Here is a 57,671-nt window from a genome sequence, read left to right as displayed (position 1 = left end):
GTCAAGGAGCACGGCGACCCGGTCCGCCTCGAGCCGATGTCCGCCTTCGAGCGCAAGTGCGTGCACGACGTGGTCAACGCGATCTCCGGCGTGCAGAGCGAGTCGGAGGGCGTCGAGCCCAGCCGGCGCATCGTGGTGCGTGCGGCGGACTGACATGACCGACCCACGCTTCGGCGCGGGAGACGCCGGCCCGGGTGAGGAATCGCCCGGGCCGACGTCGTTCCCGGGCCGTAAAAGTCCGGGTCGAGGGGTACGCCGTCCGTTGGCGTTCCCGGGCCGGACGTCCAAGGTGATCCCCCACCACCCGTCGGACGGCGTTGACGAGGAGTCGACGCCGGCCACGGCCGAGGATCGGGCCGACGCGCAAGAGCAGTCTGCACTTTCCGACCCGCCTCGTGCCCGAACGTCGCAGGACCCGGCGCCGTCGCCGGCGGCCAACGATCCTTCGCCGCGTTCCGCGCCTGGCGTCGGCCCCACGGCCTCCCCCGACCTCGTCGCCGATGCGGAGCCGCCGGCGGAGATCGCCGCCGTGGCCGCGGAGGTTTTCGGGGACCGGCTGGGACTCGCTGTGGACTATGCCCGGCTGCTCGTCACGGACGGCGTGGTGCGAGGACTGATCGGGCCACGGGAGGCGCCGCGGATCTGGGAACGCCACCTGGTGAATTGTGCCGTGGTGTCCGAGATCATCCCTATAGGCGCTTCAGTGGTCGACGTGGGCTCTGGAGCCGGTTTGCCCGGTATCGTGCTGGCAGTGGCTAGGCCGGACCTGCGCATCACTCTGGTCGAGCCGCTGGCACGACGCACCGCTTTCCTGTCCGAGGCGGTGACCGCCCTGGGTCTCGATGCGACCGTAACAGTCGTCCGGGGCCGCGCTGAGGATGTCGTCGACGGGCCCCCCGCCGGCGCCGACGTCGTCACAGCGCGGGCGGTCGCCCCGCTCGACCGGCTGGCCGGCTGGTGCCTCCCACTGGCCAAGATCGGCGGCAGGTTGCTCGCACTCAAGGGCGCGACGGCCGCCGAGGAGGCCGCGGACCACCGGAAGGCGGTGGCCGCTCTGGGAGGCGCTGCACCGGTCGTCCGGTTGTGTGGTGAGGGTCTGATCGACCCGCCCACGACGGTGATCGACGTCGTCGTGCAATCGAGGCCGACGCCGCCCACCCGGGCGGCCGGCTCCGGACGCGACGCGGGCGGACGATCCGGCGGTCGTGGCTCCGGGCGAGGACGATCGCGGAGGGGATAGATGTCCAGGCGGGGCGCGCGGAAACGGAACACGAAACTAAGGCGTCCCGACCAGACCTCGGCGGAAGCTCCCGGAACTGGCCTTTCGGCTCCCACGGTTCGCGGTGAGCCTCCGACTCAGGCCGGCGAGCCTCGTCAGCGGGAGAGGGACACCGGTTCGACGACCGCGCCGGGGAGGTCGCGTCCTGGTGGGGCGGCGGTGACGATCACCTTCTCCTCGGCCCCGCTCGCTTCCTCTCCTTCCGCCGTCTCGTTCCCTGGGTCCTTCTCTCACGGCGTTGCCGAGCCAATTGCTTCCGTACGCGCATCTTCGGACGCTCGTTTGTCGCAGCACTCGGCGCCGTCGTCGACTGTCCCAGTGGTTGCGTCTCCGACTGGCCCAGCGGTCGCATCTCTGGCCAGCCCTGCGGTTGCATCGTTGACCAGCCCAGCGATTGCATCTCTGGCCAGCCCTGCCGCTGCGTCTCCGACTAGCCCTACGGTTGCGTCTTCGGCTAGCTCAGCGGCTGAATGTCCGGCTAGCCCAACGGTTGCGGCTCCGGCTAGCTCTACGGTTGCGGCTCCTGCAAGCTCAGCGGCCGCGTCTCTGACCGGTTCCACGGGCCATTGGTCGGATGCAGGTAACGGTGATGATGCCGTTGTCGGATCAGTGAGCTCACGATCAGGTGATCCGGAGGAAGTGACCGGGAGCAGTCGCGCTGTGCGCGAGTTGGAGGCTGCTGCCGACCTCACCGGGACGGCCGGTCTGCGGTCACCGGTGGAACGGCGTACCGAAACCGCTGACGAGTCTCGAACGGTGGACGACCTGACCGATTCTCGAGATTTCTACCCGTCCGCGACCGCATACGGTGACGGGTTGGGAACCGTTTCTCCCCATGTCGACGGTGTGGACGTCCCCGTAGCGAACGCGAAGGACGGACTGTCTGCGATGCGTCCGCATCATCGGGTGGTCGGCCATGGCGACGCCCGCCCGACCACCGTAGGCTGGCCGAGCGTCGATAGTGTGGACCGGTCTAGTGTCACCGGAACGCACGTGTCGCCGACCGACCCGTTCCTCACCAACAGGGATAAAACGGTGCATGAGTACGGTGTTTCACGTGAAACCGAGTCATCTCTCGATCGTGATCGTGCGTCGGGGGCAGGCGTAGGCGGTCCTGGTGGCGCATTCAACACCGGCGAGCAGGCTGTGCCCTCCCCGCGCGTAGGCAACAACTACCCGACGGGCGGTCAGATCTACGGTTCGCCGGCGTCGCAGCCTGAGGAGAAAGAGCTGCGGCGTCCCGCTCCCTCGCCACGGTCGGGACCTCCGGCCGCGGCTTCGACATCCGTGCCCGTCTCAGCCGCTCCGGCGTCCGCTCCACCCGTATCGGGAAGCCCGGCCTCCACTGCCGAGGTTCCGGTCAGCGCGGACGAACACGTTTCACGTGAAACGCCGGTGCGGGATGAAGACGATCCACCGCTAGCCATGGAAGCGTTGCGAGCTGTGCAGATCCTCAACCCGAGCGGCGAAATCACCATGCCGCGTCCGGACCACCCGAGGGTGCTCTGCGTCGCGAATCAGAAGGGTGGCGTCGGCAAGACCACCACGACCGTGAACCTGGCAGTGGCCCTGGCGCTGCACGGCAACCGCGTGCTGGTCGTCGACCTCGATCCACAAGGCAATGCCTCCACCGGGCTCAATGTGCCGCACCACGCGGGTGTGCCCGACGTGTATGACTGCCTGATCGACAACGTGCCGCTGGCCGAGGTGGCGCAGGCGGTCGAAGGCATCCCCAATCTCTGGTGCGTTCCGGCGACGATCGACCTCGCCGGCGCGGAGATCGAGCTGGTGTCGGTGGTCGCCCGCGAGTCCCGTCTGGCTCGGGCCATCGCCGCGCACCCCGAGCAGTTCGACTACGTCTTCATCGACTGCCCGCCGTCCCTCGGCCTGCTGACGGTCAACGCGCTCTGCGCCGCGCAGGAAGTGCTCATCCCCATCCAGTGCGAGTACTACGCGCTGGAAGGGCTGAACCAACTGATCAACAACATCAACCTGGTACGTCAGCACCTGAACCCGACGCTGGACGTTTCGACGATTCTGCTGACCATGTACGACCGTCGCACGCGGCTGGCCGACGCGGTCGAGCAAGATGTGCGGAACCACTTCGGGACGAAGGTGCTCAACGCCGTCATCCCCCGAAACGTACGGGTTTCGGAGGCTCCTAGCTATGGGCAGTCCGTGATGACCTACGATCCGGGATCACGGGGCGCGACCAGCTACTTCGAGGCCGCCCTGGAGATCGCGATGCGTGGGGTCAACACGGGAGGCACGGCATGAAGAATCGTCGGGGCGGATTGGGCCGGGGCCTGGGTGCCTTGATCCCAACGGCGCCGGCCGCGGCCGAGGTGCCTGCCGCTGCGGTGTCGGCACCGCCCGCGCCGACACCATCGTCGCCGGCACCTTCGTCGGCACCCACCACGCCGGCGCCGTCCACCACGCCATCGCCGTCGCCCGCGGAAACCTCTTCGACCTCGGAGACCTCCCCGTCCGGGGAGACGCCGTCGGTGGAAGCCGAGGCCGCGCCGACCGACGTTGTGGCCGAGCCTGAAGCCGTGGATGCTGACGGCCTCGCGCCTGTTCCGGGCGCTCGGTTCGCGGAAATCTCCGTCACCGCCATCGAGCCCAACGCGAAGCAACCGCGTCACGTGTTCGATGAAGAAGCCCTCGACGAGCTCAAGACCTCGATCCTGGAAGTCGGCTTCCTCCAGCCGATCGTCGTTCGCGAGATCGGCGACGGCCGCTATGAGTTGGTCATGGGTGAGCGACGCTGGCGTGCCGCCCAGGCCGTCGGCCGCGAGACGATCCCGGCGATCGTCCGTGACACGCGCGACGATGCGATGCTGCGCGACGCTCTCCTCGAGAACATCCATCGCGCCAACCTGAACCCTCTGGAAGAGGCGGCCGCGTATCAGCAGCTGCTCGAGGAGTTCGGGGCGACCCACGAGGAACTGGCCAAGCGCATCGGCCGCAGTCGGCCGCAGATCTCCAACACGATCCGGCTCCTCAACCTGCCGGCCCCGGTGCAACGACGGGTGGCCGCCGGTGTGCTGTCGGCCGGCCACGCCCGCGCGCTTCTGGGCCTGGACGACGGCGACGCCCAGGAGAAGCTGGCGTTGCGCATCGTGGCCGAGGGCCTTTCCGTCCGCGCCACCGAAGAGCTGGTCTCGCTGGCCATCGCGGACGGCCCGGCCAAGAAGGCGGCTCCCACCCGCCGCGCGAAGGTCCACGCGCCGGCACTGAACGACTTGGCCGACCGACTGTCGGACCGCTTCGACACCCGCGTGAAGGTCGACATCGGCCGCAACAAGGGCAAGATCACGATCGAGTTCGCCACCGTCGATGACCTCGAGCGGATAGTGGGCATGATCGGCGTCGACGAGGAAGGCAGCGGCGGCGGCGACGAGTAGCCAGCAACGTTCGTCTGGGAATCGGGGTGCGTGAGCTTCACGCGCCCCACCTTTCTTTCGGTGGCGATTCCGGAATGGCACGCCACGTCTGTGCATGGTTGCGATTGGCCATCAGACGGATTGCTTCTGCCGTTTCCGACGTCCTTGGTGATTCCGTCCGCTCTCGCTGTTCTCTTATGGACTTTCTTCACGATTCTTCAGGCCCAGGCTGTCTTCTTGCGAAGAATCCGGTTCTGTCAGAGCCATTCTCCTGAGGTTTCGGAACGAGTCCCGCCTCGCCTCAAAGGCAACGCCGATGCCCGTTTTGGCCGGTTTAAGCAGTGCGGTGTGACGGCGGCACGTCCCCGGTGCCATCAAGGTCAGACGGTGAGATTTCGTCACGTTGTTAGGTACTGAGCAAGGGTGCCGTGGCCTTCAAACTGGGACCGTACTGATAGCGCCCAAGTCGGCTGGCAAGTCATCATCCCGATGTACCTACGTAGAGGGTAGAGTTGTGCGCCACTTCTATAGGCGCGGCCCGTCTCTCAGTCGAACACGTCAACGTACTCGGGCTCCGATGGGCAGCGTCATCTTTTCAAGGCTGTGGGTTCGTTCGAGCATGTGTTGAAGCTGCGCGTTCACGGCCACAGAACCACGAGATTGCTCGGTGCCGTTCGGCCTCGTGCTTCAACTGACCGTGCAGTCGGACCTTGCTCGCGCGCGTCAAGCCTACGAACTCGGTCTCATGCCGGCTCGCTTCATTGTCAGTCTTGCTGAGGCGGACCTGTCGACGAGCGACACGTGGGTCCAGTCTGGGTAGGTCCGAGGCGCTTGGCTGTCGTGTGCCACTACTCGTCAAGACTGACTGATGGTCTGCGGCCAGCCTGATACTTTCGTTACTCCTAAGCCTCCTCTCCCTCTCCTGAGGCATCGTCGCCCGTCGCCCGTCGCCCGTCGCCTGCCGCCCGTGGCCCGTCGCCGGTCGAAGGTGCGGGCCTGTGTCGGATGAGTCGGGCGGCCCGCGTTGCGCTCATCGCTCGCGGGCGGTGAGGCTGCGGGCGTACGGCTCTTTGATCGGCCACCACTGACTGCTCATCCTCGTGTGGCACGGCGATCTTTGTCCGTGCTCTTGTCTCCCTGCTGCCTTGCGCATCTTCTTCACACCGGCCCAGGGCAGTTCGGTCAGTCGTTGCAGGGCATCGCGGCCGGACTGTCTCAACGGAATGCGGGTTCAAGAAGACATGCCGCCTCGAAGCTGGCGAAGTCGTGCCACCATTCGCTTGATCTGAGACGCCTCCATGCTCAGCGAAGACTGCGGAAACCCGTCTGCGGCCTTCGGTAGGCTGCGGCAGGTGACGCCATGGCTGCGTTGACTTGGACGTCAGGCGAACCAGTGGAGCTTCTCGGGGCGGACGTCCACCCCATGCCAGGTGCGTATCCCACCCCCGGGTGCGTGCTTCCTGTCCTGCGTTAACCGCATCGAGATTCGCTCAAGGCTGATTCAAGGCAACCCGTCCTACGTTTTCTAGTGCGCCTGTTGTTGGCGATGCGGAGTTGGTCGAGACATCATGGGCCACGGCAGGTTCAGACAGCGGCTCGGATCACTAGGCCCCGTGCTGAACCCGGGTTCTTGGGCGGACGCGCTGTATGGAAGCGCAACACTGGAACGCGCTGAGTTTACGAGCTTCGTCGGACGCGCTGGCCCGAAGCTGAGTCCGTGGTGGCGGGGCGCTGAGCGTCTCTCCGGAGTGGCCTCGGTCAGCTCAGCGTTCTGTCGATTGCCTTCTGCAGACCCAGAGACCGGTGTGCGCGCCGGAGGGTCGTGGCAAGCGCTAGAAGCTGCTTGGGTGACGGCCAGTTCTTCGCTAGCCGCGCAGTTCTTAACTCATGGTTGGTGCGCTGGCCCTAACGTGCTCGTTTCACGTGAAACATCACGTCGGTGCCGTTTTCTCACCTTGGCCGTTCGCTACGACACCCATGCCCCCGAGCCGTTCGTCGTATCAGCATGGTGTTGAGCTGATCTGTTCGGTCTCGCTGTGGGCTAAGTTCCGGCTCCTCACCATGCCGGCGCTCCACGTGGCGATGGCACAGATAAGGCCACGACGGCCGGAGCTCTCGCCCGGCAAGTATCCGATGCGCCCGTGGTCGCTAGTTCCACGTGAAACGTAGATGCTGCCGAGGTCACGGCGCCAACGTCGCGTAGGAGGTATATCTGGATTGGCGACTGTGGTGGCCTCGCTCAAGGGCCGATCCGGCAGCGACGGTTCCTCCGACCAGGCAGGGCGGAGCCGAGGCCGGCTATATCAGGCGACTTCAAGGACCAGAGGTCGTACTCCGCTGACCGGAAGCGTGGCCGTGGCCGTGGCTGATGGCGGTAGCCCAAAATCGAACTGCGGCATGGCGTGGCGTGGCGTGGCATGGCGTGCCATTGAGTGGCATGGCATGGTCCTGGCCGAAACTCGCGCTGTGGCCCTGGCCGAAACTCGGGCAGTGTCCGTGGCGGTGGCCGCAGCAATGCCCAAACTCTGACGGCGTTGCCGTTGCCATCCCCATCCCCATCCCCGCCGCCGTCGCCGTTGCGTGGTTGTGGCCGTGACCCAGGCCTTAGCCGTAAATGGGGCGACGTCGTGGCGGTGTCGGTGGTGTGCCGGGAGCTGCCCACCTTGCTGCCTTCATCTTTGCCCGGCGCCAAACCCCGTCCCGCAAGTTGCGCCGTACCCACTCGCCGTCGTAATTCGACACAGCGTGCGATGCGGGTGCATGAGAAGGCTGACGAACAGCCGACGCAAAGTTTCACGTGAAACCACAACGCAAGCGACTCGATTGGCACCTGGCTAGAACACCCACCGGATGGGAGCTCGGGACGGAGGGAGGCGGGCGGGGACGCTGGAAACAGGGTTGAGGCCGAGAGGTCCGGTTGCATGCACTCGCAATGAAGGTCAAATCTCACGATGGCTATGGCAGCCTAATGCAGGGGCCCACCACCTCCGTTGAGCGGCAGCGGACACTCCCCTGCCGCTATGTCAGGTCAGACCGCGTTGCCATCCATCGCTTGCGGCATGGCAGAAGGTCTGTGAGACCGCTGCCCGGGGTAGCCGAGTCTGTTTCTACTGAGGCGACGGAGGTCAGGTTCGTATAGGTCGACGAGTTTCACGTGAAACGTGGCTCAACCGCCGAGCACAGAGTTCTTGGCCAGGGCTGAAACGAACTCCGGAGCCACATCGCCGACGTCTTACGTGTCCGCCCTGAATTCCCTGACCATCCGACGGGACATTAGGCAGGCTTGAGGGGTGGATCCGTCTCTGAGCTCCGACCCAGAAATTGAGCCTCGGCCGGCACCCACGACCACCTAGGTTGGGCGCTTGGCTAGATGTGCGCGCTGCCTTCGGGGCAGCCACCGCGGCATGGACAAGATGAGACTGAAGTGCCCCGCGGACTTCTCAGACAAGGCTTGTGAGGACTGTCCACGGCCCCGAGTCGGTCCTGTCTTGAAGCAGGCCAAGCGCCTCTGCCTAAGCCGTCCACGGAGCCGCATCTCCATGTAGTGCTCAAGCCCGAAAGTGAGAGGCTGACTAACCCGAGAGCCGCGATCTGAGCGGCGATGGGCTGCTCGCTTTACCTTGCGTCCGCTGGAGAGCGCGTGCTCAATCGGTGGCCTTGAAGCAATCTCGGGGGGCGCGGTCGCGCGTCAACCGCGGCACTGCCCGCGTCGCCGACGCTCTAGTCCCCAAGACCGTAAGAACGCGTCCAGCGCGCCCAAGCGATTCATTGAGGCGGACAAGGCCAAGCGATCGTGTTCGACAGCCCTCTGTCGGTCTCGTCGGCCGGAGCGAGATCTGGCGTCAAGCCGGCGCTCGTCATGGCTCGGTGGCCGCGAGCTGGGCCGGGCTGACGCCGTGCCGGGCCGCCGAGCGGCTTGCAGCGCTTGTCAGGGCTCGGCCAGCCGAGCGGTCTATAGCGTGTTGAGCCAGATACCTAAGGCGGGATCGTGTCTTGGAAGCTGCTGACTGAGTACCGTCGGATAGCCGCTCCTGCCAGGTGCAGATCTAGAGCCCGACAAGGCGGTTCGCTTTCAGGCGGTAGAGAGCCGGACCCCAAGTAGGACCGGAAATCCCGTGCCGCACTCCACGGCTGGCCGGAGGAGGAGCCGGCTCGAGGCGGTGTAACCCTGCCGCGCTGAAAGGCACTGATGGCGGTTTCACGTGAAACGGTGACGACCTCAGCCGTGGTGTGTTCCAGCTGTGGGATCCCTGCTTTGTACGGCTCATGATGGTTGCTCGCCATCGTCGCTTGTTAAGCCAGCATCATCTTCGGGTCGTGGCGCGCTGAGAGACGCACGATGCGACGCATACCCGGCTGCTGAGCAGCCGCCAAATTGGCAGTGGACGTGACCCTAAGCTGAGACTCGACAAGTAGGACTCAGGTCTCGAGTGCGGCCCAGCCGCCGACCTTCTCCCGGCCTCCAGTGCAATCGGGGCACTCGACCGCGCCCGGCGGCACCTGCCCGGACCGCATCCGCAGTTCCAACGCCGACGCGCCAGCGCCCCAACTGACGAAGTCCCCAAGCCGGCCGTCATACGGGCCTCCATGTCTGGACAGGCCCAAACGCCTCCCGGGAACTCCGATGCGCGGAGGATCGTTCGGACGTCCTGCCCTGTCCTGGTGCGTGTCCACGCGGTTCATGGGCAGCCACCGTCTTCGGCGCCTGGGCGAGGTCCTCGGCCCGGACGGGCAAAGCGGCAGCGCGTCCGCTGATGCTCGAACAGATCTGGCGTACAGGGGAAGGACGCGATCCAACGTCGGTCAACTCGCCCGCTAGTGCGCAGCCAGGTACTGCCCATGTCGCGGCCGGGCTGGAACGGCTCGGCGAGATTGACGCTCTTGCTGAGTCGTCAGAGGAGGCTTCGGTTGGCGATTCGAGATGGCGACGCCCCAGATGCTCTGACGATCAAGCACAATTCAGACCGCCGCGGTTCCGTGGTCATCGCTTGGGGCCGGTGAAGTCTCCACGGCGGTCGGTCGCTCAGGAGTCACGGCTTCCAAAGCAAGAGCTGACGGTGGTGGCTGAACCCGCTGCGTACGTAGAAGTCGACGGCTCGACGGCCGGAGTGCACGGTGACGTGAAGCAGTCCTCGGACCCGAGCCTCAGTCAGGATCGCGGCTATCAACGCGGAGCCGATTCCTTGGTTGCGGTAGCGCTCACGAACCATCACTGACTGGACGTCGCCGTACTGCCGATCCAGCGAGCCGTATCCGGGTACTCGTTCTGCGATGTGCAACCACGCGGCGCCGGCGACCTGCCCGTCGCCCTCGGCGACGAACGGCAGATGCGACTCGGCATGCGCGGCGACCCAGTCAACGTACGCCGGGAAGTCGGTCGGGTTGATGCCCTGCACTTCCGCGAGCGCAGCCGCATCCTCTAAGACGCCCCTCCGTACGATCACGAGCGAAGTCTAGATTCGGTCTGAGGCTGGGCGGCGTGTGGACGTGTGGAGTGAGACGGTGCTGCTGACCCTGATGCCGACGTTTGCCTGCCGCCGCGGTGGACGTCGGCCGACCGTCGGCGATGCGCCTACACCGGCCCGCACTGAGCGCAGACGTCGTCAGTGGGATACGCGATGACATGCCTCTGTGATCGACTGCCCGTTGGCGCTTGAAGTCTGTGCTCTATCCAATGAATCGCGGAGTGGTGAGCACCGGGTGCCTCGGTCATGCGCAAGGTTGGCCGGTCCAGGCTGAGACCAGTGGGCGTAGCGATGCGGATGTGGCAAAAGAGTCGACTACTCCAGGCTCGGGTCAGGCGCCAGAGGCGGCGGATTGGGACATTGAGTGATCGGCCGAGCTGCGGTTGGCAGTCGCCCGAGCCGTAGCGAGCGAGGTGGCAGTCAAAGATGGACCGCTCAATGCCGGACGGCCGGACAGCGAAGCGCTCCGGTCAAGTCGGCTTAGTCATTGCCGCACCGATCGGCGTGAGCTCGCGTGCTGGGTGGTCACTCCACGAACCGCGCGCATGAGCCTCCGAGTTGGGCGAGCAGAGTCCGAGGCGCCCGCCGGCTCTACTGGATCCATGATCGGGCGGCAGGGGGCACTATCCTCAACGCACGCACCCGACGAATCGCAGGCAATGAAGCGTCCCAAGTAACCCCGTGGATTCGAGGTCGTGCCATCGACGCGTGGCACGCCAACTTGGCTCGCTGAAAGTTGTGTGGCGTGCCCTGCTGAAGACTGCTGTAGACCACGCTTAAACCCTCCGGCCGAAGCATCCGGCTGACCGACTACGGCCTCGAACCGCTATCGGATCCCCTGGCCCACTGGGCTCGCTTCATCCCGGCCAACTTGCTCCGGCCAAGACACCGATCCAGCCGTACTTCTGAGATTGCCGCATAGCATCAACCCACCCGGTCCAACGATGGCCGACTCTTGCACCACGCCAACCAACGTGACGCAGGCCAGACCAGCCACTTGCTTGGTTCAGGGCGGCAGCCTCTCAAAGGTCGATTCGAGCTGTGTCCGTTGGCCCAGAGCGAGTCCGGCTAGTTCACCTCGGCCGGGTCCAGTTGTGGTAGCCAGTCCAGCGGCTTAGGCGAGGTCCGAGTTCAGTTGTTTCACTCAACCTGAACCCCGGTCTGACTGGTTCTGTCGGCGCAGTGCACTTGACGGGCTTAACCCAGTCGAGCTGCCTTCGCGGGTTCGAGTCCCGTTGGCTCCGCTCAGCCCCGGCGGGTCCCGATTTGGACCGGCTGGCCGAGTTCAGCTGACGTTGCTTGGTCCGGTCCCCACTGCCTTCACGGGGTTAGATTCGGCCGGTTCTGCTCCCCCACAGCAGGGTTTCCAGTGGTTCGCTGGGCCGACTGCGGCCGGCTTTCTGCCCCTCGAGCCGGTCTTCTCGGGTGCGCTCACGAGTTCGGCCGACTTTCAGAAGGCAGACCCAGCAAGGCCCGCTTGTCGGTCCAGCCGGCTCCGATGGGCAGCCCGGTCGGCTCGAGTGGAGCCGGCCTCGGCTACTGACTCGTCTATTTGGCTCATTCCCATTGGCTTCGCTCAGCCCAACCCGCCATGCCGGAGCCGGCCTCGAGGTCGCGCGTCCTCACGTGGCAACCAACCAGACCTTCAATCGCACGGGTGCGATGCAGCCGGGGCGGGCAGCCCTGCATGAGCCGTCACCCGTCCGTGCTCAACAGTCCGCCTGACAGCTGCTGCCAGGCGGTTCGACCGGCATCGGTCGCCGCTGCTGGGTCGGACGGTTCGCCGTCGGAAGCTGCTCGCAGGCCTGACGCGGCGAAACTGATCTATGCCGGTGAGGGGAGCATTCGGCGGTCGCCCTATCCTTCCGTGCTTCACGCTCGTTAAGGCGTTGGAGGAGCCGCCGTACGCGTTCGGCTAGCAGGGCTGGGGTGATCGGCGCGCCGGGTGGTTATCCACAGGCTGTGTGTAGTGGCTGTTGACAAAGGATGTGGCGCGCTGTTTCACGTGAAACGGCGTTGATGCGGTGACGCACAAGTGGTGCGGTATCCACAGGGCCTGCAAGCCTGCGACGTCGCGTTTCACGTGAAACGGCGTAGCCTGTGGATAACTTCTGTGGATAACTTTCCGGCGTGGGCGGGTTCCACGGATGGCGACGATGATCTACGTACGAACGGCTGGTGTGGGACTTATGGCCTGCGCGGATGCCGCAAAATTGCCTCAGGACAGAGGGGCGAGCCTCGACTAAGGTTCCCGTCGTGGCCGACAACTTCACCCCGCTGCCCGACTTCACGCGCTGGCCGTCGTTCCCGTTCGAGGGCGATATGAGGGTCAAGCCGCTGGCCGCCCCGGTCGACGTCGAGCCTCCCCGGAGCGGCGAGGATGCGGCCGACTGCGTCGCTTGCAACACCCCGGACGACGAGTACATCTGGATCAGCGAGCGCTGGCGCGTCCGAGGGATGGATCGGCCTACCGGCCTTCCGATGGTGGTCATCCTCGAGTGCCGGTCACACCTGGACATCGGTGACCTGCCCAACCTGTTGGCCGCTGAACTTGGCGTCATGACCGTCCGGCTCGAGCGTGCTATCCGCTCGCTCGACGGGGTGGCGCGGGTTCACGTGAATCGTTGGGGCGACGGTTCGGCTCACCTGCACATGTGGTTCCTCGCTCGCCCTTACGGCCGCCTGCAGCTTCGCGGCACGTTTCTGACCCTCTGGGACGACATCCTCCCCGCCATCCCCGAACAGCAATGGCGCGAAAATCTTGCCATGGTGGCAGCCTGGCTGGCGGAGTTCGGTGGCCGGGCCATTGCCGAGCCCCCACATATCCAGTGGGAATCCCCGTCCACCATCAACTACGCCGGCAACCAGGCGGACTCCTCCCCCGGACGTCCTGACGACTCCGTACGCCCGGCTCCCCTCGACGATGCGACACCCTCGTCGTCCGGCGACCTGATCGCTGACTCCATTCCGGCTCAACGGAGCAATCCGGCAGAGCCCAAGGCCCCCAAGCCGCCGTTCCCCCACACCACGCCGGCGTAGCCAGGACCGCCTCGCGAAAGTCCACGCGGCGCGATACCGGGCGTCCTCGCGGTAACCGGCCGGCTGAGCTCGGCGGCGCCGACCAGCCCCTACTCGACACCAGCGGCATCGAGGGTTGGGCGTGCCGGGTCCGTCAGCTCTTTCCATCCGCGGATGACCGTTGCAGCATCCACCGCTGACGGAGCCTCGCATGGCCGAAAGCCGTTCCGCCGTCGGTTGCGTCATCCATTGGCAGCTTCGGGTCGTAACTCCAACGACGTGCGTAGCCCTGGAAGCTGCCTTTCCCGTCTGCTAATCACGCGCCAGTATCCAGAGCACGGCGCCACGTTCACCTCACGAACATGCCTCGAGGCGCCCCGATCGGCTGGGCATCGTGTTTGTCGCCGGACCGGTGGTGGGCCGGCTTCGTCCGCGGCCGCCAGCACTATGACGGCGGATCAGCGTATGGAAGACAAGCACCGAGCCTCTGCTCGATACGGCGATGAACATCGGCGGTTGCTGCGTACGGCTGGCACACCAATGCGGATAAAGGGCTGAGTCGCACCGGCGGTCTGGTGCTCGCCGACCATCGCATCGCGTGAGGCGCGGCGGCCGTCCGCAAGCTGATCGAGTACGACGCGGTCTCAGCTGTGCAGTTGTTGTACTCCTTAGGTCGCGGTAGAGCCGCCCGACTGTGTCGGGCGTCCACGTCACCGTCATGCACGAATCACTTGGTCGGGTGGCGGCACGTGGTCTCCGTTCAGACGACGAAGGCAGTGGGTAGCGCCGCGCAGCAGGAGCAAGTCGTTTCCGGTGCGCTCACACAACCGGTATGCGGGAGCGCCGTGCGGCTACGGCACATTCGATGCTGTGGCTCATCAAAGGGCACCTCGATTCGAGCTGCCCTTGGCCACAGCGGTTTCAGCTCGGGTCGGCACCCCGGGTTGGCGGGAGTCGAGCTGCCCTTGGCCACAGCGGTTTCAGTTCGGGTCGGCACCCCGGGTTGGCGGGGCTCGAGCTGCCCCTCGCCACGGCGGTTTCAGTTCGGGTCGGCACCCCGGGTTGGCGGGAGTCGAGCTGCCCCTCGCCACGGCGGTTTCAGCTCGGGTCGGCACCCCGGGTTGGCGGGAGTCGAGCTGCCCCTCGCCACGGCGGTTTCAGCTCAGGTCGGCACCCCGGGTTGACCGGAGTCGAGCTGCCCCTCGCCACGGCGGTTTCAGCTCAGGCCGGCGCTCAGCTCGGCAGGAGCTGAGCGGCCCTACGCCACGGCGGCTTTGGCTCAGGTCGGCACCCAGGTCGGCAGGAGACGAGGGCCCTTCGCCACGGCGGCTTCAGCCCAAGCCGGCACCCTAGGGTCGGCCGGACGAGAGCAGCGGGGCGGTGGCGTGGCTCCGGCCGTTTCGATATTCGGTGGAGGGCCGCGGTGCGGATCGTCAGGATCAGGCGATGTCGCTGGAACAGGTTGTTGCCCACTTCCCATTGGGACCGTTGTCCGGGACGCCCGCGAGAGTCGCCGGCGGGCTCTCCAACGAGATGTGGCGGGTGTCGACGTCGCTGGGTGACTTCGCGATCAAGCGGATGGTCGTCAACGCACACCTCCCCTCATTCGTCGACAACGTCGAGGCCGCGTTTCGCGTGGAACAACGCGCGTACGCAGCCGGCGTTCCCATGCCGGCACCGGTGGTCGAGCCGGGCAGCGGACGAGCGTTGGTTCGCGTCGACGGGGACCTCTATCGCGTGCACCAGTGGGTCGACGGTCAGGCGGCGCAGGGGTCTTCCGGTCAGGCGGCCGAATTGCTCGCCGGTATCCACGCGGTCGGTCGACCCCGATGGGAAACCGCGCTGCCACTCGGGTGGAATGGCGAACGATGGGGTGCGGAGATCGGCCACTTGGCCGAACGGGTAGCGCGATCGCCCGGTCGACTGCTGGTCGTCGACAGCCACCGGGACCTCGATCGGAAGAACGCACTCCGGCGCGCGGACGGCCGGCTCCTCGCCCTGGATTGGGACGCGGCCGGGCCTACCGGCGCGGCTCAGGAGGCGGTGGGCGTCGCGCTCGACTGGGCGGGCGGAGACCGGTATGCGTTCGCTGAGGCAGTGGCCGTCTATCGGCGGCGCAGCGGCGTGGTCATCGACCCCGAGCCGTGGGTCTTCGGTGGCTGGGTTGCCGGGCTCGGAGGTTGGCTCGACTACAACGCCGACCACCGCGCCGACGACACGGTCGGCCGGGCTGAGATCAAGGCCGCCCGAAGGCGACTTCGCGAGTTTGCCGACGATCTCGACAGCTGGGTCGATGCCGTTCGCTAGCCAACGTCGGGACTTGCCTTCAGCGACTCGCCGGTGACGTCACGCTCAACTACCCCGTCGATCTTGGACACCTGAGTCGGGGATCGAGGACCGATAACCCAGAAACTAGGGAGCTGGGAGCTGGGAGCTGGGAGCTGGGAGCTGGGAGCTGGGAGCTGGGAGCTGGGAGCTGGGAGCTGGGAGCTGGGAGCTGGGAGCTGGGAGCTGGGAGCTGGGAGCTGGGAGCTGGGAGCTGGGAGCCGAGCCGGGACATCTCTGCGCTAGGCGGTCGTTCCAGGAGCGGCCGACCAGGCTTCAGAAAGTCGTTCCAGGAGCGGCAGGCCAGGCGTCAGAGGAAGACGTCCCCGGAACCAGCGGCCACACGTCAGGAAGCCGATCGGGCGACCGCGCGCTCGACCAGCGTCCTCAAGATGTCGCCGAGGTCTTGGCCGGCGGCCTGTACGGCGAGCGGCAGCAGCGACGTCTCCGTCATCCCGGGCGACACATTGATGCCCAACACCTGGACGGAACCGTCGTCGGCCACGATCAGGTCGACCCGGGACAGGTCGCGCAGGCCAAGCGCCTTGTGGGCGGCCAGCGCGGTCTCGGTGACGCGGGCGGCGACCTCGGGCTCCAGACGGGCCGGGGTGTGCCACGTGGTGAGGCCGGCCGTGTAGCGGGCGGCGTAGTCGTACACGCCGTCGCGCGGGACGATCTCGACGATCGGCAGCGCCTCGGGGCCGGCGCCCAGGTCGACGATGGAGACGGCCACGTCCATGCCGGGGATGAACTTCTCGACCAGGGCCGTCGAGTCGTACGCGAAGCAGCCGACCATGGCCGGCGGCAGGGCGCTTTCCTCGCGGACGACCGCCGCGCCCAGGCCGGAGCCGCCCTGTGCCGGCTTGACCATCAGTGGCAGGCCCAGCCGGTCGACGATGCGGTCGAGGACGGCCACCGCGCCGAGCTCGGAGAAACGGTCGTGCGGCAGGGCCACCCAGTCGGGGGTCGGGATGCCGGCCTCGCGCAGCATCGACTTGGCCGACGGCTTGTCCCAGGCCAGGCGGGCGGCGCGGGCATCGCAACCCACGTAGGGCACGCCGCACAGGTCGAGGACGCCGCGCAGCGAACCGTCCTCGCCGGTGGCGCCGTGCAGGGCGATCACCACCGCGTCGGGCGGGTCCTCCTGCAGCGACGGCAGCAGCGACACGTCGGCGTCGCGCATCTCGGCGCTCAGCCCGGCGGCCCGCAGCGCGTCGAGCACGCGGCGGCCCGAGCGCAGGGACACGTCCCGCTCGTAGGAGAGGCCGCCGGCCAGGACCATCACGCGCACATCGTCACCCGTACCCATGGAGGAGATCATGCCAAGTCGGGGCCAGGGGCGTCGGCGGCGGCCGTGCCCCGGCGGCGCGCGTGCGAGCCGCCCGCGGTCGGACCGAAGACGGCGCGCATCGCCAGCTCCTGTTCCATCACGCCGGACAGCCGGCGAATGCCCTCACGGATGCGTTCGGGCGAGGAGAACGAGAAGTTGAGCCGCATGTTGCTCGTGCCGGTGCCGTCGGCGTAGAAACCGGTGCCGGGCACGTAGGCCACCCGGGCGGCGATGGCGCGCGGCATCATCGCCTTGGAATCGAGGCCCTCGGGGAGGGTCGCCCACACGAACAGGCCGCCGGTCGGGTGGGTCCACGTCGTGCCGGGGGGCATGCGGTCGCGCAACGCGGTGAGCATCGCATCGCGCCGCTCACGATAAATCTCGCGGTAGACCTTGATCTGCTCCTGCCACGGCATCGTGGCCAGGTATTGCGTGACGGCGCCCTGGGCGAACGCGCTCGGGCACAGCACGTTGGCTTCGCTCATCATCACGAGCTTTTCCCGTACGGCGTGCGGCGCCAGGATCCAGCCGACGCGCAACCCGGGAGCGAAGGTCTTGGAGAACGTGCTCACGTAGAAGACGCCCTCGCGCCGGCGGGCCCGCAACGGCAGCGGCGCCTCGGTCTCGAACGACAACATCCCGTACGGGTCGTCCTCGACCACCAGCAGACCGGCGCGCTCGCAGATGTCGAGCACCTGCTCGCGCCGCTCGTCGGTGAGGGTGACACCGGCCGGGTTCTGGAAGGTCGGGATCGTGTAGAGGAATTTGGCCTTGCGCCCGGACCGCTCGACGGCGGCGATCGCTTCCTCGAGGGCGGCCGGGATCAGTCCCTCGTCGTCCATCGGGACGTGCTTGACCTGAGCCTGGGCGGCCTGGAAGACGCCGAGCGCGCCGACGTAGCTCGGGCCCTCGGCGAGCACCACGTCGCCCGGGTCGAGGAAGAGACGGGCGAGCAGGTCGATCGCCTGCTGGCCGCCGACGGTGACCACCACGTCGTCGGGCGACGCGCCGTGGATGCCGGAGAGCGCCATCACCTCGCAGATGCGCTCACGCAGGTCGACCGTGCCCTGACCGATGCCGTATTGAAGACTGCTGGCGCCCTGCTCGGCGGCGAGCTTGTTGAGCATCTCGCCGACCGCGTCGAGCGGGAGGGCGGCGATGTAGGGCGACCCGCCGGCGAGCGACACGACCTCGGGACGACTGGCGACGGCGAACAGTGCGCGGATCTCGGAGGTGGTCATCCCCCGCACCCGTCGCGCGTACCGATCGGTGTAATCGTCCTGGGTAGTGCCGGTCATGCGGCTTCACCTCGCCAGTTGGAAGACTCGCCATGGAGGAACGGTGCCGATGTCCGATCGTAGCCGTGCGGGGCGGTGGAAGCCCTCGGTTAACCAGTCGGCCTGCCCGGAGCTGGTCCCGTTCATGACCATTGCGGCGTAGGATCCCCACCGGGGCGCTGGGCCCGATGACGCCGAGGGGGATGCAGTGTCGCGACGCCTGGTCAACCTCACGTTGGACACACTCGGGGATCTCCCCCAACCCTGCAGCCAGTGCGTGTACTGGGAGTTGGACCCGGTGGCGGCCGAACGGGCGTGTGCCTCGGGCGACCCCGGCCTCGAAAAGGAGGCGTGGGTTTCGCAGACCCTGCTGGAGTGGGGCTCGTGCGGCAAGCTGGCCTATGTCGACGGCATGCCCGCCGGTTTTGTGATGTACGCCCCGCCGGCCTATGTCCCCCGTTCGATGGCCTTCCCGACCTCGCCGGTCAGCGCCGACGCCGCCCTGCTGATGACCGCGCACGTGGTGGCCTCGTTCGCCGGCGGCGGGTTGGGCCGCATGCTCGTCCAGGGTGTCGCGCGTGACCTGACCAAGCGTGGGGTCAAGGCGATCGAGGCGTTCGGCGACGCGAAATTCGGCGAGGGCGACGACGACAAGCAGTCCGGGTGTGTCGCCCCGGTCGACTTCTTCCTGTCGGTCGGCTTCAAGACCGTCCGGCCGCATCCGCGCTTCCCCCGGCTGCGGCTCGAGCTGCGCACCGCCCTGTCCTGGAAGTCCGATGTCGAGTACGCGCTGGAGAAGCTGCTCGGCTCGATGAGCCCCGAGACGTTGCTGCGGCCGGTGCGCCCGGCCACAGCGACCCGCGGCGTCGAGGGCTAAGCCCTGTTGGCCAGCGCCATCCGCAGCTGGCGTACGTCGATCGAGCCGGTGGGCACGTCGGCCTCGACCGGGTAGTACATGCGCTGCACGGCAGCCAGGATCGCCTCGACGATCTGCTCGCGGAACAGCGGGTTCACCAGCCGGTCACGGTCGAGCGGCGACGTGAGGTAACCCAGATCGACCCGTACGGTGGGCATGCGGGTCAGCCTCAGCAGCTCCCACGTCTTGGCGTGAATGTGGCAGTCGCGCATGCCCGTGCGGACCACGATCTCGCGCTGCACCAGGTTGGCCAGCCGCTCCCCCACGGTCGAGCTCAGGCCGCTGCCCGTGCCGTAGTGGTAGGTCGCCACGCCGTTGGCCGACTCGTTGTCGTGACCGTCGAGGTGCAGCGAGATCAGCAGGTCGGCACCGAGGCCGTTGGCCAGCTTGGCCCGGTCGGCGCTGCTCATCGGCGCGGCCGGGTGCGGACCGCGGGTCAGGTGGACGCGCATGCCGGCCGCGGCCAGCCGGCCCTCGAGCCGGGCGGCGAGGTCGAACACCAGGTCGGCCTCGCTCCAGCGCAGCGGACCGTCAGGCACCACCACACCGGTGTCGTCCCCGCCACCGTGCCCGGCGTCGATCACGATCGTCTTGCCGACCAGGTTCGTACCGGCCTGGCGGAACGCCTCGGCCTCGCGCAGCCACTGCGGCCGGCCGCCGACCACCTTGCGCCCGAGGCGGCGCAACGCCTTCATGGTCTGGGGGCCGCAGGAGCCGTCGGGGGTGAGACCGACCTCACGCTGGAACTGGGCGACTGCCCGAGCCGTCCGCGAGCCGTAGATCGAGTCGGCCCGGCCGGAGTCGAAGCCCATCTCGAGCAGACGCTCCTGCAGGGTGCGGACGTCCTCACCGACCAGGGCGTCGGGCACCGAGTGGAACAGCGTCCGGGCGCCGAGCCGCCACCGGGACGCGTCGAGGGCGCCCCACGTCTCGTCGCCGACCAAGCCGTCGACGCCGAGCCCGCGACTCTGCTGGAAGGCTCGCACCGCGGTGTCCATGGCGTCGTCGAAGACGTCCCCGGCGGACTCCAGCAACTCGAGACCGACCAGGATCGATCGGATCTCGGCAACGGCTGGGCCGCTGTCTCCACGTCGGATGGAACGCACGCGCCACTCCCTAGAACGAAGAACGACTCCGGGCAGCGTACTCCGGGCCTGCCCGGGCCACCCGACGACGACGCCCCGCACCCAAGGGGGCGCGGGGCGTCGTTCGATGGATCAGATGGCGGACTCGATGAAGTTGACGAGGGCACTCTTGGGCTTGGCGCCGGTCACGGAACTGACCGCCTCGCCGCCCTTGAAGATGGTGAGGGTCGGCACCGACATCACCCGGTAGGCGCGCGTGGTCTCCGGGTTCTCGTCGATGTTGACCTGGACGATCTCGACCTTGTCGCCCATCTCCTTGGCGATCTCGGCCAGCAGCGGGTCGACCTTCTTGCAGGGCGCGCACCACTCCGCCCAGAAGTCGACCAGCACCGGCTTGTCCGACTGCAGCACGTCACTCACGAACGTGGCGTCGGTGACCGCCTTACCTGCGATTCCCACTAGACCCTCCTGGTCTGACAGCGACTTACGGTTCTACAGCTCGACGAATGAGGCGATGAACCGCTCGGCGTCCAGCGCCGCGGCACAGCCGGTGCCGGCGGCGGTGATGGCCTGCCGGTAGGTGTGGTCGACCAGGTCACCGGCGGCGAACACGCCGGGGACCTTGGTGCGCGTGCTCGGCGCGTCGACCTTCACGTAGCCCTCGTCGTCCAGCTCGACCTGGCCCTTGAAGAGGTCGCTGCGCGGGTCGTGCCCGATCGCCACGAAGACGCCGGTCACGTCGAGGGTCTTCTCCTCGCCGGTCTGGATGTTCTTGAGCCGGGCGCCGGAGACCTTGCCGTCGTGGCCGATGATCTCCTCGACCACCGAGTTCCACTCGACCTTGATCTTCGGGTTGTTCAGCGCCCGCAGCTGCATGACCTTGCTGGCCCGGAACGAGTCGCGGCGGTGCACGATCGTGACCGACTCGGCGAACCGGGTGAGGAAGGTCGCCTCCTCCATCGCGGAGTCGCCGCCGCCCACCACCACGATGTGGTGGTTGCGGAAGAAGAAGCCGTCACAGGTGGCACAGGACGAGACGCCGTGGCCGAGCAGCTCCTGCTCGCCGGGGACACCCAGGGGGCGCCACGCGGAGCCGGTGGAGAGGATCACGGCGCGAGCGAAGTATTCCTTCTCACCGACCCACACGGTCTTGAGGCCCTCGGTGCCGGCCTCGGTGGGCTTGTCGCCCAGCTCGACGCGGGTGACGTCATCGGTGAGGAACTCGGCGCCGAACCGCTCGGCCTGCGCGCGCATGTTGTCCATCAGCTCGGGGCCCATGATGCCCTCGCGGAAGCCCGGGAAGTTCTCCACATCGGTGGTGGTCATCAGGGCGCCGCCGGACTGGACGCCTTCGATCACGAGCGGCTTGAGGTTCGCCCGGGCCGCGTAGAGCGCCGCGGTGTATCCGGACGGTCCCGAACCGATGATGATCAGATTACGGACCTCGTCCACTGCCGACTCCTCAGTCTGCTCTTCGCCGGTATATCCGATCGGCGACACTGCACGCTAGAACGCCATGCTAGGCGCAGACCATTCCCGCACACGCGGCCGTGGCCGACCTCACGCGGGTGGTCTGGGGTGTCGTTCAGCGTACCGTCACTTTGTCGAGCGCGTCGGCGCCGGCCGCAGGCGTGCCACAGTCGGCGCCGGCCGCCCAGACCCAGTTGCCGTTGTCCGCCGTGAACCGGACGATCAGCGCAGCAACACCATCGAACCGGGCGTAATCCACCGTCTGTACCGCGATGGCGCTGCCCGCGTTCTCGCGCTGGATGGCCTCGAGGCACGCCTGCAGCGCGGCCGGATCGGCGAGCCGGGCGAGCGCCGGGTCGTTGACGGCCGTGCGCTGTTCCTGCGCGTCGGACTCGCCGAAGCCCGGTGCCTTGCCGCTCGCGGCGAGGGGCTGGGGTGGCTCCCCGGCGAGGGTGGCGCGGGTGTAATCGGCGCCGGTGGACAGGATGGCCGGGCCCTCGGCCGCCAGCGTGCCGGCGGCTGTGCTCGCGGCGTCCTCCGTCTGGGGCGCGCCTCGCCCGGAGAGATAGTCAGCACCGAAACCGACGAAGGCGATGAAACCGGCGGCGATCGCGATCGGCGTGACCCAGCGACGACGACGGCCCGTCGGTCTCTCGGCTGCGGCATCACCCTTGACCAGGGTCAACGCCGGCGCGCTGAACATGCCGTCGAGCCGGGCGGCGAGCTCGGCCGGCATCGGCTCGGGCTCGATGCGTCCCAGCTCGGCGCGGATCGCCGCGACGCCGCCCCCGAGCGACTCGTAGGCCGCACGCCAGGCCGGATCGTCGGCGATCAACGTGGCCACCACGGACTCGTCCGGCGTGCCCTCGAGGGCGCCGCCGATGTAGTCCGCCAGCAGGTCGATGTCGACCCCACTGAAATCGGCCCCGGTCACCTCTGGTCCCTCCCGTCGTGCCGCCCGGGTCGTGGCTGCGCCGCGCCCGGTCCGGATGGGACGGCCTCGGGGGCGTCCTGGTTCCCGGCCGGGGCGTGACCGCGGTCTCTCCCCCGCAGCTCGCCGAGGGCCAGCGCCATGCGGGCGCGCCCGCGGGCGCATCGGCTCTTGATCGTGCCGACCGCCACCTCGAGGATCTCGGCCGCCTCGGCGACCGGATAGCCCTGGATGTCGACCAGCACGATCGCGGCCCGCTGATCGGCCGGCAGGTCGGCCAGCGCCTGCCGCACGACCAGCGCGGTCTCGTGATCGGTGGCCGGCGCGGCCGGCTCCACACCGGACGGCCGGTCGTCGGAGCGGCTGCCGTCGGGCAGTGGCACGGTCGGATGGGCCTGGCGGCGGCGGATCCGGTCGAGGGAGGCGTTGACCACGATGCGGTGCAGCCAGGTGGTGACGGCCGAGTCACCTCGGAAGCGGGCGGCGTTGCGATGCGCCGAGAGCAGCGCGTCCTGCACCGCGTCGGCCGCCTCCTCACGGTCGCCGATCGTGCGCAGGGCGACGGCCCAGAGGCGGTCACGGTGACGGCGGACCAGCTCACCGAACGCGTCGCGGTCGCCGTCGACGTGGGCGCGCAGGAGATCGGCGTCGCTCGGCCCGGCGCTGCCGGTGCCGGGCGCCCCGCTCGGGCCGTCCCCGGTATTCACGCTGACACGCTAACGAATAACTCGCGCCGGTGAGGGACGCGCTCGTCCGACCCGCGCCCGGATCAGTATCCGGTGACCTCGATCTTCTCGACGTCGACCTGGTAGCGGCCGTCATCACCCTTGGGCAGCTCGGTCAGGAAGACCAGAACGTACTGATACTGCTGATTGGGGTCGAACCCGGAGAACACCTCGCGGGTGCCCTCGGTCTTCTCGGTGTCGCCGTCACCCAGCTTCTTGTACGTGTCGACGATCTTCTTGTCGCCGGCCGAACTGTTGCCGTAGTCGGACGGGCCGGTGCGGATGTCCATCGCCACGTCGGGGCTGGACGTCTCGACGGTCACCTCGGAGAGCCGGCGCGGGGTGCCCAGGTTGATCAGCACCCCCATGCCCTTCTTGAGGTTACCGAAGTTGGCCTGGTTGAAGTGCTCGGTGCTCCACACCGTCTCGGGATCGTCGTCGACGGTGTATTTCGCCTCGTTGGACTGCTGCCGGTCACCCTCCGGAGGGTCGACCATCCGAACCATCTTGGCCGTCAGCGGGATCTTCTTCGGCGCCGGGGCGGGAGTCTGCTCGTCGGTCGGGTCGGCTGCGGCGCCCACGTCGGCCTGGGTGGTGGTCGTCGGCTGAGGGTCGCTCGAGCTGCTGATCGCGCGGATGCCGAAGACCAGGCCGATGACCGCGATGACGACCAGGGCCGCGACCCCGATGATGATTTTGGAGGTGCTGCGGGCCGGCTCGGTCGCGGCGCTCTGGGCGAACCGCAGCGGGCCGGCGTCCTCGTAGTCGTCCTCGGTCGCGTCGAGCCGGTCGAGCTCGGCGGCGAGCGCGTCGGCCTCCGGTGCGGCGACCCGGGTGTCGAGCAGGTCCATCGTCAGGTCGTCGAGATACGCCGGGACGCCGGCACGGATCTGCCGGGGCGCGGCCGGATTGCCGCTCGCGTCCCTGTTCGCGTCGGGCAGCGCGGAGTGGTTGACCTCGGTGTGGGGCCAGTGGCCGGTCAGGGCGAAATAGATGATGCCGCCGACCGCGCGGATGTCGCTTTCGACCGAGTCGGCCGAATCGGCCCGCGCGTCGGCCAGGACGACCCGGCCGTCGTCGCCGATCAGCGTCGTGCCGGGGTGCACGTTGCCGTGCACCATGCCGGTGGCGTGCACCGCGGCCAGGGCGTCGGCGATCGAGTGGGCGATGGCGGTGGCCCGGGCCGGGTCGAGCGGCCCGTCGGTGGCGACCAGCTCGCGCAACGACTCGCCGTCGACCCACTCACGCACCACGTAGGACCGGGAGCCCTCGTCGATCGCGTCGTAGACGCCGACCAGGTTGGGGTGTATCACGCGGCTCGCGTCGACCGCGGCCTGCAGCATCTCGGCGGCCGGTTCGCCACCGGGGTAGCGCAGCACGACGGCGACCGGGCGGCGGAGGATGACGTCGATGCCGCGCCAGACCTGGCGGCCGGCGCTGTCGTCGTTGACGTGTTCCTCGAGCTGATAGCGCTCGGCCAGGATCTCACCGACGGCGGGTGCACCGAAGGTCATGACCGGTCCGTCCGCATCGGCCGCGGTCTCGTGGCCTTCGCCGACCTGGGTCACCAGTCCTCCTCGGTGCTCCACGCACGGTTCGCCGTGCTGGGTGCAGATGCTGCGCTGCTGCAGGTGTTGCTGCCGTGCCTGATCCGGGTAAGTGCTTGATCCCTGGGTAAGTGCTTGGTCCCCCGGGTACATGCTCGAACCGGATGCCGTGCTGAAACGTGAATGGCGACGTGCCAAGAGCACATGCCGACACCGACCATACCCGCCCGGGGCCATCCCGCGGCAGGTCGTCCCCCCGGCGCGGCAAGCCCGGCCGCCTCGCACCGTAGCGCCGCGGTGACCTCCGGTGCCGGTGAAACAGCTGGTCAGCGACCGAGTTTGCGGCGCACCATCCCGATCACCTGACTGATCTCGGAGACCCGCAGAGCGAGAGCCGCGGCCAGGTAGACCACCAGGATCACGGATCCACCGGCGAGAAGCTGCAGAGCTGCCTCGCCGCGGCCCGACGGGGCTCCGGCGCCGGGCAGCAGATGCACGACCAGGAGACCGAGCGCGGCGGCGAGCGCGGCCGCCACGAGCACCTTGATCATCGACACCACCACCGAGCCGAGGTTGAGCCGGCCGATCTGGCGGCGCAGCACGGCCAGCGAGATCAACGCCGAGACCGCGTACGAGATCGCGTTGGCGGCGGTCATGCCGGCCGCCGACAGCGAGGCCCTGAGCACCTCGGCCAGCACGAAGTAGGCCGCGATGCGGACCGCGACGACCGGCACATTGATCAGAGCGGCGGTCCGGTTGCCCTGCAAAGAGTAAAAGGTGTAGGTGCACAGATAGCTGATCGACAACGGGATCACCGCGAACGCGGCCACCACCAGCACCGTGCCGGTGGCCAGCGCGTCACCGTTGTCGAACGCGCCGCCCTGGAAGAGCATGACCGCGATCGGCGCGCCCAGCACGCCGTAGACGACTGAGATCGGGGCGAGCGCGACGGTGACCAGCCGGATGGCCCGGCTCAGGTCGGCGCTCACCTCGGCGTACCGGCCCTCGGCGGCGGCCGCGCTCATCTTGGGCAGCAGCGCGGTCATCACCGAGACGCCGATGATGCCGTGCGCCATGACCACCAGCAGGAAGACGTTGTTGAAGGCGAGCACGCTGGCGCTGTCCTTGCCGGCGACCCGGTTGAGGATGCGGACCACGACGAAGACGGCGATCTGGTTGGCCGCCACGTAGCAGAGCATCCAGCCGGCCAGGCGGCCGATCTCGCCGAGGCCCAGCGAGCGCGGATTCCAGCGCCATTTCCAGGTGAAGCCCACCTTGCGCAGCGCCGGCAGCAGGCCGAGCGCCTGCGCCACCATGCCGAGCAGCATGCCGCCGCCCATCACGGCGATCTGCGCGCCTGACACGTCCTCGGGCTGGAGGGCCTTGTTGGTGCCGAAGGAGACGATGAAGACACCGCAGGCGGCGATCACCACCAGGCTGTTGAGGATCGGGGCCCAGGTCGGTGCGGCGAAGTGACCCCGGGTGTTCAGCACCGCGCCGATCATCGCGGAGAGCCCGGTGAAGAAGATGATCGGGAGAATCCAGTACGCGAAGTTGGTGACCAGCGCGCGGTAGGCGGTGGTGTTGTCGTCGCTGGCCTGGATCCAGGTGATCGCCGGAGCAGCGATCACCACCAGCACGGTAGCGATGCCGAGTGACACCACGGCGAAGGTGAGCAGCTTGCGGGTGAATTCCAGTCCGCCGTCGGCGTCGGTCTTGCGCCGGCGCACCAGAAGCGGCACGAGCACGCTGCTCAGGATGCCGCCGAGCAGCAGCTCGTAGATCTGGCCGGGCAGGAACTGCGCGCTGGTGAACGCGCTACCGATGTACGGGCCGAGAGTGATGCCGATCAGCGCGTTGCGGACGAAGCCGATGATCCGGCTGACGAAGCTGGCGACCGCCATCATCGCGCTCGTGCCGACCGTGCTCTGCCCCTCGGACGCCGGCACCTGCTCGGGTGGGAGGGACTGACCCTCGGAGGCCGAGACGCCGGGAACCTGCTCGTCCACCGAGATCACGGTGACGCCGTCCTCCGGCCTCGATGGCTCACCGTCGGGCGCGGCGTGCGCGCTGCGGTAAAGACCGCCGTTCACCGAACCTCCCGAGCGTCGTGCGGAACTTCAGCCACCATAGAGGGCTCGTTACAGACTGTGCCGCAGGAGCGTGCCCGGTTCGGCGCCGGCCAGCGTCTCCACCATCCAGCAGGCCTCGGCGGGCACCAGCGGCTCACTCAGCGCGTCGAGCACCGTCGGATGATCGCAGCCGGCCTCGGTGAGCGCACCGAGCAGGGCCGGAATGGGCCGAAGATCACGAGTGTCCAGGATGTGCCGAGCGATCGGGCGGGTCTCCGCATACCAGCGCTCGCCGGCCACCGCCTCGAGGTGCGCGGTCGCCCGGCGTACGAGATCGGCCAGCAACTCACGCGGGAAGCGCGAACCGCCGCGGACGTCCTGCAGGGCTCGCTCGGGCTGGCTGAGCTGGGCGATCGACGCCTCGTCGAGCACCTGGGGGGACGGCGTGGCCGGAGCCGGCCACCAGTTCGCGCCCGTGAAGAGCGGCAGAGGGGCCTGTTCGGGGCCGGCGGGCTCGGCCGGTGGGACGTCACGGCGCAGCGACCGGTACGCCGCCTCCCGCATCGCGGCGACCGCGGGCTCGTCGTCGTCGGGCGTCGCCGGCGCGAAGGGCGACAGCAGGGCCACGACCAGCCCCGGATGGGGCAGCGTGGGATCTTCCCAGGCGATCACCCGGGCGCAGAGGTCGAGCTCCCACCACCGCAGAGCGGCTGGAGCCGGACCGCCGGGCGGCGCCCAGGCGAGCGGGATCGGCTCGCTCGAGGCCGGCCCGCGCAGACCGAGCGTGCGCTCCCCGGTGGCCGGGTCGAGATCGAGCACGAGCGCGTAGCCACCGGTGACCGGGAAGGTCACCCGCAGCTCGGGAGATTGATCGTCACTGGTCACGCCGTCGCCGGCCCAGAATTGCGGATCCTCGGCCAGGCGGAGCAGCGCCTCGGGAACGGGCACCCGCCCATCCTGCCCGCTGTCCTGCCCCACTGCCACGGCGGCCGTCCCACCCCGCCACCCGCCACCCGAAAGCTGACGGAGGGCCGATACCCTGGTGGTCCCATGTCTGTGTTGACTAGCGCCCAGCAGAACGCGGTCGCCGAGCTGCTGCGGGTCTCCCCTGTCGCCGATGAGCTGGGGCGCCGATTCGGCGCCGCCGGCCATGAGTTGCACCTGGTCGGCGGTTCGGTGCGCGACGCGCTGCTCGGCCGGCTGGGCGACGACCTCGACTTCTGCACCGATGCCCGCCCCGAGCAGACCCTCGACATCGTGCGGAACTGGGCCGATGCGATCTGGGAGACCGGTCGCGAGTTCGGCACCATCGGCCTGCAGAAGGACGGTCTGCGGCTCGAGATCACCACCTTCCGGGCCGAGGCGTACGACGGTGTGACCCGCAATCCCGTGGTCGAGTACGGCACCTCGTTGCTGGACGACCTGGAGCGCCGCGACTTCACGATCAACGCGATGGCGGTGTCGCTGCCCGGCCACGTCTTCACCGACCCGTACGGGGGACTGGACGACCTCGCCGCTCAGCTCATCCGCACGCCGGCCGCGCCGGCCCAGTCGTTCGGCGATGATCCACTTCGGATGCTGCGGGCCGCGCGCTTCGCGGCCAAGCTCCGGTTCACTGTGGATCAAAAGGTCATCTCGGCCATGCGGGACATGGCCGCCGATCTGGAACGAATCACCGCGGAGCGGATCCGGGACGAGTTCACCAAGCTGCTGTGCGGGGCCGACCCCATCGCCGGCCTGCGCCTGCTGGTCGACACCGGACTGGCCGACCACTTCATCCCCGAGATCTCCGGGCTCAAGCTCGAGATCGACGAGCACGCCCAGCACAAGGACGTGTACGAGCACACGCTGATCGTCGTGCAGAACGCGATGCGGCTCGAGGGCGACGAGGGCCCCGACTTCGTGCTCCGGATGGCTGCCCTGCTGCACGACATCGGCAAGCCGGCGACGAAGGCGGTCGGGCGGGACGGGCGCGTCAGCTTCCACCACCACGAGGTGGTCGGGGCCCGGATGACCAAGCAGCGCATGAAGGCGATGAAGTACCCCAAGGACGTCACCTCCGAGGTGGTCGAGCTGGTCGGCCTGCATCTGCGCTTCTACGGGTACGGCCGGGGCGAGTGGACCGACTCGGCGGTGCGCCGCTACGTGACCGACGCCGGGCCGCTGCTCGACCGGTTGCACAAACTGACCCGCTCGGACGTGACGACCCGCAACAAGCGCAAGGCGGCCAACCTGGCCGCCGACTACGACGCGCTCGAGGAGCGGATCGCCCGGCTGGCCGCCGAGGAGGATCTGGCCCGGGTCCGCCCCGATCTGGACGGCAACGCGATCATGGAACTGCTCGGCGTACCGCCCGGCCCGGTCGTGGGTCAGGCCTGGCGCTTCCTCAAGGAGCTGCGCCTCGACCGGGGCCCGCTGGACCGGGACGAGGCCGAGGCCGAGCTGTACAAGTGGGCCCGCGACAACGGGCACCTCTCCTGACCGGTCTGCCGGTGGCGCGCCGCCGTTAGGGTCGCCGCGTGGGAATGCTCGTCGAACTCCCGTGGCCGGCCTGGATTCTGCCGGTCGCGCTCGTCGTGACGTGGATCGTGCTGTGGTCGTTCGGCAGCCGGCGCGCACGCCTGGCCTTCGCCGCTCTGTCGATCGTCGGAGTGGTCGCGACCTGCGCCCTCGGCATGTACATGCTGACTTACGACGGGGAGCAGGTCGGCACGACTTACCTGCAGCAGGGTGGTGACGACGGCAGCTTCGTGGCCCGGAGCCTGGACTCCATCTCGAACGCGACCGCGCTGGTCGGGGTCAACTCGGTGCTGGGCCTGATCGTCAACCTCCCGCTGGCCACCATCACCGCCCTCGTCGACCTGGCCCGGTCGAGGCCGCCGGCGACTCCGGACCCGCGAAGCGAGAAAGACGCGGACGAGCTTCAGGACTTGTCATAGCCCAGGAGCAGAATCGGGGCATGTTCTTCGTCGACTCCCCCATCGGGCCCCTGGGTGTGGCCGTCTCGGGTGACACCGTCGTGGGGGTGCGGTTCGGGGCGCTTCCGGGGCCGCCCGGCTCGCATGCGGCCGTCTCGCAACTCGAGTCCTACTTCGCCGGCGAGCTCACCGATTTCACCGTGCCGGTCGAGATGCCGGGCGGGTCCGCGTTCGAGCGGGCCGTCTGGGGCGAGATCGCCAAGATTCCGTACGGGGAGATGGTGACCTACGGCGCGATCGCGACCGCCCTGGGTGACCCGGGGGCGGCCCGGGCGGTCGGCACGGCCTGCAACCACAACCCGGTGCCGGTGATCGTGCCCTGTCACCGGGTCGTCGGCGCCGGCGGCAAGATGGTCGGCTTCGGGGGCGGGCTCGACCGCAAGCGCAAGCTGCTGGAGCTCGAGGCGGGCGTGGCGCTCACCCGCAGCTGGTTCTCATGACGAAGGGCCGGGCCTCTCGGCCCGGCCCTTTCGATCAGGTGGTTCAGCGCTCGATGTCGCCGCGGATGAACGCCTCGACGGACTCCTTGGCGTCGTGGTCGTTGTACTGCACCGGCGGGGACTTCATGAAGTACGACGAGGCCGACAGGATCGGGCCGCCGACACCGCGGTCCTTGGCGATCTTGGCGGCGCGGACGGCGTCGATGATCACACCGGCCGAGTTCGGCGAGTCCCACACCTCGAGCTTGAGCTCGGCCATCAGCGGGGTGTCGCCGAACGAGCGGCCCTCGAGCCGGATGTAGGCCCACTTGCGGTCGTCGAGCCACGGCACGTGGTCCGACGGGCCGATGTGCACGTCGCTCTTGATCATCTCGTGCGGGATCTGCGAGGTCACCGACTGGGTTTTCGAGATCTTCTTCGAGACCAGGCGGTTGCGCTCCAGCATGTTCATGAAGTCCATGTTGCCGCCGAAGTTGAGCTGGTACGTACGCAGCAGCTCGACGCCGCGGTCCTCGAACAGCTTGGCCAGGGCACGGTGCACGATCGTCGCGCCGACCTGGCTCTTGATGTCGTCCCCGACGATCGGCAGACCGGCGTCGGCGAACTTCTGGGCCCACTCCGGGTTGGAGGCGATGAAGACCGGCAGCGCGTTGACGAAGCCGCAGCCCGCGTCGATCGCGGCCTGGGCGTAGAACTTGTCGGCCTGCTCGGAGCCCACCGGGAGGTAGGACACGACCACGTCGACCTCAGCGTCGCGCAGCGCCTGCACGACGTCGACCGCCTCGGCCGCCGACTCCTCGATGATCTCGCGGTAGTAGGTGCCCAGACCGTCGAAGGTCGGCCCCCGCTGGACGGTGACGCCGGTCGGCGGCACGTCGGTCAGCTTGATGGTGTTGTTCTCGCTGGCGACGATCGCCTCGCTCAGGTCCATGCCGACCTTCTTGGCGTCCACATCGAACGCCGCGACGAACTTCACGTCGGATACGTGGTAGTCGCCGAAGGTCACGTGCATGAGACCCGGGACGCGGTCGTTGGGGTCGGCGTTCTTGTAATACTCCACGCCCTGTACGAGGGACGAGGCGCAGTTACCCACACCGACGATGGCGACGCGGACGGAGCCCATCGCGTTTGCCTCCTTGTTCATCACGGCCGGTCCTGTTGTGGACGCGGGGTTTCGGGGGATGCATCCTCAGCCGCTCGCTCTCGTGGCTGCTCAGCGGCGGGGATGTCGAGCGTCCCGGCGGATCCTGCCGGGGCCCGGCCGGAGCGCTCGTTGGTGATGAGCTCCTCCAGCCAGCGGACCTCGCGCTCACAGGCGTCGAGCCCGTGGCGCTGCAATTCGAGCGTGTAGGCGTCGAGACGGCCGGCGGCGCGGGAGAGCACGTCGCGCAGACCCTCTCGCCGCTCCTCGATGCGCCGGCGGCGGCCCTCCAGGATGCGCAGCCGGGTGGCGCGGTCGGTCCGGGAGAAGAACGCGAAGTGAACACCGAAGCCGGCGTCGTCGTACGTCTCGGGGCCGGCCTGGGCGAGCAGGTCCGCGAACCGCTCCTTGCCATCGGCAGTGATCTTGTAAACAACGCGGCCCCGTTTGCTGGTCATCGGGGGGATCATCGACGGATCGGACTCGGTTTCGGTGATCCAGCCGGCCGTCTGCAGTCGCTTGAGCGTCGGGTAGAGGGTGCCGTAGCTGATCGCGGCGCGGAACGTGCCCAGCTTGGTCACGAGCTCCTTGCGCAGCTCGTAGCCGTGCATCGGGGTCTCCTGCAGGAGGCCGAGAATCGCCAGTTCCAGCACCGGCCACCTCCTCGTCTGCCCCGATGTATCGGCCCGATACATCGCAACCGTAGATCCGTTGCCACAAGTGCGCAAGCTGTTCATGAAGGAGCTACGCGTCCGCCACGCTGTGTGATGACTGTCGCCCCTCGCCGTTGGACCGCGTACTCTCTTCGCCATGCGAACGCAGCGGCAGGTGGTCGACTACTCGCTACAGAAGCGAGCAGTGCTGCGCGACGTGCACAACGGCAAGATCGGCACGCTCGAGGTCTGTGATGCCTCGCCCTACCTCAAAAGCGCTGCTCGATTCCATGGCGAGCCGACTGAGGACCGGTGCCCGATCTGCCGTCGAGACAACCTGACCCTCGTTCACTACATCTACGGCGACGAGCTCAAGCAGTCCGCCGGGCAGGCTCGCAAGCTTTCCGAGCTTCCCGTCCTGGCGATGACACTGCGTGAGTTCCAGGTGTTCGTCGTGGAGGTGTGCCAGTCCTGCGCGTGGAATCACCTGGCCGAGCAATACCTGCTCGGACGGGACGCGCTCACCGCCGACGAACTCGATCAGGTCGAGGCGATCGCCGCCTCGGCCGCCGCGGGCCGCCACCGCGAAACCGGGTTGTCGTCACACGGATGGGACGCCCGCCGATGACGCGGATCGATCTCGCTACCGTTGACACGACCCCGACCGGCTCGCGCATCCAGCGCCACAGCCGGTCATTCAGGACATCCGTCAGGGCGGCTGCCGGTACGCAGCCCAAATCGTCCGCGCGCGTCGTCACAGGCGAAGGCCCCTCCAGGGTCGTCCCTGCGCACGTCACCGCGACCGAGGTGTGACCGCATGAACTCGTACGGCGAACCGCAGTCCTCGCGTGCCCGGGCCCGTGTGCCCGGGTCCTCGAGCTCCGCGCCTGACGACCAGTCCTCTTCTCCTCCTTCGGCATCGGCCCGGCCGGCGCCGGATGCGTACCGCCGCGGGGCCGGTGGTCGCGCCTCCGTCGGCTCAACTCCGGCCGGACCGGCTCCGGCCGGCCGTGCCTCGGTCGGCAGCGCGTCCGTGGGCAGCGCGTCCGTGGGCAGCGCATCCGTGGGCAGCGCCTCTGTGGGCAGCGCGTCCCCGGGACCGGCCGTCCCCGGGCGTGCCTCCGTCGGGTCGGCCCGCGTCGGTGCGCGCGCCTCGGTCGGCGCCGCCGCCCCGGTGCGGGGCACGGGGACTGTCGCCCGTGCGGCCGTACGCCCCGGGCCCTCGGTCCTCGGCCCGGACGACGAGGGAAGCATCGGCGGTGGCCGGTCGGTCGGCGGCAAGGACAAGTCCAAGGCGGCCAAGCGCCGCCGCCGCACCAACATCCTGACCGCCGCGGCGGCCGTGCTGGTCATCCTGCTCGGGGCCGGTGTGGTCGGCGGCACCTACTTCTTCGACGATGTCGACCTGCCCTCGCCGGTCACCGAGGACCAGTCGAACGTGATCCTCGACACCAAGGGCTCGGTCCTGGCGAAGCTCGGCGACCAGAACCGCACGGTCGTTCCCGAGGCTCAGATCAACAAGGTCGTCGAGCACGCCGTGGCCGCCGCCGAGGACAAGAACTTCTACAAGCACCACGGCATCGACATGAAGGGCATCGTCCGCGCCGCGTGGAACAACTTCACCGGCGGCGATCAGCAGGGCGCGTCGACGATCACCCAGCAGTACGCCCGGCACGCCGCGGACCTCAAGGAGATCAGCTACAACCGCAAGATCCGTGAGGCCGTGATCGCCCGCAAGATGGAGTCCAAGTACAACAAAGACCAGATCATGGGCATGTACCTGAACTACATCTACCTGGGCAAGGGCCGGTACGGCATCCAGGCCGCGGCGCAGGGCTACTTCGGCAAGTCGGTCACCACGCCGGCCGGGCAGAAGAACGCCGTCACGCCGTACGAGGCCGCTGTTCTGGCCTCGATCATCAAGCAGCCGGAGCCCACGGCGACGCACAAGGGATACGACCCGACCATCAACCCCGTCGACGCGAAAGCGCGGTGGGAGTACACGATGAAGAACATGCTGGAGATGGGCTGGATCTCTCAGCAGGTCTACGACAAGCGCGTCTACCCCCAGGTCAAGAAGTCGACGAACTCGTCCGCCAAGAGCACCGACGGCAAGCCGGTCGGCATGATCATGCGGCACGTGCGGGCCGAGCTGGCCGAGATGGGCATCAGCCAGCAGGAGTTCGACAAGGGCGGTCTGACCGTCACGACGACGATCGACCCGGCGGTGCAGAAGGCGGCCGAGGAGGCGGGCTCGCGCAAGAGCGAGAGCTCCCCGATGAACGGCAAGCCGGCGTCGTACCAGGCGGCGGTGATCGGCATCGACCCGAAGACCGGACGCGTGCTCGGTTACTACGGCGGCGACGATCCGACCGGCATCGACTACGGCGGTTACATGCGTAGTGACACGCTGAAGATCGACGGTGGCCAGTCACCCGGCTCGACGTTCAAGATCTACACGTTGGCCGCCGCGCTGAAGGAGGACATCTCCTTCAAGACGCGCTGGGACGGCACCAAGCTGCGCCGGAACGGCACGAAGATCAGCAACGCGGGCGCCGACCCCGGAGCTGTCTGTAAGGGCAAGATCAAGTTCTGTGACCTGGAGACGGCGACGGTCAAGTCGTACAACTTCCCGTTCTACTGGATCGCGGACGCCATCGGCCGCGACAAGGTCATCGCGGCCGCCCGTGACGCCGGCGTCAGCCACATGTTCACCGACGACGGCAAGCTGGTCGATCTGACCAAGACCGACAAGGACGTCTGGGAGAAGAAGGGGTACTTCGACAACGAGGTCGCCTTCGGCCAGTACCGTGTCGTCCCCCTCGAGCACGCCGAGGGCGTCGCGACGATCGTCGGCAACGGCGTCCACCACGACGCGCACTTCATCAAGTCGGTGAGCCGGGTCGACCCCGAGACCGGCCGGAAGAAGCTGGTGGGCAAGGAGAACGTCGCCGGTAAGCCGGTCTTCAACGCCGAGCAGATGTCGAACCTTCAGTCGGTGATGAAGGAGATCGTCGAGGTCGACGACCGCGACCTGCGCGGCGGCCAGGAGGGCATCGCCAAGTCCGGCACCTGGGAGTTCAAGGAGGGCAGCGGTGACACCTGGTTCGTCGGTGGCATGCCGCAGCTCGCCGCGACGGTCTGGGTCGGCGGCGCCAAGAACAAGGTCGAGCTCAAGGAGTCCAACGGCCGCGACATGTTCGGCGCCGGCACGCCGTCGAAGATCTGGAAGAAGTTCCTCGACGCCGTGATCAAGGCGAAGGACCTGGAGCGCGAGGACTTCCCGGAACGCGTCGAGACCGGCAACCCGGACAGCCCCTACGCCAATGGCCAGGCGCCCCCGGTCGAGAAGCCGCAGGACAACGGCGGTGACTGCGTGCTCGGCTTCATCGGGCCCGACTGCAACCAGAACAACGGTGGCGGCAACGGGAACGGCGACAACGGCAACGGCGACAACAACGGCGGTGGCAACAACAACGGCGGCGGGGACAACAACGGCGGTGATGCCGGCGGCGGCAACAACGACGGCGGCGGTGGCAACAACGACGGTGACGACGGCGGGGACGACAACGGCGGCGGTGACAACGACGGCGGCGGAACCCCCGAGCAGTTGCCCACGCAACCGACCCTCACGCCACAGGACGCCGGCGACTAGGTCGCAGTCCGGCGCGCATCCCTCGGGGGTGCGCGCCGGTTCGTTTTGGGCGTAGGTCGTTCCCGGTCCCCGGTACGAAGTACGGCATGATGCCATGACATGAGCACGCAACCGTCCGAGGACCTCGACCGCCCCGACAAGCCGAGCGCGACGGCGACGTCGGACGGTTTCGTGCGCGGCCTGTCCGAGGCGATCGGCGGGCCGCTCGGCTCGCACGCGGTGCGGTCCGACGTCAGGCGGGGTCGCTTCTGGACGGCGTCGCGGATCATCATGGCGCTGACCTGCCTGACGCTCGCCTTCTCGTGGGTGCAGAAATCGCCCTGCCAGAGCGGCGACTGGCAGCAAAACGTCCAGTACACGCGGTTCTGCTACACCGACGTGCTCGCGCTGTACTACGCGGAACACCTCAACGAGGGCGCGGTCCCGTACAAGGACTGGCCGGTGGAATACCCGGTGGTCACCGGCTACTTCATGGGGGCGCTCGGGCTGCCGGTGCACGCCTACGGCGAGTCCCACCCCGAGATCAACCAGGGCACGTGGTTCTACAACATCAACGCGATCGTGCTCTCCGCGCTGGCCGTGGCGACCGCGGCGGTGATCCTGGCGTTGCGCCGGCGTCGACCCTGGGACGCCGCGATCTTCGCGGTCTCGCCGATCATCTTCTTCACCGCGACGGTCAACTGGGACTTCTTGGCGATCGGGCTGGCCGCGGCCGGGCTTTACCTATGGGCCAAGAAGCATCCGGCCTGGGCGGGTGTCTTCCTGGGGCTGGGCGGGGCGGCCAAACTGTGGCCGCTGTTCATCCTCGGCCCGTTGCTGGTGCTGGCCTTGCGGTCCAAGGCGATGCGCTCCTGGGGGGCCGCGATGGCCACCGCGGCGGTGAGCTGGGCGGTCGCCAACTTCCCGGTCTTCTACTGGTACCACGAAAGCTGGCTGCGCTTCTTCCGGCTGAACAGTGAACGGCCGATCGACTGGGGAACGTTCTGGTACATCGGGCGCTACTTCGACGGCAAGTGGAACTCGGGATCCACGGGCGACCAGGGCCCATTCCAATGGCTGAGTGACCATGTGCCGACGCTCAACCTGGTCTCGTACGCGTTGTTCGGCCTGGCCTGCGCGGCGATCGGCCTGCTGGCTTGGCTGGCGCCGCGCCGGCCAAGGGTGGCCCAGCTCGCCTTCCTCGTCGTGGCGGCGTTCCTGATCACCAGCAAGGTGTGGTCACAGCAGTACGTGCTCTGGTTGCTGCCGCTGATCGTGCTGGCCCGCCCCCGCTGGGGAGCGATCATCGCCTGGACGGTCGCCGAGTTCGCTTACTTCACAGCGTTCTACGCCGAGCTGATGGGCGCCGGCGGCAAGCCGGTGATCCCCGAGGGCACGTTCGTGCTGGCCTCGAGCCTGCGCCTGATCACGGTCGCGGTGCTGTGCGGCCTCGTGGTCCGCGAGATCTGGAAGCCCGAGCTCGACGCGGTCCGCCAGAACTACAGCGACGACCCGGACGGCGGCCCGCTCAACGGCGCTGACGCCCCGTGGATCGGCCGCCTGCGCCGCACATTCCGCGTGGACCGCTCCCCGGCTCCGCCCGCGCCCCTCGATCCGCCACCGCCCGCGGACCAGGTCGCGGCCAACGCCTGACCGCCGGGCCGGTCCCCCGGCGCGTCCGCGAGCGCGGCCGACCGGAACCCAACGTCGCTAGATGCGGCTTGTCACGCAGCTCATAGGTTCCGCACGCCATCGCTTGACCGGAGAGGAGTAATTTATTACTGACTAGTCAGAAAGAAGGGGCGCATGACTTCCGACTCGACCCGGCGGTGGGGGCCATCCCTCGCCGTCCTCGCCACGGTGACCGCCGTCGCCGTCAGTACGATCTATCTCCCCCAACCGCTGCTGACCGACTTCATCAGTCAGCTCGGCGCCTCGACGGCGGGCGCCAGTTCGATCGCTACAGCGGTGCAACTCGGCTACGCGCTCGGCATCTTTCTGTTCGTACCGCTCGCCGACCATTTCCAGCCGCGCTCGCAGATCACCCTTCAGATGGCATTGCTTGCCGCGGGACTCGTCACGACGGCCGCTCTCCCGGCAACGGGCTCGGTCGCAGCAGGCTTCTTTGTCGTGGGGCTGGTGGCCAACATCGCTCAGCTGATCATTCCCACCGCGGCCAAGCTGGCGCCGGCCGACGCCAAGCATTCGACCACCTCGGTTCTGGTCGGATCCCTGCTCATCGGGATCTTCGGTGGTCGCATCGTGGCCGGCCTGCTCGGCGCGCTCATCGGCTGGCGCGGCGTCCTGCTGCTCTTCGCGCTGTTCGTCGTGCTGTGCCTGCCGCTGATCCGGCGGGTCATCCCGAACGACCTGCCCGTCGCCGACCGCATCGCCTACCACCGGATCCTGCTGTCGACGGTGCGTCGGCTCGGTACCAGCCGGGTCCTGCTCGAGAGCGCGATCATGCAGTTCTTCGGGTTCGCGGCGTTCAACGCGGTCTGGACCGTGATGGTGCTGCACCTGACCGGCCCATCGGTGCATTGGAGCGTCGCCGCCGCCGGCTTGTTCGGGCTGGTGGGCATAGCTGCCGGCGTGGTGACGCTGGTCGCCGCACGAGCGGTCCAGCGTTGGGGAAGCCGGCGGGCGGTGACCACCGCGATCGTCGTGCTGATCGCTGCTCTGTCGAGCGCTACGGTCGACAACCGGCTGATCTGGCTTTTCGCCCCATCGGTGTTCCTGCTCACCTGGGCCAACCAGGTCCTGCAGTCCGCGAATCAGAGTCGCGTGCTGCTGGCGAACCCGGGAAGCGCGGCGCAGGCGAACACCATGTTCATGACCGCGGTGTTCCTCGGTGGCTCGCTCGGCGCAGCCCTGGGCTCGATCGCCTTCGACCGAGATGGGATGACCGGCGTCGGCGAGATCGGTGTCGTCCTGGCCGCCCTCGCCGGCGTGGTGTGGCTGACGTCGTCCTTGTGGGACCGACGCGCCGCGGGCCGCGGCCCGTCGATGTCCGTCAGCCCGGTGGTATGAGCGCCCGTCCGACCGTGCTCGCGGATACCGCGAGCGTGGTCGCCGACCCAACGGAGCAATGCACGTGGTGGTTCTGGTAGCTGTGGTGGCCTCTGGTGCGAGCGCGCTGGCAAGCCTGGCGGGACACTGGACGGGGCGATACCGCGCCGCTGCGTGAACCGTCGTCATCGTGCTGTCCCCGTTCGGCGGCTCCACGGCCTGGTTCTGCGCCGGGCGCGGATACGAAAGCGGGCGGCCGCCCAGGGACCGACTCCTGTCACGGGCAGTCCAGCATTCTCGGGAAGGTGAGGCATGGCCAAGTACGACAGGGCGGAGACCACGGCGCGGATCTTCCGGGCCGCCACAGCCGAGTTCGCGACCTACGGGATCGCGGGTGCTCGGGTCGACCGGATCGCGGCTAACGCGGACAGCAGCAAAGCGCTGATCTACTCCTACTTCGGAGACAAGGAGACGCTGTTCGCGGCCGTTCTGCGGGCACGGATGACGCAGCTGGCGGAAGCCGTCGTCCTCCGTCCGGAAAGCGTCGAGACATTCGTGGGCGACCTGTTCGACTTCATGACAGCGAACCCGGACGTCTTGCGGCTGGTGTCGCAGGAGGCCCTGCACTTCGCCCCCGATGCGGCTCCGGACTTCGCGGAACGGCGCGACCACTACGCGAGCAAGACCAGTGCGGTCGTCGAGGCGCAGTCCGCGGGGCTGGTCGACGGGTCACTTGCACCCTCGTTCGTCGTCCTGTCGATGATGGCCCTGGTGAGCTGGTTCGTCGCCGCACCGCAGATCACCCGCATGGTGCTCGACGAGGAAATCACTCCCGAGCTCCGCGCCCGATACCGCGCACACCTGATCGAGCTCGCGCGCCGACTCATCCGAGTGGACCGAGCGCCATCCGACTGATCGGTCGCTCAGGTGATCCGCTTGCAAGTTCCTCATGTGGCCACCCATGCGCAGCCGGGGGCCGACGACCCTGGGCCGCACTCAAGTAGTGCGTCACCTTGAGCCGCACTGGATCTGGTACATGTCGGCAATCGCCCTTGGTGCGGCAGGCCGACGCAACGGGGTCGACGCAGCGCATGGTTGCCATGGCGGGCCCGGTTATCGGGGCGGCTGTTCTTCATGGCGTGGACGGTAGTTCCGCCGTCCGACAATTCTCGGTCGCGGCGGGGCTCTCCTGTGGACAACCGCGAATTGTGGACAACGAAACGATCATGCCGGTCTCGGGGCAGGATGGCTGCACCGCTCAGCGGAGGTGGAAGACGACGGCGTCGTCCAAGTCTTCGCGGCGGATGCCCAGGGCGTCCACAGGGATGTCACCGGCCCGCTCCCATGGCGTGCCGGCCGCCGGGGCGCGGAGCAGGAGGACACGGTCAATGTTCAGGGAGCGCAGATATTCGATGCTGGCGGCGTCGGGGAACGACTGGACGCGGCCGCGCAACTCGGCCTGGCGCGCCGCGGCGAACCCACCCGCGCCGTTGGCCATCGGCTGGAAGCGGGTGGTCGACCACAACATGATGGTCTGGTCGGTCAGGGCGGCCGTGGGCAGCACCACCATGGGACCGCTGACAGTGCGCATCGCGGTGGGCTGGGCCGGAGCCACCGGGTGCGCGGTGGCGTTCCAGCCCTCGGCCAGCACCAGCAGCAGCGGCACGAAGGTGGCCAGCCGCAACCAGGGGCCGGGCCAGGGCGGGATGCGGTGTTCGGCGAGGTGCTCGGCACGCCGGACGAACTCGGCCACGGCGCCCGCGGCGAGGATGGCCAGCAGCAGCGTGGCCCAGATCATGAGGCGGCCGGGGATGCGCAGACCCAACGAGCCGGGGAGGTGGCCGAACAGGGGCAGGTAGGTCCAGCGACCCTCGTAGAAGTTGGTGCCCAGGGTGAGGACGATCGTGACGGCCAGGGCGGCCAGCAGGAGGAGGCGCTGGCGCAGCGTCCAGATCGAGAAGGCCAGACCGGCCAGGGCGAGGGCGTAGAGCACGAAGCCGGGAAGCAGACCCATCTCGGCCGGCCAGCCGAGCGAGGAGCGCGGCACCTCGTGCGCGCCGCCCCAGATGCGGGACTCGGCCGGACCGATCAGCAGGCTGCGCAGCGGCGGTGAGAAGAAGGCGATCTCGGTGCCGGCCGCGCCGGAGTCGGGGACGCGGAAATACGGGATGGCGATCAGGGCGCTGACCCCGGCCAGGATCAGCGGGCCGATCGTGTCGACGAGCAGCAGACGCCAGCCGAGAACCGGGCGCTCGGCCGGGCGGCGGAAGCGGCGGAGCGGCACCCCGAAGGCGATCACGAGCACCAGGAGGCCCAGCACGTAGAGGAAGGGGACACCCAGCGATAAGCCGAGACTGACCTGCCAGATCGCGATAAGCCAACCAGCCGCTGCCCACCCGGCGTTGCGGCGCTCCGGGTGCAGGCCGCGACGCAGTGACCAGCCATGCCCCCGGGCCAGCATCGCCAGCGTGAGGGGGATGCCCCCGGCCGAGATGATGTCGAGGTGGCCTTCCTGCGCGAGGCGCCAGGGCGCGTACGCGAAGGCGACGGCGGCCACCGCGGCGCCCGTGCGGCCGGCGCCGAGCTGCCGGACGAGGGCGTAGCCACCGATGGCGAGCAGAGCGTGGGCCAGTACGAAGAGGAGGTTGTAGCGGAGCGTCGCGGCCAGTGGCCCTTCGCCGACCATGCCGAAGGGCGCGTAGCCGAGCAGTCCGTTGCCGAACGCGAAGCTGTCGGCCAACGGGTAGAAGGCGTTGGACTGCCACAGGCGGGTCGGATCGGTCAGCAGGATGTGGCCGACCCAGGCGACCTGCCAGGCCTGGCGGGACGGGTCCCAGATGTCCTGCGGGAGCGTGTGCAGCGGGTAGCGCAGCGTGGGCCAGGTGAGAGCGACGGCCAGCAGGATGCCGGCGTAGACGACCAGGGCGTACTCGTGGATCAGCGAGCGGGCGAAGCGGCGGGTGGAGCGGCGGAACCAGCCCGGTGGCCGTTCGGTGGTGGCGGCGAAGGCCGTCCACGGATCGGGCGGCGTGCCGGGGGGTCGCTCGGTCGGCAGGGGGTCGGCGGGTTTCGCCGTCTTCTGTGGATTGATCGCGGGCAGGTCGGTCTTGGTCTGCGTCGCCGCTGCGCCTTGGGGGACCGCCTGTCCCGACGAATCGCCCGGTGCCGACTGAGGCTTGACCAGGGGCGATGCCGACGCCGCGCCTTCTTGCGCCGATGGCCCGGCCTGCGCCATTGGCCCGGCCTGCGCCGTGCTCTCTTGCGCCGGTGGGCCGGCCTGCCCGGTGCTCTCTTGAGCCGGTGGGCCGGCCTGCGCCGGGATGGTGGGTGGCGTTCCGCCGCTCGGCCCGGCGGCGGGCCGGTCGGGATGTGGGACGGACGACCTGCGGAAGAGGCCGCGCAGCCAACCGCGTCGTCGCTGAGCCTTGTCGACGAAAGCCGCTGGGACTGCCGGCGTTGCGCCGCCCGAGCCGGCCGGCGCGGGGCTGGTGGAGCTTGGGGGCGTGGTGCTGCCAGGCGTGGGGCTGGTGGAGCTTGCGGGCGTGGTGCTGCCCGGTGCGGAGCTTGCGGAGCTTGCGGGCGTGGTGCCGGCGGGCTCGGAGCTCGGGGCGGGATCGCCTGTGGAGGTTGGGCCCGGGGCGGCTGGGCGTAGGGCGTCGGCGGACCGTGGAGCCGGCGGGGCGGGAGGCTGCCTCGGCTGCTCGGTGGTCATGACTCTCTTCCCGTGCGGCGTGTCACCGGGCCGTCCGCTCCCGTAGGAGAGTGATGTCGGCCGTCTGTCCTTCGGCGCCGCCCGGCGTCTCGACGACGGCCGGCGCGCCGGCGGCCCGGATGGCGGCCACGATCAATTCCGGGTCGATCTTGCCATTGCCGAGGTTGTCGTGCCTGTCCTGGCCGGAGTCGAAGCCGCCCTTGGAGTCGTTGGCGTGGATCAGGTCGATCCGCCCGGTGATCGCCTTGACCCGGTCGACGACGCCGACCAAGTCTTCGCCCCCGGCGAACGCGTGGCACGTGTCCAGGCAGAAGCCGGCGCCGAACGAGCCCACCGCGTCCCACAGCCGGGCCAGGTCGTCGAACCGGCGGGCGCACGCGTTGTCGCCGCCGGCCGTGTTCTCGATCAGGATGGGCAGGGGCAGACCGCCGTCGGATTCCGCGTACTCGAAGGCCTTGCGCCAGTTCTCGAAGCCGGCGGCGATGTCGGCGCCCTTGCCGACGTGGCCGCCGTGCACGATCAGCCCTTTCGCCCCCAGCTCGGCCGCGGCCTGCGCATGGGCCATGAGCAGCTTGCGGCTCGGGATGCGGATGCGGTTGTTGGGAGAGGCGACATTCACGATGTAGGGCGCATGGATGTAGACGTCCACCTCGGACTCCCGCAACGCCGCCGCGTCCTCGCGCGGTTTGGGCGATTTGTAGCCCTGCGGGTCGGTGAGGAAGAACTGCACCGCCTCGGCCCCGCGGGCGATGGCCTCGTCGAGGGGTGCGGCGGGATCGACATGGGCTCCGATGCGCATGGGATGAGACTACGACGCGCGTCCGACAGTTTCCGCCGCGCGTCACCGCGCCTTGCCGGGTCTCGTTAGCTCCATTGATCACGTTTGACCGATACCGGCTCACGGCCGGGGCGAAGTGGGAGATGGTGCATGTCTCGGCAGGTCCGACAGCGAGTGACGGCGATCGTGCTGGGCGGTCTCATCTTCGGCGCGCCCATGCTGGCGATCGGTTCGGCCAGCGCGGATCCGATTCCCCAGGGCACCCGCGCGGTGACCTTCTCCGGGAGCGGGATGTTCGGCCTCTCGTGCGATTCGCGCCCGAGTGTGGAGTCGATGACCGTACCGGCGGAAAGCACGATCCGGGTGGTGAACGAGACCGGCTACGCCGCGCGGCTGCTGCTCGGCGGCAACAGCAAGGGCACGCTTGCCGACAACTCGTCGACCGAGGTGGTCTTCCGGCGCGGCACGACGGCGGTGGTGCTCAAGCCCAAGTGCGCCATCGATGACGATGCGAGTCCCGTTCTGGTCACTGCTTCACCGGCCGCTTCCGTGGACGACCAGTTCGACCCCGGTCCGGCGCCCACCGCGACCGACGCGACGCCGATGTCGCTCCCGCCGGCCGATCCCGACGACTCGTCGGCCAGGTCTTCGGCCAGGTCGTCCGCCGGATCGTCGGCTCCGGACGCCGCCTCGCCGGCCGAGCGTCCCACCCGTGTCAGGTCCGCGACCCGGGACGACACGCGTCGGCAGCCCGACCGGCGTCCTCACGATGCCCGGACGACCGCCCCGACCGCCTCCGCCCTGCCCCACGCGACCGCCGCCCGTCCGACGGTCACGACCAAGGCCGTCCCCGGTACGTCGGCCGGCGCCGCCCCCGCCTTCGCCGGTATGCCGCCCGGCGACTCCCGCGCGCTTCTCTCCGGCGTACCCACCCTGGCCGTCGACCCGGTGACGATCGACGCCGAGCCGACCACTCCGGCCGGGGCTCCCACGCAGATCGCCGCGGCGGAGCCGGTGGCGACGCTGGAGCCGATGCGCGAGGACGGACCGCTGGGTCTGCTCGCGTTGACCGCCTCGGTATGTGTGGTGGGAGTAACAGTTGCCGCTATTCGGGCATTCGTGTCGCAACGTGCAAACCGGGCAGAGATCGCATAAACTTTCGCCACAAGCTCCGCGGGGCGGCCGCGTCCAACCTCATCGGTGTGGTCGTTCCTCCCCAGGTCCCACCCAACGAATGCGGATCGGGCGCCCCGCGGCTCTACCAGGCAGGACCTCGCCGACCAGGCGGGGTCCTCCTTTTTGGCCGCGAGACGGTCACGGGTATGCTTGCTCGGTTCGCAGTCTGGCTGCCGTGGGCCCAGTCCCACGGTTCCTTGGTGAATGGGCTCGTTTGCTGAGTCGTCGACGGGTCCACCCGTCGACGTCGGTTCAGCGTCGACATCACTTCAGCACGGATTCGGCTCAGCTGTGAGCGACACAAGACCTCCTGCCGCGGAGAGACCGTGGCCGTCAAGCCCACAGGAGGTGAGACCGTCTTGCGTCATTACGAACTCATGGTGATCCTCGACCCCTCGCTCGAGGAGCGCACCGTTGCGCCGTCGCTCGATCAGTACCTGAACGTCATCAGGACCGCGGGTGGTTCGGTGGAAAAGCTCGACGTCTGGGGCCGTCGCCGGCTCTCGTTCGAGATCAACAAGAAGGCCGAGGGCATCTACGCGGTCGTCGACCTGCAGGCGACGCCTGAGGCCGTGGCCGAGCTGGACCGTCAGCTCCGGCTGAACGAGTCCATCCTCCGTACCAAGGTCATCCGGCCCGAGACCCGCTGAGCCTCGTTTTTGTCAGGGGGTTCTGAGAGCCTCCAACGGAACGAGTGAAGCGGCGAGGAGAAGATCATGGCAGGAGAAACCACCATCACGGTCGTCGGCAATCTGACCGACGACCCCGAGCTGCGCTTCACCCCCTCGGGTGCGGCGGTTGCCAAGTTCCGCATCGCTTCGACGCCGCGGACCTTGGACCGGCAGTCGGGCGAGTGGAAAGACGGCGAGCCACTCTTCCTCGCGTGCAACATCTGGCGTGACGCCGCCGAGCACGTCGCCGAGTCGCTGCAACGCGGCTCACGGGTGATCGTGCAGGGCCGGTTGCGCCAGCGGTCCTACGAGACCCGCGAGGGCGAGAAGCGCACCGTCTACGAGCTCGAGGTCGACGAGATCGGCCCGTCGCTGCGCTACGCCACGGCAAAGGTGCAGCGCATGAACCGCTCCGGCGGTGGTTCCGGCGGTGGTTCCGGTGGCGGCTTCGGCGCCACCGGTGGTGGTAACCGGCAGCCCAGCGGTGGCGGCGGAGCGAGCAACAACAACTTCGACGACCCGTGGGCGACGGCGGCTCCGGCCTCGAGCGGCAGCGGCCGCTCCGGCGGTGCCGGCTCCGGCGGTGGCAGCAACTCCTCGTTCGACGACGAGCCTCCCTTCTAGCCCGCTGGTCCACCCAGTAAGGGCTTACCGAGTTCAGGAGTAAGAGCAATGGCTAAGGCTGCGGCGCTTCGCAAGCCGAAGAAGAAGGTGAACCCGCTCGACAAGGACGGGATCACCTACATCGATTACAAGGACACCGCCCTGCTGCGGAAGTTCATCTCCGACCGGGGCAAGATCCGTGCCCGCCGTGTCACCGGGGTGACCTCGCAGCAGCAGCGGCAGATCGCTCGCGCGGTCAAGAACGCCCGTGAGATGGCGCTTCTGCCGTACACGGCGACGGCGCGCTGAGGGGGATCACCAACATGAAGATCATCCTCACCCAGGAGGTGTCGGGCCTCGGCACCCCCGGCGACGTCATCGAGGTCAAGAACGGTTACGGCCGTAACTACCTGCTCCCGCAGGGTTTCGCGATCCTGTGGACCAAGGGCGCGGAGAAGCAGGTCTCGGTCATCAAGCGGGCCCGCGAGGCGCGCGAGATCCGTGACCTGGGCCAGGCCAACGAGGTCAAGGGCCAGCTGTCCGGCCTCAAGGTGACGCTGACCGCGCGCTCCGGCACCGGTGGCCGGCTGTTCGGCTCGATCACCCCGGCCGAGATCGTCGACGCGGTCAAGGCCGCCGGCGGTCCGTCGCTGGACCGGCGGCGCCTCGAGCTGCCGAACCACATCAAGACCACGGGCGCTTACAACGTCCAGGTCAAGCTCCACCCCGAGGTGACCGCGACGTTCCCGGTGAACGTCGTCGCCGCCAAGTAAGACTGTTTCGCGCGTTCGGACGGCGCGCCGGGATCCACGGATCTCGGCGCGCCGTTCGTCGTTTCCAGGACCGAACGGGTCTTCGCCGCCGTGCCGGGCTCAGCTGAGGCTGTTGCCGGTGATCGCCGACGTCAGGACCGTCGCGAGTCCGCCGCCGACCACGGCCGCGGCCAGGCCCACGCTGATCGCCTTCCACGAGTGGCTCACGAAACGCAGACCGAGCGCCACGACGACGCTGAGCACCAGCGAGATCAGGAACTGGGGAGCGGCCTTGGCCAGGGTGCCGAGGGCATGCCCCTGCGAGCCGCTGCCCACCACGAGCATGTAGGCGACGAACAGGACGACCGGAACGCCGTACCAGACGACGGTGTAACCGACAGCGGCGAGCGGGCTGCCGGACTCCTGGTCATCCTCCTCGTCGTCCGGATCGAGCAGGTCGCTCTTCCGGCCGGTCGGATAGGCGCCGGTTACCGGGCGACGCTCGTACGCCCCGGAGGGACCGTTCCAGCTCGCCGGTCCGCGCTGCGGAGAAGGCGGCAGGTCGGCCTCCCGCAGGACCGGGGAGATCAGCGAGGTCGACGTGCTGGATAAGTTTGTTGGTCCCGAGGCCGCGGCTGAGCCGCTCGAGCGAAAGGGCACGTAATCCGAGGTGCCGAATCGTCGGGACTCGCCCTCGGCCAGATCGCTCTGATCAGCCAGGTCGCGTCGCCAGTCGGCGCCACCGCTCTCGCGGTACGTCGCGCTGCCGCGAGCCCGTTCGCGGCGTTCCTCGAGATGCCACTGCGCCGACTCGGTGGACGTCGGCCGGGCGCCGGTCGACTCGCCGCGCGACCACGGCGGTACGTCGTCGGGAGCCGGGCGATCCTGCGGTGACGGTCCGGGGCGCCAGGTGTCGGGGCTCAGCGGTTCTGCCGCGTAGGCGGTCGGGTCGAGCGCGCCACGCCGGCCGGACGGCTCGTCGTCGTCGGCGCGCCGGCGGCCGGACCGCGGTGGCTCCTCCGGTGAGGTGTACTGCGGGCCGCCGGCCGGCGCCGAGCTCGAGTAGCGCGGACTGTCGGTCGGGGCCGAGCTGACCGGCGTCGAAGCCGCGCCGGAATAGCCTGACGGGCCACGGGGAGCGCTGACCGGACCCGGTCCGGAGTAGCCGAGCGGACCGCCGGTCGGCGCGGCGTCCGAGCTGCCGTAGCCGGGGGCGCTGCGCGGTGCGCTCGGCAGGGCGGGCTGACCACCGTACGGGGCGCCGCCGTAGGCCGATCCGCTGCGTGGGGCGTTGCGGGGGTCGTCCCGATAGTCGCGGCGCGGCAGCACACCCGTCGGGGCGCTGTCGTCGTCATACGGGGCGCGGCCGGGACCCGAACTGGTGGGCGTGCTGCCATAGCCGCGAGGCTGATCGTACGAACCGCGGCCGGGAACCGAGCTCGTCGGCGCGGCACCGTAGCCACCGTCGGCCCGGGACGGGTCGTAAGGCTCGCGGCCCGGGATCGAGCTGGTGGGCGCGACGCCGTAGGGGTCGCGGGCCGGCATCGAGCTTGTGGGCCCGGCGCTGTAGCCGCGCGGTTCGTCGTACGCGTCGCGGCCGGGAACCGGGCCGGTGGGTGCGGCGCCGTAGCCGCGGGGTTGGTCGTACCGGTCGCGGCCGGGAACCGCGCTGGCGGGGGCACTGCCGTAGTCGCGCGGCTCGTCGTACGGAACCCGGCCGGAGCTGGTCGGCGTGGCGCCGTAGCCGCGCGGATCCCCGTACTGGTCGCCGTAGCCACGGGGCCGGCCGTCGGGAAGGGCACTGGTGGGCGCGCCGCCGTAGCTCGTGGGCTCGCCGTAGGGGTCCCGCTCGGGCACCGCACTGGTCGGCGCGGCGCCGTAGGGGTCGCTGTACGGCACCGAGCTCGTGGGGGCGTAGCCGCGAGGCTGGTCGTACGGGCCGCGACCGGGCACGGAGCTGGTGGGAGACGTGCTCTCGCCATACGGATTCGCGCTGCGCGGCGTCGGCCCCGGCGGCAGCTGTGGTGGCGCCGTGTTGCGCCAGCCGGTGGACGGCTGCTCCGCCGACGGATACGCCTCACCCTCGCCCGGCGGGGGAAGCAAGGCTTGCGGGCCCTCGCCCATCGCCTCGCGACGGGCGGCCTCACGCCGCCAGGCCAGGATGCGCGGGTCGTCCTCGGAACGGCTCCACTGGCCGGTGTCGGGGTCGCGGACCCAGCTGCTCGTGTCGGGCTCCGCCTCCCACGAGCCGGTCTGCTCACGCCAGTCGGCGCCACCGGCGTTGTATTTCGCGCGGCCCTTCGACGAACCGCCGCGTGGCGCGGACGACGTCGGCATCGGGACCGCGCTGCGGGGCGCCGACGACGGCGGTGGGGCCGGCATGGGCACGGCGCTGCGCTGGGCGGACGACGGCGGTGGGGCCGGCATGGGGACGGCGCTGCGCTGGGCGGACGACGGCGGCGGGGCCGGCATCGGGATGGCGCTGCGCTGGGCGGACGACGGGGGCGGGGCCGGCATCGGGACGGCGCTGAACGTGGCGGTCTCGTCGGACTCGGCCCGGGCCCGGCGGGGGGAGCGCGGCTCGGGCGGCGAGAAGGAACCGGTGTCGGCGCGACGCGAAGTGTCGGGCTCGTCGGCGTAACGGTGACCGCGACGGGAGCGGCCGCCCGGCGCCTCGTCGGCGTACCGCGGCTGCTCGTCCTCGGGGGCGTAACGACGGCGCGGTGTCTCGTCGTAGTCGCCGGCCGGGAGGGCCCGGGCAGCGGAAGTGTCGTCACGGCGGGGCTGGCGCGGCGGTGGCTCGTACGGCGCCGCGGGCGGGATCTCGTAGCCGGGCGACTCGCCGTACGCGGAGGGGGCCTGGCGGCGGCCCTCATCGCGCCGGTTGACGTTGCGGGAACCGAACCCGGTGCCCGTGCCCCAGGAGGACGCGGCGGGTGTGTCGCCGTACAGCTGAATGCCGCCCGTGTCGGTGTGGCGGGCCCAGCTGTCGGTGTTCTCCCCGGTCTCCGCCTCGGGACGGGCGCTCGACCAACCCGTACCGCCGGAAGGAGGGGAACCGGGCTCGGGAGCGCGACGGCGCCCCACCGAGGGTGACCCGCCGGCCGGGTCGCGTCGCCAGGCGGCGCGGTCGTCCTCGCGCACCAGGTGACGGCCGTCGTCCCGCTGATCGTCGGGCAGCCACGTGGCGGCGCCGGTCGGGGCGGCCGAACGCTGATCGGTCAGGTCGGTCCAGGTCGCGGAACCCTCGATCGCGTCCCGCTGCCAGGACGGACGAGAGTTCCACGACGGCTGCTCGACCCCTTGTTGCCAGGACGGGGAGCTCTCCACGGGGGTCCGCGGGGAGGGCTGCTGCCAGCTCGGGACGGTCGACTCGCCGGGCGACCCGGGCCGGTCGCGCTGATGCCGGCTCGGCGTCTCGGGCTCGGCCGACGGGTCGGCGTATTGCTGCCAGGACGGGCGGGCGTCGGAGCTCGCATCGTCCGACCAGGCGGTGTCCGAGATCGCCGGCTGGGCCATCGGGGTCTCGGCGACGGCCGGATACGACTTGTTGCCGTCGGTCTGCCAGGCCTCGGTGGTCGAGCGCCAGACGTGCGTGCCGGTGGTGGAGCGCCACTCGGTGGTCTGCCGCCAGCGGGCGCCGGTCGCGCGCCACTCGGCCGTCTCGGTGCGCCAGCCGACGCCGTCGGCCGGGAACGTGGGGCGGCCGGTGGCGGCCGCGTCGGACCAGCGGTTGGCCGGCTCGACGGACTGGTGCGGGTCGGACTCGGCCTGCTGAGCCCACGCGTCGGCCCGGCGTTGCCAGTCGAGCGCCTCGTCGCTGGGCTGCAGGCTCCCCGTGTCGGTCAGAGATGACCATTTCTGATCAGACTCGGCTAAATCGGGCACCTCGGAGGCGCGGGGAGTCCAAGGCTCGGCGGCTTGTCGCTCTCGCGACATGCGGGCGCCGTAGTCCCACTCCCGTTGGTCCACGTGAAAAGCGTGCCTTCCGCGCGTCGGAACCGCAACGCCTCCGCGCGACGGCTTGCTCACGCGAGGCGGCTTTTCGCACTTGTGCAGGACTTTTTCTGTCCTCCACAGGTGGGGACGGCGTATTGCCTGCTGGAGAAGGCACTGCGAACACCGTCCCCAGGAGTTTTACACAGGCTGTGCACAGGGCTGCCCACAGGCTGGGGCTAGATGTCCACAGGTTGTCCCGAGGCTCGTCCACCGGTGCGGTTGGGCAGGTCGGGGCCGGGTTCGTACAGTGGGGCCGCCGCAGGCGCGGGGCTTGATCCGGAGTTTTTCCTGATCATGGCGGGGATCAGCCGAAAGTGTCATACCCGAGCTGTTTGATCAGGGTGCACGGACGGCGAACTGAGGAGGTCCGGTGTCGATCACCGATGAGACACGGCCACCGGCCAAGCCCGGCGGCGGGCCGTCGGGTGGCGGGGGCGGTGGGCCGTCGGGTGGCGGCTCCTTCGACAAGTCCCCTCCGCAGGACGTCGCGGCTGAGCAGGGCGTCCTGGGCGGCATGCTGCTGTCCAAGGACGCGATCGCCGACGTCGTCGAGATTCTCAAGACGCACGACTTCTACCGGCCGGTACACGGCACGATCTACGACGTCGTCCTCGATCTGTACGGGCGAGGGGAGCCGGCCGACGCGCTGACCGTCGCCGCCGCCCTCGCCGACTCGGGTGATCTGCAACGCATCGGTGGTGTGCCCTATCTGCACACCCTGATCGAGAGCGTGCCGACCGCGGCCAACGCCTCCTACTACGCCCGGATCGTCAGCGAGCGGGCCATCCTCCGCCGTCTCGTCGAGGCCGGCACCAAGATCGTCCAGCTCGGCTACGGGGCCAACGGCAACGGCGGGCGTGACGTCGACGACATCGTCGACCTCGCCCAGCAGGCCATCTACGACGTCACCGAGAAAAGGGTGAGCGAAGACTTCGCCGCCCTGGGTGACATGCTGCAGCCCACCCTCGACGAGATCGAGGCGGTCGGCGCCAACGGCGGCATGATGACCGGCGTGCCGACCGGCTTCTCCGACCTCGACCGCCTGCTCAACGGCCTGCACGCCGGCCAGCTGATCATCGTGGCCGGGCGTCCCGGTCTCGGTAAGTCGACGGTCAGCATGGACTTCGCCCGCAACGCGGCCATCCGCGCCAATTGCGCCAGCGCGATCTTCTCGCTCGAAATGAGCAAGATCGAGATGGTCATGCGTCTGCTCTCCGCCGAGGCCCGGGTGCCCCTGCATGTGCTGCGTTCCGGCCAGCTCACCGACGACGACTGGAGCAAGCTGGCCCGGCGCATGGGCGAGATCAGCGAGGCTCCGATCTTCGTCGACGACACGCCCAACATGAACCTCATGGAGATCCGGGCCAAGGCGCGCCGGCTCAAGCAGCGGCACAACCTCAAGCTGCTGGTGATCGACTATCTCCAGCTGATGTCCTCGCCGAAAAAGACCGAGAGCCGCCAGCAGGAAGTCTCCGAGCTGTCCCGTGGTCTCAAGCTGCTGGCCAAGGAGATCGAGTGCCCCGTGATCGCCGTGTCCCAGCTGAACCGTGGTCCCGAGCAGCGCACCGACAAGCGGCCGCAACTGTCCGACCTGCGTGAGTCCGGCTCGATCGAGCAGGACGCCGACGTGGTCATCCTGCTCCACCGCGACGACTACTACGACAAGGAGTCGCCCCGTGCGGGCGAGGCCGACTTCATCATCGCCAAGCACCGAAACGGCCCCACCGACACGGTGACCGTCGCGGCCCAGCTCCACCTGTCCCGCTTCGTCGACATGGCGATCGTCTGACAACTCACGATCGAGGAGGCCCGTAGTCCCAGCCGTTGCGTTCGCCCTCATCGGACAATTCCGACAAGGCGGCCTCAGTGGGTAGCGCGGTGTGGAGAATCTCGCGAGAGATCTGCTCGGCTGTCCGGCGATCGACTGGGCGGCCCCGGTCTTGCTCCTGATCGTCGTAGAGGATGGGCGCGGCAATGTTGGGCGCGTAGATCCACTGTTGGCGCGGAACACTCCAGAGGACGGCACGAAGTGCTTGATCGCCGGGCTGATATGCGACCAAGCTCGTAATGGTCGAGCGGTCATCACTTCTCAAGATCGCTTTGTAGGCGAAGTTCTCTGTCATCCGGTCAGGCCCATCTCTTCGAGGCCGGGTACGTCGTCAAAGGTGAGGCCGTGCCGTCGCAACTCGCTCTCGAATGATATGCCGCGCGCATGAAGGTCCTTTTTGTACTGGATCAGGGTTCCAGGCTCTGCTCGGAACCACGCGGCCATGGTGCTCGTCTTCGTCTTGGTGTCGGAAACTACATACAGGTCAGGCGGCTGATGGGCGTAGATGTCGAACCGCTTGTTGATCGCCAGGATTTCGAGGAAAGCGTTGACTCGCGCATAAGCGGGGTTGCGGCCGAGGCGCAAAGTCTCGTAGCTCTGGTGAGTCTCTCGTCCCACCGCCCGAGACAGGGGTGTGGGGAATTGGATCTCGATACGGAAGCCGCCGGGATCGATGAGCCAGACGTTGAGCCCGTTGTGGCGGCTGTGATCTGACCAGAAATTCGCCGTGCCGGTCCTTCGGTACCCAAGCTCGTGAAGCCTTGCCATTACTTGGTTCACGGTGGTTCCGTAGGCGGTTTCGGGTACTTCTACGGAGAACCGAACGCGGTCCTTCACTCGTCCGACGAACTCGTCGAGAGCAACGTTCTCCGTTTCGAAGGCCTCCAGGTACTTACGGCTCAGGCTCTCGATTGATTTGACCCTATGTTCCTCGTCCACAAGCCGAGCCGGGTGGTCAACGGCGCGCGTCACCGCGTGAAGGTCACTCGCAACACGGGAGGCCACCCGGTGCGACTCTGCGGTAGCAGCACGTAGAGCCTCCTGCTGATCGGTCGCCAACGATTCGAAAGCCGGCTGATGAGTCGGCCGAGGATTGCCATCATCAACACCGGTTGGAGTGGCGGACCACTGGCCGGGGCCGTGGTGTGGGAGGGGGGCTGGGGTGCCGGACGCGTCGACTACCAGGGCTTCCAGGGAGACGACGTTGATGGGGGTGGGGACGCCGTGGTGGCGGTACAGGGGGGTGTGTTCGGAGATCCGGCCTATCTGGGGGTCTACGAAGAGGACGGTTCCGTTCTGGTTGAGCGCCGCCCAGGAGTGGCTTCCGCCGCCCTCCAGGTCGGTCACCAGGAAGGCGTACGCGCCGTGGCCGGTGTTGAGCAGGTGGTTGGTCAGGTTCTGCACGGCCTGGTCCATGACCGGCCTGGACTGGGACGGGTCGGCTTCACCGAGGTAGGGGCAGACGTTCTGGAAGTCGCCGCCGGTGGCCAGGCGGATGCGGTGGATTCCTTCCAGCTCGCCGCCCAGGGGGCGGTCGGGGTCGCCTTGGGCGTAGACGTCGAACGTTCTGGGGGCGGACACGCGGGGGCGGCCGTGGATGTACGTGTCGAACAGGGCCAGCACGCCGTCCACGCAGTTCAGGCCTCGCGTCGGGTCGGCGGCCGGGCCGCCGTCGTTGGCCAGGCCGAACCAGGTGCCTTCGCGGGGGTCGGCCAGGCGCGAGACGTTGCCGTCGTGGTCGCGGGGGACGGCGTTCTCGACGTCGATCTGGTGGACGGCCAACGGCGGGCGGAGGCCGCCGACCACGTTGTAGCGGCGGGTGCGGTCGATCGGGGGGCGGCCGGCGAAGCCGTCGAGGGCCGAGTTGTCGCCGGTGCGGATGCCGCCGGGGGCGAGGTTGCCGACGTCGCGGTTGATGCGGGCCCACTCGGGCGGGTCCACTTCCACGCGGTCGGGGGCCAGTGCGCCCGATCGAACCTGGGTGACCTGGTCGTCCAGCTCGATGACGATCTCGCTGAGCTCGCGGGCCTGGTGGCGGTACTGCGCCTCGCGCAGCGTGAAACCGGCCCGGGCGGCTTCGTCGGCTCGGCGGCTCAGGTCGACGACCTTGGCGCGGTTGTCCTCGGCGATCGACGTCAGGTAGGCGGCGTATTCGTCCCGCCGGTTCTGTTCGTGGGTCTGCCGGGCGTGCGCGGCGTAGCCGAAGTACGCCCGCTCGTCGCGGACCTCCGGTTGGGGGGACGGCGGCGAGCTGTGGCGGGGAACGTGGGTGGACGCGGCGACGGTGGTGTCGGGGACGGCGGGGTCGGAGTATCGGCGGGCCGGCCGGCGCGGGAGGGGGCGCGGGCCCAGGGCGTCGGCGATGCGCTCCAGATCGGAGAGTGAGCTGCGCCGGGAGCCTGGAGGTGTGGAGCCGGGGGCGTCGACCGGTCGGGTACGGGAGTCGTCGCCCGGGTTGAGGTCCGTCCGCCTTCGTGCCGGCCGGTGGCGGGCGGCCGCGTTGGTGGCTGCGTGCCGGGGCACGGCGGCGGCGGGGTTGAACGCGGCGGGGTTGGACGCGGCGGGGTTGAACGCGGCGGCCGCAGGCGTCCCGGGGCCAGGCAGTGAATCACCAGAAGCCGGGAGGGGAGTGGAGATGACCGGGGCGGATGACGTGACCGAGGCGGCGGTGAGCGGATCAGCCAAGCCGGCCGTCGCCAGGGTGCTCGACCCGTCCAGCGGCGCGGATGGAGAAGGCGGCGCGGACTGCGCCGGCGGTACGGATGGAGAAGACGGCGGCGGTGCGGATGACGAAGACGCCGCGGTCGGTGAGGCGGTGCCCGCTGACGGGGAGTCGGCTGAGGAAGAGGGCTGCGTAGAGGAGGACTCCGGCAAAGCAGTGGCGGGCTGCGCAGCAGTGGAGGGCTCCGGAGAAGAGGAAGCAGAGGCCTCAGGAGCGGTCGACGAACTCGCGGTGGACGCCGCGTCTTGAACCGGCGCCGGCTGAGCGTGAGCCGGAGGGGGATCCCCGGGAGCAGTGGTGGAGAGTGATGAACCCTCACCTGCGTTTGTGGACGGGGTGGCATTCGCGCCCAGCCCACCGTCGGCTGCCGGTCCGCCTATCAGTTCGACGCCTACCGTCGTATTTCCGGAAGCCGAAGACCCACCCACCGCGACCGTTGGAAGGGTTCCGTCGAGTTGCGGCAGCTGACCGATATCGATCGCCGACGGCATGCCCTGGAGAGCCGACCCGGCGGCGCCCGAACTGGCCGATTTCGCGATACTCGTCGCATCGGGCAGTTCCCCGTACGTGGCGGCTGCCCCGAATTCGGCCATGACCTCGCCGCCGGCGCCGCGCAGGAGTCCGCCGTGACCGTTCGATCCGATCTGGGCACCGCTCGACGCGACGCCCCCGGCGAAACCGGCCAGCGCCGTCCGGCCCAGGTCTTCGAAGTCGAATCCGTCCGAGCGCCCGGTCGACTGCTGGTAGAGCTGGATGCCGCCGTTGGTGGCGATCTCCTCGCGCGCCTCGTCGAAGCCCTCGTCGAGCGCCTTCCGGCCCAGGTTCCGCAGTCCTTCCCGGCTGGTCACCTGCTTGACCGCGCGGCCGGCGGTCTGCTTGAGCGCCTTGGTGCCGAGCTGCTCGACGAGGCGGCGGAAGATCTGCTGGATGGCGAGCCGGGTCGCGACGATCAGGCCGCCGGCCACCGGGGACGCCGCTCCCAGGGTGAGCGCGACGGTGACGGCCATGCCGACCAGCTCGATGAGGAAGATGCCGATCTCGATCCAGGCCTCGAGCTTGGCCGCCTCGATGTCGGCGCCGCAGCCTTCGACGAGTTTGCCCAGCTCGTCGGACACCCGCAGCAGGTCGTGCAGCGGGGCGTTCTCGTCACCCGCGACCAGACGCCACGCGTCCTCGAAACCCTCCGCGGTGATGCCCGCGCCGCCGTAACCGGAGAGGAACCGGTGGGCCGCCGACAGGGCGGCCTCGTTGGGCTCGGCCAAAGAGGTGGCCAGCAGATACCAGCGGTCGGCGACGTCCCAGGTGGCGACCTCGTTGCCGGCCGGCCAGTCGAAGCCGACGACCCACTCGAGCGCCTCGTAGGCCCAGGCCGGAACGTCGAACGGGCTGAACTCGAGGGGGTGTGGGACGGGGCTGGGCAGCACGCTCATGGCCGGCTCCGATAGGTGGAGCGGACGCGCTCCGCCGCGTCGGCGTCCGCTTGAACGTTGTCACGCACCGACTGCGCGGCCGCGTCGCCGAGTCCGGACAGGTACGCCGAGAGCTGCTCCCACGCCTCGAGAACCTGCTGCTCGAACGGCCGGTAGTGCCGCTCGAAGGACTGGCCGTACTCGTCCCGCCCCCACGGCGTCGCGGAACTGGCCGCGGCGATCTCGGCGCCGGCCCGGTTGCGGCGCGCGCCCAGGTCCTCGCCGGCCGCGCTCAGGGCGCTTGAGCCGGCGAGGGCCTCCTCGGCGTCGAGCCACAGCCGGGCGTCATTCATGGCGGCCGGCCAGGTCCTGCACGATCTCGTCGGACCGTCCGAGCAGCGAACCGAAATCGTGATCGCGCAGATAGCGAAGCGCACCCGAATCGGCCGGCAGATAGTCGCCCAGCAAAGACTGAACGCGCTCCGCCGCGCGCTGCGCGGCAGTGTGGACAGTCGACACGATCGTGCGGGAGACGTATTCGCTGTCCATGTTCCGGGTGGCCCGGCGAATCAACCGCAAGTCGATCAGTTCGCCCCGGGGGCCGACCGTCACGCGGACGAGTCCGTCGGTGGAGACGACGGTGACGCGAACAGCTTCGAGACGGCGTTGAAGATCATCCAAATCGGACCGCAGACGCGCATATCGTTCGTGCACCTCCGCGAAACGGTCGCGCAGTTCCCGATTCGCGTCGCGGTTCGTCGTAACAGCCACCGGGCCACACCCCTCGTCCGTGTCGGGACTTTGCGTGTTCGGTTAACTTCAATCTGCGAACGTCGCCACGGGCGATCAGGTTCACGCTTCGAAAGGGGATGAACACGGTGATCACGCGGACCGAGGCCGAGAAGATCGCCGCGCGGTGGGCGCGCAACGAGTCCGAGCAGCGCGGATACGGGTGTGAGCCGATGCTGGCCGAGTTCGACCTCGGCTATGTGATCTGGACGCGCCGGCCGGCCACCGTGCCGGCTGTGCCCGGCGACGGCGCCCGCACGGTCATCGACCGCGAGACCGGAGTGATCTCCACCTGGCCCGGGGTCCCGACCGACGAGATCGTCGCGATCTATCGGGACCGACGGCCCACCCCGCCGGGCACAGTGGATCCGGCTGTCTCGCTGCTTCGGCTGACCCGGCGGCGGCCGACGCCGACGACGGTCGCGCATCTCACCGTGGGTGATCGGCTGTACCGGTCACAGGGTGCGAAGGGTGACCAGCGGATCGGCCACCATCCGCTGGTGGTGGATCGCCTCGAGATGCTGGGCGCGCAGGCCCGGGTGCGCGGCGCC

42 protein-coding genes (2 of these 42 only partly in view) are annotated in these 57,671 nt (G+C 68.9%); 22 read left to right on the top strand and 20 right to left on the bottom strand.

The features are described from left to right. The 4 genes from HJC40_RS10025 to HJC40_RS10010 form a co-directional block, all read left to right on the top strand. Positions 1-153, top strand: the final stretch of a protein-coding gene (locus tag HJC40_RS10025; RefSeq protein WP_250000570.1) for a R3H domain-containing nucleic acid-binding protein. Its footprint begins 414 nt before the window's first position; the window shows 153 of its 567 coding nt (coding positions 415-567); its start codon lies beyond the left edge, outside the window; its stop codon occupies positions 151-153. 367 nt (positions 154-520) lie between these two features. Then, positions 521-1,240 (top strand): 16S rRNA (guanine(527)-N(7))-methyltransferase RsmG, encoded by a 720-nt coding sequence (gene rsmG, locus HJC40_RS10020; RefSeq protein ID WP_250000754.1) that lies wholly within the window; start codon positions 521-523, stop codon positions 1,238-1,240. Positions 1,241-2,425: 1,185 nt separating this feature from the next. Beyond that, positions 2,426-3,556, top strand: coding sequence for an AAA family ATPase (locus tag HJC40_RS10015; protein WP_374271524.1), 1,131 nt, complete (start codon positions 2,426-2,428; stop codon positions 3,554-3,556). Continuing rightward, the gene (locus HJC40_RS10010; RefSeq protein WP_250000569.1) at positions 3,553-4,686 is read left to right on the top strand and encodes a ParB/RepB/Spo0J family partition protein; all 1,134 of its coding nucleotides are present in this window, start codon (positions 3,553-3,555) and stop codon (positions 4,684-4,686) included. Before HJC40_RS10015 ends, HJC40_RS10010 begins: the two co-directional genes overlap by 4 nt. A gap of 5,009 nt (positions 4,687-9,695) precedes the next feature. On the opposite strand, the gene HJC40_RS10005 is transcribed toward HJC40_RS10010, so the two are convergent. Continuing rightward, positions 9,696-10,109 carry a GNAT family N-acetyltransferase gene (locus HJC40_RS10005; RefSeq protein ID WP_250000568.1) on the bottom strand — a complete coding sequence of 138 codons (414 nt, stop codon included), beginning with the start codon at positions 10,107-10,109 and terminating at the stop codon, positions 9,696-9,698. 2,277 nt (positions 10,110-12,386) lie between these two features. Between HJC40_RS10005 and HJC40_RS10000 the strand changes: the two genes are divergently transcribed. Then, entirely contained in the window at positions 12,387-13,169 is a 783-nt protein-coding gene (locus HJC40_RS10000) for a hypothetical protein (protein WP_250000567.1), read from the top strand. Between the two features lie 1,425 nt (positions 13,170-14,594). Next, the gene (locus tag HJC40_RS09995; protein WP_250000566.1) at positions 14,595-15,455 is read left to right on the top strand and encodes an aminoglycoside phosphotransferase family protein; all 861 of its coding nucleotides are present in this window, start codon (positions 14,595-14,597) and stop codon (positions 15,453-15,455) included. Between the two features lie 364 nt (positions 15,456-15,819). On the opposite strand, the gene HJC40_RS09990 is transcribed toward HJC40_RS09995, so the two are convergent. Next, positions 15,820-16,782 (bottom strand): D-alanine--D-alanine ligase, encoded by a 963-nt coding sequence (locus HJC40_RS09990; protein WP_374271455.1) that lies wholly within the window; start codon positions 16,780-16,782, stop codon positions 15,820-15,822. Positions 16,783-16,790: 8 nt separating this feature from the next. Next, on the bottom strand, positions 16,791-18,101 hold the full coding sequence (locus tag HJC40_RS09985) for a PLP-dependent aminotransferase family protein (RefSeq protein ID WP_250000564.1): 1,311 nt from the start codon (positions 18,099-18,101) through the stop codon (positions 16,791-16,793). Between the two features lie 187 nt (positions 18,102-18,288). Here HJC40_RS09985 and HJC40_RS09980 point away from each other — a divergent pair, with 187 nt between their 5' ends. Next, positions 18,289-18,957: a GNAT family N-acetyltransferase gene (locus HJC40_RS09980; RefSeq protein ID WP_250000563.1), complete on the top strand. Its 669-nt coding sequence runs from the start codon at positions 18,289-18,291 to the stop codon at positions 18,955-18,957. Here the strand turns inward: HJC40_RS09980 and HJC40_RS09975 are convergent. The 8 genes from HJC40_RS09975 to HJC40_RS09940 all read right to left on the bottom strand — a co-directional run bounded on the left by HJC40_RS09975 (position 18,954) and on the right by HJC40_RS09940 (position 27,774). Next, positions 18,954-20,102 carry an N-acetylmuramoyl-L-alanine amidase gene (locus HJC40_RS09975; RefSeq protein ID WP_250000562.1) on the bottom strand — a complete coding sequence of 383 codons (1,149 nt, stop codon included), beginning with the start codon at positions 20,100-20,102 and terminating at the stop codon, positions 18,954-18,956. The genes HJC40_RS09980 and HJC40_RS09975 overlap by 4 nt on opposite strands. 111 nt (positions 20,103-20,213) lie before the next feature. Beyond that, positions 20,214-20,540 (bottom strand): thioredoxin, encoded by a 327-nt coding sequence (trxA, locus tag HJC40_RS09970; protein WP_250000560.1) that lies wholly within the window; start codon positions 20,538-20,540, stop codon positions 20,214-20,216. 33 nt (positions 20,541-20,573) lie between these two features. After that, complete coding sequence (trxB, locus tag HJC40_RS09965) at positions 20,574-21,533, bottom strand: thioredoxin-disulfide reductase (RefSeq protein WP_250000559.1); 960 nt, start codon at positions 21,531-21,533, stop codon at positions 20,574-20,576. Positions 21,534-21,666: 133 nt separating this feature from the next. Continuing rightward, positions 21,667-22,485, bottom strand: coding sequence for a hypothetical protein (locus HJC40_RS09960; RefSeq protein ID WP_250000558.1), 819 nt, complete (start codon positions 22,483-22,485; stop codon positions 21,667-21,669). Then, positions 22,482-23,189 (bottom strand): RNA polymerase sigma factor SigM, encoded by a 708-nt coding sequence (gene sigM / locus HJC40_RS09955; protein ID WP_250000557.1) that lies wholly within the window; start codon positions 23,187-23,189, stop codon positions 22,482-22,484. Before sigM ends, HJC40_RS09960 begins: the two co-directional genes overlap by 4 nt. Before the next feature lie 62 nt (positions 23,190-23,251). Further along, entirely contained in the window at positions 23,252-24,775 is a 1,524-nt protein-coding gene (locus HJC40_RS09950) for a protein kinase family protein (RefSeq protein ID WP_250000556.1), read from the bottom strand. A 305-nt stretch (positions 24,776-25,080) separates the two neighbouring features. Beyond that, entirely contained in the window at positions 25,081-26,847 is a 1,767-nt protein-coding gene (gene murJ / locus HJC40_RS09945) for a murein biosynthesis integral membrane protein MurJ (protein WP_250000554.1), read from the bottom strand. A gap of 48 nt (positions 26,848-26,895) precedes the next feature. Beyond that, entirely contained in the window at positions 26,896-27,774 is an 879-nt protein-coding gene (locus HJC40_RS09940) for a hypothetical protein (RefSeq protein ID WP_250000553.1), read from the bottom strand. A 102-nt stretch (positions 27,775-27,876) separates the two neighbouring features. Between HJC40_RS09940 and HJC40_RS09935 the strand changes: the two genes are divergently transcribed. From HJC40_RS09935 to HJC40_RS09925, 3 genes are read left to right on the top strand one after another with little or no spacing between them, the layout of a single operon-like run. Next, a complete protein-coding gene (locus tag HJC40_RS09935) occupies positions 27,877-29,307 on the top strand; it encodes a CCA tRNA nucleotidyltransferase (protein WP_250000552.1) in 1,431 nt (476 codons plus the stop codon). Positions 29,308-29,345: 38 nt separating this feature from the next. Continuing rightward, on the top strand, positions 29,346-29,765 hold the full coding sequence (locus HJC40_RS09930; RefSeq protein ID WP_250000551.1) for a hypothetical protein: 420 nt from the start codon (positions 29,346-29,348) through the stop codon (positions 29,763-29,765). A gap of 20 nt (positions 29,766-29,785) precedes the next feature. Next, entirely contained in the window at positions 29,786-30,244 is a 459-nt protein-coding gene (locus HJC40_RS09925) for a methylated-DNA--[protein]-cysteine S-methyltransferase (protein ID WP_250000550.1), read from the top strand. 43 nt (positions 30,245-30,287) lie between these two features. On the opposite strand, the gene HJC40_RS09920 is transcribed toward HJC40_RS09925, so the two are convergent. Together HJC40_RS09920 and HJC40_RS09915 are read right to left on the bottom strand one after the other, a co-directional pair. After that, a complete protein-coding gene (locus tag HJC40_RS09920; protein ID WP_250000752.1) occupies positions 30,288-31,367 on the bottom strand; it encodes an inositol-3-phosphate synthase in 1,080 nt (359 codons plus the stop codon). Between the two features lie 20 nt (positions 31,368-31,387). Further along, entirely contained in the window at positions 31,388-32,038 is a 651-nt protein-coding gene (locus HJC40_RS09915) for a PadR family transcriptional regulator (RefSeq protein WP_250000751.1), read from the bottom strand. A gap of 157 nt (positions 32,039-32,195) precedes the next feature. Between HJC40_RS09915 and HJC40_RS09910 the strand changes: the two genes are divergently transcribed. The 5 genes from HJC40_RS09910 to HJC40_RS09890 all read left to right on the top strand — a co-directional run bounded on the left by HJC40_RS09910 (position 32,196) and on the right by HJC40_RS09890 (position 39,596). Beyond that, positions 32,196-32,666, top strand: a complete 471-nt coding sequence (locus tag HJC40_RS09910; RefSeq protein WP_250000549.1) for a DUF5318 domain-containing protein — start codon at positions 32,196-32,198, stop codon at positions 32,664-32,666. Positions 32,667-33,101: 435 nt separating this feature from the next. Beyond that, complete coding sequence (locus tag HJC40_RS09905) at positions 33,102-35,693, top strand: transglycosylase domain-containing protein (protein ID WP_250000548.1); 2,592 nt, start codon at positions 33,102-33,104, stop codon at positions 35,691-35,693. A gap of 99 nt (positions 35,694-35,792) precedes the next feature. Beyond that, positions 35,793-37,325: a glycosyltransferase family 87 protein gene (locus tag HJC40_RS09900; protein ID WP_250000547.1), complete on the top strand. Its 1,533-nt coding sequence runs from the start codon at positions 35,793-35,795 to the stop codon at positions 37,323-37,325. A 207-nt stretch (positions 37,326-37,532) separates the two neighbouring features. Next, complete coding sequence (locus HJC40_RS09895) at positions 37,533-38,702, top strand: MFS transporter (protein WP_250000546.1); 1,170 nt, start codon at positions 37,533-37,535, stop codon at positions 38,700-38,702. Positions 38,703-38,993: 291 nt separating this feature from the next. Continuing rightward, complete coding sequence (locus HJC40_RS09890) at positions 38,994-39,596, top strand: TetR family transcriptional regulator (protein WP_250000545.1); 603 nt, start codon at positions 38,994-38,996, stop codon at positions 39,594-39,596. A 343-nt stretch (positions 39,597-39,939) separates the two neighbouring features. Here the strand turns inward: HJC40_RS09890 and HJC40_RS09885 are convergent, their stop codons facing one another. Both HJC40_RS09885 and HJC40_RS09880 read right to left on the bottom strand, forming a co-directional pair. Then, complete coding sequence (locus HJC40_RS09885) at positions 39,940-41,916, bottom strand: hypothetical protein (protein ID WP_250000544.1); 1,977 nt, start codon at positions 41,914-41,916, stop codon at positions 39,940-39,942. A 499-nt stretch (positions 41,917-42,415) separates the two neighbouring features. After that, positions 42,416-43,192: a deoxyribonuclease IV gene (locus HJC40_RS09880; RefSeq protein WP_250000543.1), complete on the bottom strand. Its 777-nt coding sequence runs from the start codon at positions 43,190-43,192 to the stop codon at positions 42,416-42,418. Positions 43,193-43,321: 129 nt separating this feature from the next. Here HJC40_RS09880 and HJC40_RS09875 point away from each other — a divergent pair, with 129 nt between their 5' ends. The 5 genes from HJC40_RS09875 to rplI all read left to right on the top strand — a co-directional run bounded on the left by HJC40_RS09875 (position 43,322) and on the right by rplI (position 46,394). Next, the gene (locus HJC40_RS09875; protein WP_250000542.1) at positions 43,322-44,326 is read left to right on the top strand and encodes a hypothetical protein; all 1,005 of its coding nucleotides are present in this window, start codon (positions 43,322-43,324) and stop codon (positions 44,324-44,326) included. A 380-nt stretch (positions 44,327-44,706) separates the two neighbouring features. Then, positions 44,707-44,997, top strand: coding sequence for a 30S ribosomal protein S6 (gene rpsF, locus HJC40_RS09870; protein ID WP_014448192.1), 291 nt, complete (start codon positions 44,707-44,709; stop codon positions 44,995-44,997). Positions 44,998-45,063: 66 nt separating this feature from the next. After that, a complete protein-coding gene (locus HJC40_RS09865; protein WP_250000541.1) occupies positions 45,064-45,642 on the top strand; it encodes a single-stranded DNA-binding protein in 579 nt (192 codons plus the stop codon). Between the two features lie 48 nt (positions 45,643-45,690). Beyond that, the gene (rpsR, locus tag HJC40_RS09860) at positions 45,691-45,930 is read left to right on the top strand and encodes a 30S ribosomal protein S18 (protein WP_007073789.1); all 240 of its coding nucleotides are present in this window, start codon (positions 45,691-45,693) and stop codon (positions 45,928-45,930) included. A gap of 14 nt (positions 45,931-45,944) precedes the next feature. Then, positions 45,945-46,394: a 50S ribosomal protein L9 gene (rplI, locus tag HJC40_RS09855; RefSeq protein ID WP_250000540.1), complete on the top strand. Its 450-nt coding sequence runs from the start codon at positions 45,945-45,947 to the stop codon at positions 46,392-46,394. A 99-nt stretch (positions 46,395-46,493) separates the two neighbouring features. On the opposite strand, the gene HJC40_RS09850 is transcribed toward rplI, so the two are convergent. Next, positions 46,494-50,345 (bottom strand): hypothetical protein, encoded by a 3,852-nt coding sequence (locus HJC40_RS09850; protein WP_250000539.1) that lies wholly within the window; start codon positions 50,343-50,345, stop codon positions 46,494-46,496. Between the two features lie 397 nt (positions 50,346-50,742). Between HJC40_RS09850 and dnaB the strand changes: the two genes are divergently transcribed. Further along, the gene (gene dnaB / locus HJC40_RS09845; RefSeq protein ID WP_250000537.1) at positions 50,743-52,161 is read left to right on the top strand and encodes a replicative DNA helicase; all 1,419 of its coding nucleotides are present in this window, start codon (positions 50,743-50,745) and stop codon (positions 52,159-52,161) included. 4 nt (positions 52,162-52,165) lie between these two features. On the opposite strand, the gene HJC40_RS09840 is transcribed toward dnaB, so the two are convergent. From HJC40_RS09840 to HJC40_RS09825, 4 genes are read right to left on the bottom strand one after another with little or no spacing between them, the layout of a single operon-like run. Next, complete coding sequence (locus tag HJC40_RS09840) at positions 52,166-52,495, bottom strand: hypothetical protein (RefSeq protein ID WP_250000536.1); 330 nt, start codon at positions 52,493-52,495, stop codon at positions 52,166-52,168. Then, positions 52,492-56,352, bottom strand: coding sequence for a toxin glutamine deamidase domain-containing protein (locus HJC40_RS09835; protein WP_250000535.1), 3,861 nt, complete (start codon positions 56,350-56,352; stop codon positions 52,492-52,494). Before HJC40_RS09835 ends, HJC40_RS09840 begins: the two co-directional genes overlap by 4 nt. After that, positions 56,349-56,684, bottom strand: a complete 336-nt coding sequence (locus HJC40_RS09830; RefSeq protein ID WP_250000533.1) for a hypothetical protein — start codon at positions 56,682-56,684, stop codon at positions 56,349-56,351. The genes HJC40_RS09835 and HJC40_RS09830 overlap by 4 nt, the downstream gene beginning before the upstream one ends. Then, entirely contained in the window at positions 56,677-57,102 is a 426-nt protein-coding gene (locus tag HJC40_RS09825) for a YbaB/EbfC family nucleoid-associated protein (RefSeq protein WP_250000531.1), read from the bottom strand. Before HJC40_RS09825 ends, HJC40_RS09830 begins: the two co-directional genes overlap by 8 nt. 98 nt (positions 57,103-57,200) lie before the next feature. Here HJC40_RS09825 and HJC40_RS09820 point away from each other — a divergent pair, with 98 nt between their 5' ends. After that, positions 57,201-57,671, top strand: the beginning of a protein-coding gene (locus HJC40_RS09820; RefSeq protein WP_250000529.1) for an SUKH-3 domain-containing protein. The gene runs 744 nt beyond the window's last position; 471 of the gene's 1,215 nt are visible here — the first part of the coding sequence; it begins with the start codon at positions 57,201-57,203; its stop codon lies beyond the right edge, outside the window.

The organism is Actinoplanes sp. M2I2, from assembly GCF_023544445.1.
Lineage (GTDB): Bacteria > Actinomycetota > Actinomycetes > Mycobacteriales > Micromonosporaceae > Actinoplanes.
The sequence above is the reverse complement of the archived record's forward strand: the minus strand, read 5'-3'. Positions and strand labels throughout refer to the sequence as shown.

Excerpts from the sequence above, each read along its gene's own strand:
- HJC40_RS10010 (WP_250000569.1), top strand. The coding sequence starts at position 3,553 with ATGAAGAATCGTCGGGGCGGATTGGGCCGGGGCCTGGGTGCCTTGATC.
- HJC40_RS09995 (WP_250000566.1), top strand. The coding sequence starts at position 14,595 with ATGTCGCTGGAACAGGTTGTTGCCCACTTCCCATTGGGACCGTTGTCC.
- HJC40_RS09990 (WP_374271455.1), bottom strand. The coding sequence starts at position 16,782 with ATGGGTACGGGTGACGATGTGCGCGTGATGGTCCTGGCCGGCGGCCTC.
- HJC40_RS09985 (WP_250000564.1), bottom strand. The coding sequence starts at position 18,101 with ATGACCGGCACTACCCAGGACGATTACACCGATCGGTACGCGCGACGG.
- HJC40_RS09935 (WP_250000552.1), top strand. The coding sequence starts at position 27,877 with ATGTCTGTGTTGACTAGCGCCCAGCAGAACGCGGTCGCCGAGCTGCTG.
- HJC40_RS09925 (WP_250000550.1), top strand. The coding sequence starts at position 29,786 with ATGTTCTTCGTCGACTCCCCCATCGGGCCCCTGGGTGTGGCCGTCTCG.
- HJC40_RS09920 (WP_250000752.1), bottom strand. The coding sequence starts at position 31,367 with ATGGGCTCCGTCCGCGTCGCCATCGTCGGTGTGGGTAACTGCGCCTCG.
- HJC40_RS09910 (WP_250000549.1), top strand. The coding sequence starts at position 32,196 with ATGCGAACGCAGCGGCAGGTGGTCGACTACTCGCTACAGAAGCGAGCA.
- HJC40_RS09900 (WP_250000547.1), top strand. The coding sequence starts at position 35,793 with ATGAGCACGCAACCGTCCGAGGACCTCGACCGCCCCGACAAGCCGAGC.
- HJC40_RS09890 (WP_250000545.1), top strand. The coding sequence starts at position 38,994 with ATGGCCAAGTACGACAGGGCGGAGACCACGGCGCGGATCTTCCGGGCC.
- HJC40_RS09885 (WP_250000544.1), bottom strand. The coding sequence starts at position 41,916 with ATGGCGCAGGCCGGGCCATCGGCGCAAGAAGGCGCGGCGTCGGCATCG.
- HJC40_RS09880 (WP_250000543.1), bottom strand. The coding sequence starts at position 43,192 with ATGCGCATCGGAGCCCATGTCGATCCCGCCGCACCCCTCGACGAGGCC.
- HJC40_RS09875 (WP_250000542.1), top strand. The coding sequence starts at position 43,322 with ATGTCTCGGCAGGTCCGACAGCGAGTGACGGCGATCGTGCTGGGCGGT.
- HJC40_RS09865 (WP_250000541.1), top strand. The coding sequence starts at position 45,064 with ATGGCAGGAGAAACCACCATCACGGTCGTCGGCAATCTGACCGACGAC.
- rpsR (WP_007073789.1), top strand. The coding sequence starts at position 45,691 with ATGGCTAAGGCTGCGGCGCTTCGCAAGCCGAAGAAGAAGGTGAACCCG.
- rplI (WP_250000540.1), top strand. The coding sequence starts at position 45,945 with ATGAAGATCATCCTCACCCAGGAGGTGTCGGGCCTCGGCACCCCCGGC.
- HJC40_RS09840 (WP_250000536.1), bottom strand. The coding sequence starts at position 52,495 with ATGACAGAGAACTTCGCCTACAAAGCGATCTTGAGAAGTGATGACCGC.
- HJC40_RS09835 (WP_250000535.1), bottom strand. The coding sequence starts at position 56,352 with ATGAGCGTGCTGCCCAGCCCCGTCCCACACCCCCTCGAGTTCAGCCCG.
- HJC40_RS09830 (WP_250000533.1), bottom strand. The coding sequence starts at position 56,684 with ATGAATGACGCCCGGCTGTGGCTCGACGCCGAGGAGGCCCTCGCCGGC.